This is a genomic window from Cyclobacterium sp. SYSU L10401 (genome assembly GCF_010993705.1).
Classification (GTDB): domain Bacteria; phylum Bacteroidota; class Bacteroidia; order Cytophagales; family Cyclobacteriaceae; genus Cyclobacterium.
The window spans coordinates 486,598-544,268 of the sequence record NZ_WOFO01000001.1; the positions used below are offsets into that span (position 1 = coordinate 486,598).

At 43.2% G+C, this 57,671-nt stretch carries 46 protein-coding genes (1 of these 46 running past the window's edge); 38 read left to right on the forward strand and 8 right to left on the reverse strand.

The genetic code is table 11. From position 1 onward, the window contains the following. The 7 genes from GL182_RS02015 to GL182_RS02045 form a co-directional block, all read left to right on the forward strand. The coding region (locus tag GL182_RS02015; protein ID WP_240469509.1) for a sensor histidine kinase at positions 1-658 on the forward strand (658 nt) is incomplete at its 5' end. 48 nt (positions 659-706) lie between these two features. Further along, positions 707-4,180 (forward strand): hypothetical protein, encoded by a 3,474-nt coding sequence (locus GL182_RS02020; protein ID WP_163377888.1) that lies wholly within the window; start codon positions 707-709, stop codon positions 4,178-4,180. 76 nt (positions 4,181-4,256) lie between these two features. After that, complete coding sequence (locus tag GL182_RS02025; RefSeq protein ID WP_163377889.1) at positions 4,257-4,961, forward strand: SDR family oxidoreductase; 705 nt, start codon at positions 4,257-4,259, stop codon at positions 4,959-4,961. A gap of 2 nt (positions 4,962-4,963) precedes the next feature. After that, entirely contained in the window at positions 4,964-6,955 is a 1,992-nt protein-coding gene (gene ispG / locus GL182_RS02030) for a (E)-4-hydroxy-3-methylbut-2-enyl-diphosphate synthase (RefSeq protein WP_163377890.1), read from the forward strand. A gap of 31 nt (positions 6,956-6,986) precedes the next feature. Further along, on the forward strand, positions 6,987-7,175 hold the full coding sequence (locus tag GL182_RS02035) for a DUF6728 family protein (RefSeq protein ID WP_410267491.1): 189 nt from the start codon (positions 6,987-6,989) through the stop codon (positions 7,173-7,175). Further along, positions 7,176-7,523 (forward strand): MmcQ/YjbR family DNA-binding protein, encoded by a 348-nt coding sequence (locus GL182_RS02040; protein ID WP_163377891.1) that lies wholly within the window; start codon positions 7,176-7,178, stop codon positions 7,521-7,523. Beyond that, positions 7,523-8,482 carry an ABC transporter ATP-binding protein gene (locus GL182_RS02045; RefSeq protein WP_163377892.1) on the forward strand — a complete coding sequence of 320 codons (960 nt, stop codon included), beginning with the start codon at positions 7,523-7,525 and terminating at the stop codon, positions 8,480-8,482. Before GL182_RS02040 ends, GL182_RS02045 begins: the two co-directional genes overlap by 1 nt. 18 nt (positions 8,483-8,500) lie before the next feature. On the opposite strand, the gene GL182_RS02050 is transcribed toward GL182_RS02045, so the two are convergent. Further along, on the reverse strand, positions 8,501-8,998 hold the full coding sequence (locus GL182_RS02050) for a peptidylprolyl isomerase (protein ID WP_163377893.1): 498 nt from the start codon (positions 8,996-8,998) through the stop codon (positions 8,501-8,503). A 152-nt stretch (positions 8,999-9,150) separates the two neighbouring features. Here GL182_RS02050 and rhaM point away from each other — a divergent pair, with 152 nt between their 5' ends. From rhaM to GL182_RS02105, 11 genes are all read left to right on the forward strand, one after another. Next, on the forward strand, positions 9,151-9,468 hold the full coding sequence (rhaM, locus tag GL182_RS02055) for an L-rhamnose mutarotase (RefSeq protein WP_163377894.1): 318 nt from the start codon (positions 9,151-9,153) through the stop codon (positions 9,466-9,468). 15 nt (positions 9,469-9,483) lie between these two features. Then, positions 9,484-12,303: a glycosyl hydrolase gene (locus GL182_RS02060; RefSeq protein WP_240469511.1), complete on the forward strand. Its 2,820-nt coding sequence runs from the start codon at positions 9,484-9,486 to the stop codon at positions 12,301-12,303. 131 nt (positions 12,304-12,434) lie between these two features. Then, a complete protein-coding gene (locus tag GL182_RS02065) occupies positions 12,435-13,484 on the forward strand; it encodes a GntR family transcriptional regulator (protein WP_163377895.1) in 1,050 nt (349 codons plus the stop codon). Between the two features lie 144 nt (positions 13,485-13,628). Then, positions 13,629-15,017: a purine-cytosine permease family protein gene (locus tag GL182_RS02070; protein ID WP_163377896.1), complete on the forward strand. Its 1,389-nt coding sequence runs from the start codon at positions 13,629-13,631 to the stop codon at positions 15,015-15,017. Further along, complete coding sequence (locus tag GL182_RS02075) at positions 15,014-15,202, forward strand: hypothetical protein (protein WP_163377897.1); 189 nt, start codon at positions 15,014-15,016, stop codon at positions 15,200-15,202. Before GL182_RS02070 ends, GL182_RS02075 begins: the two co-directional genes overlap by 4 nt. A gap of 155 nt (positions 15,203-15,357) precedes the next feature. Next, a complete protein-coding gene (locus GL182_RS02080; protein WP_163377898.1) occupies positions 15,358-19,308 on the forward strand; it encodes a hypothetical protein in 3,951 nt (1,316 codons plus the stop codon). Between the two features lie 263 nt (positions 19,309-19,571). Further along, entirely contained in the window at positions 19,572-20,174 is a 603-nt protein-coding gene (locus GL182_RS02085; RefSeq protein WP_163377899.1) for an RNA polymerase sigma factor, read from the forward strand. Beyond that, on the forward strand, positions 20,149-20,382 hold the full coding sequence (locus GL182_RS02090) for a hypothetical protein (protein ID WP_163377900.1): 234 nt from the start codon (positions 20,149-20,151) through the stop codon (positions 20,380-20,382). Before GL182_RS02085 ends, GL182_RS02090 begins: the two co-directional genes overlap by 26 nt. A gap of 129 nt (positions 20,383-20,511) precedes the next feature. Then, positions 20,512-21,201 (forward strand): endonuclease III, encoded by a 690-nt coding sequence (nth, locus tag GL182_RS02095; protein ID WP_163377901.1) that lies wholly within the window; start codon positions 20,512-20,514, stop codon positions 21,199-21,201. Position 21,202: 1 nt separating this feature from the next. Next, on the forward strand, positions 21,203-22,996 hold the full coding sequence (gene asnB, locus GL182_RS02100; RefSeq protein ID WP_163377902.1) for an asparagine synthase (glutamine-hydrolyzing): 1,794 nt from the start codon (positions 21,203-21,205) through the stop codon (positions 22,994-22,996). Continuing rightward, on the forward strand, positions 22,993-24,204 hold the full coding sequence (locus tag GL182_RS02105) for a glycosyltransferase family 4 protein (protein ID WP_163377903.1): 1,212 nt from the start codon (positions 22,993-22,995) through the stop codon (positions 24,202-24,204). Before asnB ends, GL182_RS02105 begins: the two co-directional genes overlap by 4 nt. Here the strand turns inward: GL182_RS02105 and gldB are convergent. Beyond that, a complete protein-coding gene (gene gldB, locus GL182_RS02110; protein WP_163377904.1) occupies positions 24,184-25,185 on the reverse strand; it encodes a gliding motility lipoprotein GldB in 1,002 nt (333 codons plus the stop codon). The genes GL182_RS02105 and gldB overlap by 21 nt on opposite strands. Positions 25,186-25,428: 243 nt before the next feature. Here gldB and GL182_RS02115 point away from each other — a divergent pair, with 243 nt between their 5' ends. From GL182_RS02115 to GL182_RS02165, 11 genes are all read left to right on the forward strand, one after another. Then, positions 25,429-26,787, forward strand: coding sequence for a fasciclin domain-containing protein (locus GL182_RS02115; protein ID WP_163377905.1), 1,359 nt, complete (start codon positions 25,429-25,431; stop codon positions 26,785-26,787). Between the two features lie 274 nt (positions 26,788-27,061). Continuing rightward, a complete protein-coding gene (locus GL182_RS02120; protein ID WP_163377906.1) occupies positions 27,062-29,680 on the forward strand; it encodes an SLBB domain-containing protein in 2,619 nt (872 codons plus the stop codon). After that, the gene (locus tag GL182_RS02125) at positions 29,677-30,753 is read left to right on the forward strand and encodes an exopolysaccharide biosynthesis protein (protein ID WP_317167772.1); all 1,077 of its coding nucleotides are present in this window, start codon (positions 29,677-29,679) and stop codon (positions 30,751-30,753) included. Before GL182_RS02120 ends, GL182_RS02125 begins: the two co-directional genes overlap by 4 nt. A gap of 15 nt (positions 30,754-30,768) precedes the next feature. After that, positions 30,769-32,085, forward strand: a complete 1,317-nt coding sequence (locus tag GL182_RS02130; RefSeq protein ID WP_163377907.1) for an oligosaccharide flippase family protein — start codon at positions 30,769-30,771, stop codon at positions 32,083-32,085. Beyond that, complete coding sequence (locus GL182_RS02135) at positions 32,054-32,959, forward strand: glycosyltransferase family 2 protein (RefSeq protein WP_163377908.1); 906 nt, start codon at positions 32,054-32,056, stop codon at positions 32,957-32,959. The genes GL182_RS02130 and GL182_RS02135 overlap by 32 nt, the downstream gene beginning before the upstream one ends. Then, positions 32,956-34,371, forward strand: a complete 1,416-nt coding sequence (locus GL182_RS02140) for an O-antigen ligase domain-containing protein (RefSeq protein ID WP_317167773.1) — start codon at positions 32,956-32,958, stop codon at positions 34,369-34,371. Before GL182_RS02135 ends, GL182_RS02140 begins: the two co-directional genes overlap by 4 nt. After that, positions 34,371-35,501, forward strand: coding sequence for a glycosyltransferase family 4 protein (locus GL182_RS02145; RefSeq protein ID WP_240469513.1), 1,131 nt, complete (start codon positions 34,371-34,373; stop codon positions 35,499-35,501). The genes GL182_RS02140 and GL182_RS02145 overlap by 1 nt, the downstream gene beginning before the upstream one ends. Further along, the gene (locus GL182_RS02150) at positions 35,494-36,195 is read left to right on the forward strand and encodes an acyltransferase (RefSeq protein WP_163377910.1); all 702 of its coding nucleotides are present in this window, start codon (positions 35,494-35,496) and stop codon (positions 36,193-36,195) included. The genes GL182_RS02145 and GL182_RS02150 overlap by 8 nt, the downstream gene beginning before the upstream one ends. After that, positions 36,195-36,959: a class I SAM-dependent methyltransferase gene (locus tag GL182_RS02155; RefSeq protein ID WP_163377911.1), complete on the forward strand. Its 765-nt coding sequence runs from the start codon at positions 36,195-36,197 to the stop codon at positions 36,957-36,959. The genes GL182_RS02150 and GL182_RS02155 overlap by 1 nt, the downstream gene beginning before the upstream one ends. A gap of 22 nt (positions 36,960-36,981) precedes the next feature. Then, a complete protein-coding gene (locus GL182_RS02160; protein WP_240469515.1) occupies positions 36,982-38,121 on the forward strand; it encodes a glycosyltransferase family 4 protein in 1,140 nt (379 codons plus the stop codon). An 18-nt stretch (positions 38,122-38,139) separates the two neighbouring features. Further along, positions 38,140-39,297 carry a DUF1972 domain-containing protein gene (locus tag GL182_RS02165; RefSeq protein WP_163377913.1) on the forward strand — a complete coding sequence of 386 codons (1,158 nt, stop codon included), beginning with the start codon at positions 38,140-38,142 and terminating at the stop codon, positions 39,295-39,297. Between the two features lie 12 nt (positions 39,298-39,309). Here the strand turns inward: GL182_RS02165 and GL182_RS02170 are convergent, their stop codons facing one another. Then, entirely contained in the window at positions 39,310-40,002 is a 693-nt protein-coding gene (locus GL182_RS02170) for a class I SAM-dependent methyltransferase (protein ID WP_163377914.1), read from the reverse strand. 254 nt (positions 40,003-40,256) lie between these two features. Between GL182_RS02170 and GL182_RS02175 the strand changes: the two genes are divergently transcribed. Next, on the forward strand, positions 40,257-41,624 hold the full coding sequence (locus GL182_RS02175; RefSeq protein ID WP_163377915.1) for an exopolysaccharide biosynthesis polyprenyl glycosylphosphotransferase: 1,368 nt from the start codon (positions 40,257-40,259) through the stop codon (positions 41,622-41,624). A 17-nt stretch (positions 41,625-41,641) separates the two neighbouring features. Continuing rightward, positions 41,642-42,580: a class I SAM-dependent methyltransferase gene (locus GL182_RS02180; protein ID WP_163377916.1), complete on the forward strand. Its 939-nt coding sequence runs from the start codon at positions 41,642-41,644 to the stop codon at positions 42,578-42,580. Here the strand turns inward: GL182_RS02180 and GL182_RS02185 are convergent. After that, entirely contained in the window at positions 42,570-43,481 is a 912-nt protein-coding gene (locus GL182_RS02185) for a universal stress protein (protein ID WP_163377917.1), read from the reverse strand. The genes GL182_RS02180 and GL182_RS02185 overlap by 11 nt on opposite strands. 165 nt (positions 43,482-43,646) lie before the next feature. On the opposite strand from GL182_RS02185, the gene GL182_RS02190 reads away from it, so the two are divergent. The 3 genes from GL182_RS02190 to GL182_RS02200 all read left to right on the forward strand — a co-directional run bounded on the left by GL182_RS02190 (position 43,647) and on the right by GL182_RS02200 (position 49,138). Further along, on the forward strand, positions 43,647-44,198 hold the full coding sequence (locus GL182_RS02190) for a 2'-5' RNA ligase family protein (RefSeq protein ID WP_163377918.1): 552 nt from the start codon (positions 43,647-43,649) through the stop codon (positions 44,196-44,198). Between the two features lie 532 nt (positions 44,199-44,730). Continuing rightward, positions 44,731-47,706 carry a SusC/RagA family TonB-linked outer membrane protein gene (locus GL182_RS02195; RefSeq protein ID WP_240469517.1) on the forward strand — a complete coding sequence of 992 codons (2,976 nt, stop codon included), beginning with the start codon at positions 44,731-44,733 and terminating at the stop codon, positions 47,704-47,706. Between the two features lie 13 nt (positions 47,707-47,719). Beyond that, positions 47,720-49,138: a RagB/SusD family nutrient uptake outer membrane protein gene (locus GL182_RS02200; RefSeq protein ID WP_163377919.1), complete on the forward strand. Its 1,419-nt coding sequence runs from the start codon at positions 47,720-47,722 to the stop codon at positions 49,136-49,138. A gap of 227 nt (positions 49,139-49,365) precedes the next feature. On the opposite strand, the gene GL182_RS02205 is transcribed toward GL182_RS02200, so the two are convergent. Next, complete coding sequence (locus GL182_RS02205; protein WP_163377920.1) at positions 49,366-49,857, reverse strand: DUF6702 family protein; 492 nt, start codon at positions 49,855-49,857, stop codon at positions 49,366-49,368. A gap of 88 nt (positions 49,858-49,945) precedes the next feature. On the opposite strand from GL182_RS02205, the gene GL182_RS02210 reads away from it, so the two are divergent. Further along, positions 49,946-50,527 carry a HupE/UreJ family protein gene (locus GL182_RS02210; RefSeq protein WP_163377921.1) on the forward strand — a complete coding sequence of 194 codons (582 nt, stop codon included), beginning with the start codon at positions 49,946-49,948 and terminating at the stop codon, positions 50,525-50,527. 111 nt (positions 50,528-50,638) lie between these two features. After that, positions 50,639-52,960 (forward strand): M1 family metallopeptidase, encoded by a 2,322-nt coding sequence (locus GL182_RS02215; protein ID WP_163377922.1) that lies wholly within the window; start codon positions 50,639-50,641, stop codon positions 52,958-52,960. A 219-nt stretch (positions 52,961-53,179) separates the two neighbouring features. Here the strand turns inward: GL182_RS02215 and GL182_RS02220 are convergent, their stop codons facing one another. After that, positions 53,180-54,412, reverse strand: a complete 1,233-nt coding sequence (locus GL182_RS02220) for an ammonium transporter (RefSeq protein WP_163377923.1) — start codon at positions 54,410-54,412, stop codon at positions 53,180-53,182. Between the two features lie 57 nt (positions 54,413-54,469). Continuing rightward, complete coding sequence (locus GL182_RS02225) at positions 54,470-54,808, reverse strand: P-II family nitrogen regulator (protein ID WP_163377924.1); 339 nt, start codon at positions 54,806-54,808, stop codon at positions 54,470-54,472. A 372-nt stretch (positions 54,809-55,180) separates the two neighbouring features. Here GL182_RS02225 and GL182_RS02230 point away from each other — a divergent pair, with 372 nt between their 5' ends. Both GL182_RS02230 and GL182_RS02235 read left to right on the forward strand, forming a co-directional pair. Beyond that, entirely contained in the window at positions 55,181-56,083 is a 903-nt protein-coding gene (locus GL182_RS02230) for an NDP-sugar synthase (RefSeq protein ID WP_163377925.1), read from the forward strand. A gap of 323 nt (positions 56,084-56,406) precedes the next feature. Continuing rightward, a complete protein-coding gene (locus GL182_RS02235; RefSeq protein WP_163377926.1) occupies positions 56,407-56,823 on the forward strand; it encodes a DoxX family protein in 417 nt (138 codons plus the stop codon). On the opposite strand, the gene recF is transcribed toward GL182_RS02235, so the two are convergent. Next, positions 56,820-57,671: the 3' portion of a DNA replication/repair protein RecF gene (gene recF, locus GL182_RS02240; RefSeq protein ID WP_163377927.1), read on the reverse strand. Its footprint extends 261 nt past the window's final position; the window shows 852 of its 1,113 coding nt (coding positions 262-1,113); its start codon lies beyond the right edge, outside the window; its stop codon occupies positions 56,820-56,822. The genes GL182_RS02235 and recF overlap by 4 nt on opposite strands.

The following is a 57,671-nucleotide window of genomic DNA, read 5'->3' on the forward strand; positions in this document are numbered from 1 at the left end:
GAGAGTCAAGCAGGTAGCCCATGAAATAAAAAATCCGCTGACCCCAATGAAACTTACCTTGCAGCATCTTCTGCGTTTACAGGGGGAAAACAAATTGAATCATGCAGGTGCATTGGATAAACCTATCTTGTCCATTATTCATCAGGTAGATACCCTGAGTGACATTGCCAGTTCGTTTTCTACTTTTGCCAAAATGCCGCTTCCCCAAAACAAGGAACTGGATTTCCGGGAGGTGGTATTGGAAGCCGTTTCTCTCTATTGTAACAGGCAGGATGCAGTCATTGAATTTGAAGATGGAATTCCCGGTGGAAGCTCCACCAAAATCATGGGGGATGAAAAACTTTATGGCAGGGTGATTTCTAATTTGATAATCAATGGCATACAGGCAGTTCCGGAAGGTAGGAAGCCCACCATCCACATTCAACTTAGCATCGAGGCGGGTAGCCAGATAAAACTTGCGATCAGGGATAATGGGAAAGGTATAGATGAGGACTTGAAGGAAAAGGTATTTCTGCCAAATTTCAGCACCAAATCCGAAGGTTCCGGTCTGGGATTGGCCATAGCCAAAAGGGGCGTGGAAACAGCAGGAGGTAAAATCTGGTTTCATACTACTAAGGGTTCAGGTACAGTATTTTACCTGCTTTTTCCGCTGGTATAAATAATCCACCAGAAATTGTTACTTTAGTGCCCTGTAATCGTATGTGTTATGTGGCTGGTGAAGTATTTTTTTACTTTTCTATTGGTGTTTCAGGGGGTAGTTTTTATGGCCCAATCTCAGGAGGAGATATGCAGCTGGAGACAGGTAAGTCAAGATGCCCATACCTTTCTATTGGATTCGATGAGTGTTTTGGAATCCACCATCAGAGTCACTGACATCAACGGGCAACAGCTGGACCATGCCTATGATATCAATAACGGTAGGATTTCGATTTCAGCAGATAGCCCCCTGCCCGATTCATTGTTGATTTGTTATGAGGCTTTGCCCATTTCCCTGCACCAGGTTTACCGCAGGCGATCTTTGGCAACCGATTATGATTCTATGGCATTTTTTAAGGATCGTCCACCGGAGAAAATCCCGGCCCTGGATTTCAGAGAGGAAGTTTTTACCTCGGATAAACTCAATCAATCCGGTAACCTGACCAGGGGTATCTCCTTCGGAAATGCCCAGAATGTCTTTGTCAACTCGGCTTTGAACCTTCAGATGGACGGGGAGCTGGCTGATAACCTGAATATTCGTGCCAGCATTACCGATCAGCAGGTGCCATTTCAGCCGGAAGGCAATACCCAGCAAATTCAGGATTTTGATAATGTGCTGATCGAATTGTACAATGACAAAATCAACCTGGCCGGAGGCGATGTGGTCCTTCAACAGCGGCAATCCGAATTTCTTCGCTATTACAAAAATGTACAGGGTCTTCAATTCACTTCAGACTATGATATCCACAAGGACTGGAAGGCATCTACTCAGGTAGGTGCTGCCATAGCCAAGGGTAAATTCGCCTCCATGATCCTGGATGTTCTGGAAGGTGTATCCGGACCTTATCGGGTAAAAGGACCGGGGAATGAGCGATTTGTGATCATCATGGCGAATTCCGAAAAAGTTTTCCTGGATGGGAAGCAGTTGAAAAGAGGCTTTAACCATGACTATACCATAGACTACAATCAAGGGGAGGTTACATTTACCCCCACGGTCTTGATCACCCAATATTCGCGGGTTAGAATTGATTTCGAATATGCGGAGAGAAATTTTTCCCGGTCTATTCTCACGGCAAATCACATTCAGGAAAATGAAAAGGTTAAGGTCTATTTTAACTATTACCGGGAACAAGATGACCGGAACAGGCCCTTATTTACCCAACTTTCAGACAGTGATAAAAGGATGCTGGCAGGAGTGGGAGACGATCTTGCTGCAGCAGCAGTGCCCAGAATTGACAGTATTCCTTTCGATCCCAACCGGATCATGTACCGCAAAGTGACCGAAACCAATGAAGCAGGAGAAACCATAGCCTATTATGCCTACAGCACAGATCCTGATCAGGCCTACTTTGCCATCAGCTTTACAGAAGTAGGTCCCGGAAATGGAAATTACCGGCGACAGCGGCAACTGGCCAATGGATCGGTTTATGAATATGTTCCTCCGTTAAACGGGGAGGCCCAGGGAAATTTCTCCATAAGATCTCCTTTGCCTGCCCCCAATAAAAAGCAAATGATCACGGCCGGAGCGGAAATAAGACTGGGGGCACACGAAAAAGTATTCACAGAGTGGGCCATTTCCAATACCGATGAAAACCTGTTTTCTACCATGGATAACGAAGACAATGTAGGACATGCCCTGAAGGCCGGAGTCCAATCAGAAGGCAGGTCTTTCAAACTGATGAAAGGGTACCAATTTAACGGGACATCCACCGTGGAGTACAATGCCGCAGACTTTTCCTTTATTGATCGGCTCAGGTTTATCGAATTTGACAGGGATTGGGGACTTAGTCCTGAGGCAGGACCAGAAAATGCAGCCGAAAAAATATTTCATGGCAGGGCCGAATTGGTAAAGGATCAACACCACCTTTTTTCCTACGGGCTTGATCTGAGAAACAGGGCAGGGGTACTTTCAGGCATACAGCAAAGGGCTCAGGCTAATCAGAAATTTGGGAAACGCTTACTCGTTAAAAATGATTTTTTTCATTTGAAAAGTGATGTCTTTCCGTTGAATTCCGAATGGCTGCGCTATCAGGGAGAGATCAATTACCTCAATAAGGTATTGGTTCCCGGCTACAAGTATAACCTTGACCGAAACGCAGTCACTAATCCCAGCAGCGGGAAAGTGGTCAGCACCGCAATGAATTTTGAAGAGCACCTTATTTCCCTGCAAAGCAGTGACAGTTTGAAGTTCCAATTTCTTGCTTCAGCAAGTCTCAGGGAAGATAAGGCCGTGAACAATGGGCAGCTGGTACCGGATACCAAAGCCTTTGTCGCCAACTACAGCCTGAGAGGCAATTTTGGACCTCATACGCTCAACGGATCCTTCACCTACCGGGAGTTGACTTTTTTAACCAGGGATTTACAGGAAGAAACCACTGTCATGGGAAAACTGGATTACCGCAGTTCCCTTTTTGAAAACAACCTGAACAATGAATTTACCTATGCCCTGGGAAATGGCAGGGAACTGAGGAGGGAATTTGTGTTTTTGCCGGTTCCAACCGGGGAAGGCACCCATACCTGGAGGGACGACAATGAGGATGGGGTTCAGCAGCTGAATGAATTTTACCTGGCCATTAATCCGGAGGAGAAATCCTTCATCAAGGTTTTTGTTCCGACCGATACCTACACACAAGCCTATACTACCCTTTTCAATTACCGCCTGAGTGCCAGATTCCCGGCATCCTGGAAGGAAGAAGGAGGGTTAAAAAGCTGGATGGCCAAATTTTCCAACAATACCAATTGGAATGTGGAGAAGAAAATAACTTCAAGGGATTTTTTCCAGAGGATCAGCCCGCTTTTGGCGGGAACGGGAGATGAAGCCTTGCTTTCCCTGCGGCAGACCTTTCGCTCTTCTTTTTTCTTTAACCGGGCTTCCTCCAAATATGGAATGGATTTATCCTTTTTTAATAGTCACCAGAAGCAGTTGCTGACAGGGGGATTTGAAGAGCTCTCCCAGGACGACTGGCGCCTAAATGCCCGGTATGCTATCGATTCCAGGTGGAGCATGTTGTTGTTCTGGAACAGTGGATGGAGGTATGCTGCATCAGATTTCCTTGAAAATCGCAACTACACCATTCTGCAAAATACCCTGGGGCCGGAGTTTAACTTGCAGCCCTCCCCGGCCTTGCGGGGAACTTTTCAGTACCGGATCACCCAAAAGGAAAATCTGGACAACCTGGAATTTGATGAGAAAGCCCAGCTGCATGAAGCCATTTTGAGTCTTCGGGTTTCCAAAGCGATCCAAACCACCCTCAATGCCCAGATCAAGTATACTTATATCGATTATAACGGACAGGTAAACAGTCCCACTGGATATGAAATGCTTCAGGCACTAACCCCTGGAAGCAATACCATCTGGAGCATGAATTGGCTACAGAAAATAGGAGAAGGGCTTCAGTTGAACCTGGTATATGAAGGTAGGAATTCACAGGGACTGGATCAATTGGTCCACACCGGGCGCATGCAGGTCTCTGCCTTATTCTGATTAGGCATAACCGGGTAAAAAATGTAACTTTGTACCGGCTATTTGGTTGTCATACTAATAATTAAAACACAAACTAATGTCAAAGAGTATACTGGTTACTGGTGGCACCAAGGGTATAGGCAAAGCCATTATCCATAAATTTGCTGCTGCCGGGTTTGAAATTTTTACCTGCAGCAGGCATGAGGCTGATTTGAAGACCCTTAAGGAGGAAGTAGAAGCCCTAAACCCGGAAGGGAGTGTGCATGTGATGGTTGCGGATTTGTCAAAAAAAACGGAGACCAAAGCCTTTGCTGCCTTTGTGAAAGAACGGGCTATTCCTGATGTTTTGGTCAATAATACCGGTATTTTCATTCCAGGTAGCCTGCACGAAGAACCGGAGGAGAACTTTGAGTTGACCATGCATACCAATTTATTCAGCACCTATTACCTGACCAGGGCCTTTACCTCTGATTTCATTTCCCGCAAAAGCGGTCATATTTTCTCCATTGGTAGTATTGCGGGTCTCACCGCCTATGCCAATGGAGGTAGTTATGCTGTTTCCAAATGGGCCATGTTGGGATTTACCAAATGCCTTCGGCAGGAAATGATGCCTCATGGTGTCAAGGTTACCTCAGTCATGCCGGGAGCAACCTATACAGCTAGCTGGGAGGGAGTAGATTTACCGGAAGAAAGATTCATGAAAGCGACCGATGTGGCAGAAGCAGTTTGGTCAGCCTATAACCTTTCACCCCGTTCTGTTGTTGAAGAAATAGTGATCCGTCCACAACTTGGTGATATATAATTATGGAACTGAAAACCGTCACAGATAATTACAGCTACTGCAATAGCCTGACCAATTATTCCAGAAGGAAAACCATACCTGTAAGGGTGGGAGACCTGCTTATTGGTGGGGATAATCCGATTGTGGTTCAATCCATGACTACGGTAGATACCATGGACACCGAAGGCTCGATCCAACAGTCTATCAGAATGATTGAGAGTGGCTGCCAGTTGGTAAGGATTACCGCACCAAGTATCAAGGAAGCGGAAAATCTCAAAAAAATAAAAGAAGGCCTACGACAAAGAGGTTACAGTACTCCCCTGGTGGCGGATATTCACTTTACCCCAAACGCCGCAGAAGTAGCGGCACGGATCGTAGAAAAAGTCCGGGTGAATCCGGGCAATTATGCAGATAAGAAGAAGTTTGAGGTCCTGGCCTACACCGATGCATCTTACCAAGCTGAATTGGAGCGCATTAGAGAGCGGTTTTTGCCTTTGGTGAAAATTTGCAAGGAACATGGTACAGCCATGCGGATCGGAACCAATCATGGCTCCCTTTCGGACAGGATCATGAGCCGTTACGGAGATACACCACTTGGAATGGTGGAATCTGCCCTTGAATTTTTACGAATCTGTGAGGATGAAAATTACCATGATATCGTCATTTCCATGAAGTCCTCCAATACCCAGGTAATGGTTCAGGCTTATCGCTTGCTGGTACAAAAACTGGACGAGGGAGGATTTAAACCTTATCCACTTCATTTAGGGGTTACGGAAGCAGGGGATGGTGAAGACGGAAGGGTAAAGTCTGCCGTAGGTATAGGTGCATTACTGGAAGATGGGTTGGGAGATACCGTAAGGGTGTCTCTGACGGAAGATCCCGAATTTGAATCTCCCGTGGTCAAAACCCTGATCAACAGGTATAACCATCGGCCTGAAAAATCCGGCATTGATCCCATTGAAGATTGTCCCATTGACCCTTTCAGCTACAACAAAAGGAAATCAGTGGAAGTAGTGAACTTTGGAGGAGGAAATGTACCCCGGGTGATTACCGATGTATCTCCCATTAATGCCATGCAGCCAAAGGACTTGAAAAATACCGGTCATTTTTACTTACCCGAATTGGATAAGTGGAAAATGAACGATCAGGGATGTGACTACATTTATTCCGGTAAGGAACCCATTCCTTTCATGCTACCAAATGGAATTAAAGAAATCCTGGATCATGATACCTGGACAGGTCAGGTGGACAAGATAAATAAATTTCCGGTATTGAGTTTGGACCAATTGAAGTCAAGCCCGGAAATGCACCCTTCACTAAATTTTCTGGCCTTGCCTTGCGAAGCCGTGTCAGAGGCCATAGCACAACTCTCCAATGAACTTCCATTGGTTATTCTCCTGAGTACAGATAAACCGCATCAGATGCAAGCTTTGCGCAGGGCTTTTTTTACATTGATTCAAGCTGGAATCAATCTTCCTGTGGTACCAAAGGTGACTTATACCGATGCGGATGCCGAGAAGACCATGCTCTTTGCAGCTACTGATGTAGGAGGCTTGTTGATCGATGGTCTGGGAGATGGGATCATGATTGGTCTGGACAGGCTGTCTATAGGAGAAAGAGACAAAACTTTGCAGCAGATAAAATTACATAATTCTGTGAGTTTTGGGATACTTCAGGCCGCCCGTACCAGGATGTCCAAAACGGAATATATCTCCTGCCCCTCCTGTGGCCGTACCTTATTTGACCTGCAGGAGACCACTGCCATGATCAGGAAGCGAACAGATCACCTGAAAGGGGTCAAAATTGGGATCATGGGATGCATTGTAAATGGTCCCGGAGAAATGGCCGATGCAGATTATGGCTATGTGGGTTCGGGTAAAGGGAAGATCACCCTGTACAAGGGTAAGGAAGTTGTCAAACGCTCCGTACCCTCAGCGAAGGCGGTGGATGAGTTGATTAACATCATCAAGCAGGATGGGCAGTGGATAGAGCCAGAAGTAAATGAGCACCATTAACAAGCGTTTTCATCAAGCAATCACTAGAATCATGTCTAATAAAATCAAAGAGTTCTTTCAGGTAGGGGAAGTAGGCAATTACTTTATCAGGGTATTTAAAAAGCCCGATCCCGATAAAAAAAGTAATTTTAACCTTAGAATGATGCATGGGATCAATAAGATATCCATTGTGGTATTTTTGGCAGCCCTTATCTTTTGGATTTTCAAACGGTTAGCGTAAATGACCATTGATTTTTTCAGAACATATTGTTTGAAAAAACCGGGAGTTAACGAAGACACCCCTTTTGATGAAGATACCCTTTGTTTCAAGGTAGGAGGAAAGATTTTTGCAATAATCGACATCACCCTGTTTCAAAGTGTCAATCTAAAATGTGAGCCCGAAAAGGCCATGGAGCTCAGAGAACTTCACGAAGGGATAGAACCAGGTTACCATATGAATAAGAAACACTGGAATACCGTATCATTTAGTGGTTCGGTTCCGGATCCACTTATTCTTGAATTGGTAGATCATTCTTACGAATTGGTGTTCTCCAACCTTCCCGGAAAAATTAAAGATCAAATCATTTAATGGGATTTTTAACCATAAAGGGGCTGGGTAAAACCTATGAGCAGGAAACCACAGCATTGGCAGATTTTTCTCTTGAAATTGGACAGGCAGAACGCTGGGCAGTGGTGGGGGCCAGCGGCAGTGGAAAGAGCACTTTGCTGCGGCTGATTGCCGGACTGGAAGCACAGGATGAGGGGGCGGTATTTTTGAAAGGAGAAAAAATCCTCCATTCCGGTGAAAAGCTGGTTCCCGGATATGATGCCATACAGCTTGTAAAGCAGGACAAGGGACTTTACCCTTATTCCACAGTCGGTGAAAATATCAGCAGGCCATTGTTGCAGTATGACAAAACCTATGCCCGGGAAAGACTGGCTGAATTGCTGCGCCTGTTTGGGTTGGAGGAGAAAAAGGACAGCTTACCCAGGCAGCTTTCCGGAGGGCAGCAACAGAAAGTGGCCATTGCCAGGGCCATGAGCCTGGAGCCGGAGGTCCTGCTTATGGATGAGCCATTCAGCTCTCTGGACAGCCATCAAAAAAGAGAATTACTGGATGAATTGAACCTGATATTTCAGGGTTTGGGCATTACCCTGATCCTGGTGACACACGATATTCAAGAGGCGCTTTTAATTACTGACAAGCTCTGTGTCCTGGCTCATGGCAGGTTAGTGAGAAAGGGTGAGATAAAAGACATTCACCAGGATCCGGGGACCTCCTATGTGGCGGAATTTTTTGGACCTTTAAATGCCCTGCCGGATAACGGATACCTGCGTCCCTCCCAAATCCAGGTGACCCAGGGAAAGGGGAAGGCCGAAGGCAAAGTCCTGCTCAACAGGTATTTTCCCGAATATGACCTGCTGACTATTTCCCTGCCCGGGCAGTCAAACCTCTGGCAAGTTGCTTCCCCATTACGAGGACTTGGCAAGGGGGATTCGGTAAACCTGGACTGGGAGGAAAATCACATCTTGCGATTGGCGGAATAGTCGGGTAACCTTTCCTGGTCAGGCCATAAACCCTTCTTCTTTTTCTTTATCTGTAGCTTCTCTGACTTCAAAAACCTCCCCTTCAAAGTGCAGGTTCATTCCTGTAAGGGGGTGGTTAAAATCCAAAAGCAATTCCTCGCCCAGGTCTTTTACAATTTTTGCCTGCATGGGATAGCCATCCTCATCTACCAGGGGAAGGAAATTTCCTTCCTGCAGCATGTCTTCCTGAAATCCCCTCTCCTCGTTGAATTGGGATTTGGGCACGGAAACGATGAGTTCATCATCTGGTTTTCCATAGGCTTCATCCACCTGCAGCACAAATTCGAAAGGATCTCCCTTGGTTTTGTCCTTCAGCCTGGTTTCAAATGCCTCGGGCAATCCGCTATTTCCAAACAGGAAAAAGAAAGGGTCCTCTTCACTTCTCACCTCAACACTAAAAGGCTCGGATTGCGGCTCGTTATTGGTAACTTTTAATTCGTAGGTAAGGCCTACGACCATGTTTTCGTTGATATTCATACTTTTTATTTAAAGGGGCAAAGGTAAGATTTATCGGTCGGAATTAAAATGATATGGAATCATCCCTGGTATTTCAAATTGCTTTTACCAAAAGGCTTGCTTAATTTAAACGTTAAAATTACCTTTATTTCAACGTCAAATAAACTTTGCCCATGATACCCGTAGCCTTTACCATGAAGCTTCTGCCTGGAAATGAAGCGGAATATGAAAAACGCCACCAGGAAATCTGGCCGGAGCTGGAGGGACTTCTCAAGGAGGCAGGCATACTATCCTACCATATCTTTCTGGACAAATCCACCGGAACGCTCTTTGCCTTTCAGGGCCTGAGCGAAGATCATCAAACCGATAGCCTGGCCGGGCAGGCCATCATGAAAAAATGGTGGGCGTATATGGCAGACCTCATGGAAACGAATCCCGATCAATCTCCCCGGGTCCAGCCTTTGCAAAAGGTGTATAGCCTGCAGAAATAATAAAATCAAATCTTAATGGAAAAAAATAAAAAGGCTCTTCGCTCCATATTTGGCCTGTCAATGCTGTTTTCAGCCTTGCTGTCCGGCTTAAGCAGTTGCGGTCAGGCACAGGAAAAGTCAAATTCGGTCAGGGCAGGTGAATGGCCGGAAGAAACCCGAACCTCAAAACCCTGGACGCGCTGGTGGTGGATGGGAAATGCAGTAGACAAGGAAAATTTGACGGCCTTGCTAGGGGAATACGAAGATGCCGGTTTGGGAGGCTTGGAAATAGCACCCATTTATGGGGCAAAGGGCTTTGAGGACCGATTTCTGGAGCACCTTTCCCCGGAATGGATGGACATGCTACAGCATGCCGTGTCTCAGGCAGATAGTCTGAATATGGGCATAGACCTTACCCAGGGTACAGGCTGGCCTTTTGGCGGACCCATGGTGAGCCCGGAGATGGCAGCACAGCGAATGATCGTTCAAAAGTACCGGTATACCGAAGGTCAGGGACTGGATAGGGCCATTGTCCTGGAAGACCGACGGGCCTCCCGTTTCAAATACGATCTGCATACTTTAATGGCTTACAAGGATGAAACCGTAGAAAATCTCACCGATAAAGTTATTGATTCGTTACACCTGGACTGGGATGCCCCCGGGTCATGGGACCTTATTGCCATCTTTCAGGCCCAGACAGGGCAAATGGTGAAAAGGGCAGCTCCTGGAGGACAAGGCTTTACCCTCGATCACTATGCCGATTCTGCTGTACAGCAGTACCTGGGGCATTTCGAAAAAGCTTTTGAGCAGGATTTCCCCGGTATTCGTTCATTTTACAATGACAGTTTCGAGGTTTATGGTGCTGATTTCACGGCCTGTTTTTTTGATTTTTTCGAGCAGAAACGCGGATATGACCTGAGGGATCACTTGCCCAGGCTATTTGCCGACGAGCCTGATGAGAACAGTGCCTGGCTGAAGTCCGATTACCGGGAGACCATTCATGACATGTTGCTGGAGAATTTCACCCTACCATGGACGAAATGGGCCAACAGCCATGGAAAATTGACCAAAAATCAGGCGCATGGCTCCCCGGGTAATTTATTGGACCTGTATGCAGCTGTGGATATCCCGGAAGGTGAAACTTTTGGCTCCAGCTATTTCCCTATCCCCGGTATCCGAAGGGACAGTGCGGATATCCGAAACGTGGATCCCGATCCCATCATGCTGAAATTTGCCTCGTCAGCAGCGCATCTGACCGGGAAAAACCTGGTGTCCACCGAAACCTTTACCTGGCTGGGCGAGCATTTTAAGTCTGCTTTCTCTCAGGCCAAGCCTGAACTGGAGCAAGCCTTCCTGGCTGGGGTCAACCACATGTTTTACCATGGGGTTACCTATTCTCCTGAAGAAGTGGATTTTCCGGGTTGGCTGTTTTATGCTTCCCTGAACCTGAATACCCACAACAGCTTATGGCCACATTTTAAGGGATTCAATGCGTATATACAGCGGGTTCAGTCTGTTTTGCAGGCAGGAAACCCTGATCACGAGCTCATGATGTACTGGCCCGTCTATGATATATGGTCCGACCCGGAGGGATTGTCCAAAATGCTGACCGTTCATGGTATCGATGAGTGGTTGCACCCAACCGCTTTTTACCAGGAATCCAAAATGCTGATGGATAAAGGCTTTGGATTGGATTTTGTCTCCGATAAGATGATTGAGAGCCTACAGGTAGATGGAGAACAGTTTGTGGCAGCTAATGGAAGCTACCGTTCCCAAGTATTGATTGTTCCCGAGGCCGATTATCTGCCAGTGAGCACCCTTCAAAATGCCATTACTCTGGCAGAAAAAGGAGGGACGGTAATATTTCAGAAAGCACCCAGGGAAGTGCCTGGTTTCAAAGATCATTCCGCCAGAAGGGAAGCCCTGGAGTCCTTGTGGTCCGAGCTGGAATTTGAAGGCATGTCTTTTGGGAAAGTAGCCGTCAAAGGTAAAGGGAAGCTTGTTTTAGCTGAAAATATCTTTCAGGCTTTGGAAGGGCTTGGATTGCAAAGGGAAAGCCTGGTGGATGAAGGCCTCAAGTTTGTGAGAAGGGATTTGAATGGGGAAAAATACTATTATCTGGTCAATCATTCGGGAACTCCCGTAAATAAATTCATACCTCTTCGATATGGGGCTAAGGCAGCTGTTTTAATGGATCCCGAACAGGGTAAAATAGGCTTGGGCAGCATTAAAGCAACAGATGGAAAGGAATCAGTGCTTGTGAATTTGGCTCCGGGAAAGTCCCTGATCATTCATGTTCTCCAGAGGGAACCAGGCCGTATTCCGGACTGGCGGTATGAGAGCAGTACTCCGGAAATTGTTCCTGTAAAGGGGCCCTGGCGTTTGACATTTCAAAATGGAGGTCCTGAGCTTCCCGAACCGGTGACTTTGGACGCTATCAAGCCCTGGACCGAACTGGATGATGTGGCCGCATCAGATTTTTCAGGACAAGCCTTATATGAAAGCTCCTTTGAGCTTGGTCCGGTAAAGGAAGGGGACAAGTATGTACTGAATCTGGGTCAGGTGTTAGAAAGTGCCCTGGTTTGGATCAATGGGCAACAAGTAGGTTATGCTTTCGGAATACCCTTTAAGCTGGATATCACCGATTTTGTTCAGGAAGGCAGCAACCAGCTTAGCATAGAAGTGGCCAATCTCATGGCCAACAGGGTGCGTTACCTGGACCAAAACGAAATTGTCTGGAGAAATTACCACGAGATAAATTTTGTGAATATTGATTATGGACCATTTGACGCATCGGAATGGGAGACCATGCCTTCCGGACTTAGTGGCCCAATCAACCTTGAAATCCACCATTGATAAAATTTTTTGTGGTTAGTTTTACTAATTTCAATTAATTGAGTGTAAATGTAACAATTGAAAAATTTTAGTTAATTTTAAATGAGCCATTTAAGGTGGCAATGATCGGTAGCGCAAAATAACATGAACCCATGAATGAATTAAAAACCCTTATTCGGCTGGATGAAAATTCACGGATTCCCAAATATCAGCAGATTGTCAATTCGATTATTGAAGATATAGAAAACTCCCATTTGCTGGTGGGGGATAAAATCCCATCCATCAACGAAATCAGTGAAGAACATTACCTTTCCAGGGATACCGTAGAAAAGGCCTACAATCAATTGAAGGAGAAAAAAATAATACTTTCAGTCAAGGGAAAAGGGTATTATGTGGCCAAAAATATTTCCACATCTAAATTAAGTGTGCTTTTTTTACTGAATAAACTCAGTAATTACAAACTCAAAACCTACAACTCCTTTATTGACAGTATGGGTGCCGATGCCCAGGTAGATTTGCGTATTTACCATTGTGACCCCAAATTGTTGCAAAACATTCTAAATGAAAACATGGGGGCCTATGATTATTATGTGTTGATGCCCCATTTCAAGCATGAAAAAGAGGGGCATTACAATTTGGATGCCGAGGTAATGAATTGCCTGAATAGAATTCCCAGAGAAAAATTAATTGTAATGGATAACCAAATCCCTCATTTAGGGGAAGGTGTGTCCGCCATTTATCAGGATTTTAAGAATGACATTTACAATGCACTTTGTGAGGGAATTTTTCAATTGCAGCATTACGATAAGCTGATGCTGGTTTATCCATTGGAAACCGTATATCCCTATCCCAAAGAAATCCTTATGGGCTTTAAAAAATTCTGCCAGGATTTTGACTTTGATTTTGAGGTCTTGGAAACGGTCTATCCTGAAATGGAACTCAGAGCTAAGGATGCATTTGTGGTCATTGAAGAAAATGATCTGGTAAACCTGGTCAAACAAGTTCGGGAGCAAAATTATGTTTTGGGCAGGGAAATCGGTATTATTTCCTATAACGATACCCCCTTAAAAGAGCTTTTGGGCATTACAGTTATCTCCACCGATTTCAAGCTGATGGGAGAAACTGCTGCGTATATGATCAAGAAGAATAAGAAAGAATCGGTGAAAAATGTTTTCAAATTCATCAACAGGGGTTCGGTGTAACCTGAACCAAATCTCCTGTCAGTTTATGATTTAAATGGTTGATGTTTTTGAAGGTGATTGTTTTCCTGGTTGCTGTTCCCGTGAATAACGATATTCCAAACCTAACTGAAATCCAAATAAAAGCTTAATTATCCCACCACATTTATGGAAAATAGTAAAAGTCTTGTAGCCCGGTTGAATGCAGTAAATGAATACGAGCAGCAAGCTATACCAGGTAACAAGCTAAAAGGCTGGCGGAGTTTTTTAGGAACCTATGCCGGAGAACATACCGCCGGAACCGAATTCGTTATCGGGCCCCTGTTTGTGGCACACGGCGCCAGTGCCATTGACCTGGTGACGGGTCTGATTATTGGAAATATACTGGCTGTATTAAGTTGGGCTTTTTTAACTGCAAAGATTGCGGTCAAGACGAGGGTTACCCTTTATTTTTTATTGGAAAAAATTGCAGGTAAGAAGTTTACATTGATTTACAACCTGGTCAATGCGGGATTGTTTTGTTTTCTGGCAGGCGCTATGATTGCAGTGGCTGCTACGGCAGTAGGTATTCCCTTCGACATGACCATGCCCCAGCTGACGGATATTTATCCCAATAATGTGGGTTGGGTGACGACCGTTTTTGTGGTAGGGGCAGTCACCACCGTCATTGCCATGTTTGGTTTTGACCAGGTGTCCAAGTTTGCCATGGTGGCCGCACCCTGGATGATCATGGTGTTTATAGCAGCAGCCCTGGCGGTTTTACCCAGATTGGGAGTTACAGAGCTGGGTTCATTCTGGTCAGTGGCAGAAAGTACCATCTGGACCGGTACTCCTTTGGAGGGGCAAAGTAAGTTTGGTTTTTGGCACATCCTTTTCTTTGCCTGGTTTTGCAACATGGCCATGCATATTGGGATGGCGGATCTGTCGCTGCTGAGATATGCTAAGAAGTGGCAGTATGGTTTTTCCTCTGCCACTGGGGTGTTTCTGGGGCATTTTATCGCATGGATTGCTTCAGGTATATTGTATTCACTGTTTTTGATTGAGTCTGAAGGAAGTCTTACTTTTGCCCCAGGTCCTATTGCCTATAGCGCAGTAGGGGTTGCCGGAGCGATTTGCGTGGTGATTGCCGGTTGGACCACGGCTAATCCCACACTTTACCGGGCAGGTCTGGCCATTCAGTCTATCAACCCTAAGTGGAAAACCTGGAAAGTCACCCTATTTGTCGGCTTGTTTACTACCATTGCTGCCTGTTTCCCTGCTCTGGTAATGATGTTGCTGGAGTTTGTGGCACTTTATGGCTTGATCCTTATGCCGGTAGGTGCAGTGATATTTATAGATGTATACCTGCTCGAAAAAATTGGTCTTAAGTCCAACTATGCCGAGTCCACAGGCAGTTCCCTGAACTGGTCGGTGGCCTTGACCTGGTTGATTACTTTGAGTTTTTGTTTGCTGCTAAATTTGGTAGTAGGTGTAGAAATCTTCTTTCTGGGATTACCGGGTTGGTTTATAGCCGTATTGGTGTATGTTGTTTCCTCTAAAATCATTCAAAGAAAATGAAGCTACTGATAAAAATAATTTCTTTTCTGGGCCTGGGCCTAAATATTGTTCCTGCAATCCTGGTTTTTGGTACCTACATGGAGTCGGATACCTGTAAGCTTTTGATGTTCATCGGGACAGTAATGTGGTTTGGTACAGCGCCTTCCTGGATGAATAAAAAAGAGCCAGAGACTGTTGGGGAATAAAACCCAATAAAAACGCAAGAATACATTAGATTTCCTGTAGTGTCAGGCTATCTGCAAGAATAATAATCATTTTTATAGCGCTGGACAAAGTTAAAGTTTTTATTGTAAGGTGTTTTCCTTAAATTGATGCCATCTGGCAAGAAGGGTCCACCGATATGAAGTTCAAGGATTTACGCATTTGGATTTTGATTTTTGGCAGCATGTTGCTGATCGGTGCTTACCTTTATCAACACTCCAAGACCAATCAGGCCCAGCTGGAATCCCAGGGGATCAAGGCCGTTTACCTGGCCAGGCATAATTTCATAGATGCTTTCTACAACTACCACGTGCAGCTGGAAGGTTATTTTAAAAGAAACTTTTATAACTGGGGGGGAGGACAGGGGCAAAGTGCTGCTGCTCAAATGGTAGGACTGATTGATAGAAATCCGAAATTTGGCATAGAAAAAATTAGAAACCTTCAGGAAGATCCTTCACTGGACGGGCAGATTTTTGCTCAGGATGGTATTTCCCTGGCAAAAAAGGATTCGGCTTTTTTGATTAATGTAAAAGGCTTTCGATTTTTTCTGGATGATACGACCAGGTCAGGAGATTTGCCTGAATGGGATAATGTTTTGCTTTCTGAAAAAATAGGAGAGGTTTTGGGCCAAACCTTTGACAGGAACGGTTTGGTAGGTAGAGGATTTGAGGTAGATCATTCCGTTCCGGTATACGCCCTTATGGAAAACAATATTCAGAGTTTATTTTTTGACAGGTTGTTTGTCTTGGATAGTGCAGGCGTTGCCATTTATCCAAATGAGTTGGCGGGCCTTCCGGTCATTGATGCAGATTCCTTGCAAGGCAAGCTAAATGTTGGAGAAAGGGAGCTTGACATCAGCCTTTCCGGGGATGAATACAAGGGCTTTTTATCTCCAGCAGTGATAGGTAACCAGGTGTTTTATCTGCTGGGTACCAAGGAGAAATCTCAGTTTGAAAGCGTGGCACTAAAAATCAATTTCAAGGTACTCAGCACATTCCTTACCCTATTGTTATTGATTTTTGTCTCCATCCCCATCATCAGTATCTTTAATCTCGGTGACGGTGATGTATTGACAAAAAAAAGGGTACTGGGCCTGGGCTTATCCTTGATTGTGGTGATGGTGATTTTGGGCTTTTTTTCATTTTCTCTATTTCAAAATTACAGAAGCCTCTCCCCTTCTGACCGGGATGTTCTAGATTTGAAGGTTTCCTTTGCTGACCAAGTTTACAGTTTGAAATCAAATCTGGACAATTTCAGAATTCATCTGGAAAGAGGGAATATTGGTTCTGGTACCGTGATTCAATCACTAAATAGGAATAATAACATCAACGAATTTCTCGAATTTGATTTGAAGGGAAACATTCAGACCATGCTCATACCGGACACCTCTGCCGTGGATGGCTCAATTGATTTTGGTGATTTCCCTTTCGTTTCCATTGCAAACCGGGATTATGTGCAAGCCCTTCCCGAATCCCCGGCAAAGCATTTTATCAGTGCACATTTTTCCAAATCTACTGGTAATCTGGAAGGGGTGATTAGCAGGCGGGTCGATAGTGTAGGTTATGCATTGACATTCAGTCTGGATTCCCTTGCCCCAAAAATCAGTCAAAACCAAAGGTTTTTTATTTTCAAACCCGATGGAAAAGTGCTCTTGAAAAGCCAAAAAGTAAATATCCCTATAAATTTCCTTCAAGAAGCAGTGGGAGATGAAAAGTGGGAGGAAATCAGGACTCTGATGGGCAATAACCAAAGGGCCACATTTAAACAAGTATGGAAAACCCCCATTTATGTAAATGGCCATGAGTATGAGGCTTTATTGAGTCGGGTACCTTACGGACAATTCGTATCTGAAAACTGGGTGCTATACCTGGAAGATAAAAACCTGCAGCACACCCTGCACTCTTTGGCATCCCTGGAAGCCATTACCGTATTTGTACCCTATTTATTGATTTTAGTGCTTCTGGCACTGTTGACGCTTGTCACTACCAAATCCAGCATATACCTGGCTTGGGAGGATTTTTCTTTTGCCTGGTACAGTCCTTCTCCTGCCAAAAGAAACAGGTTTATATGGTTAAATGTAATTTTATTTTTGGATTTGACGCTATTTGTAGGTGTTTACCTATTTTTACCTTTAAGTATTTTTAAGATTTACCTTTGGTCCGCACTTTTTGCCATCCAATCCGGAACCTGCAATTTCCTGATGTTATCTACTTCAGGAAGCGGTGCCCAAAAGAAAAACATCAACGGGTTTTTGATCATGGTAACCTTGCTTTGGCTGGGGATGGCCTATTTGTTGATTTACCTGTCTCAGGTGAGTATGGACACCTTTTATTTTTCACTGACACTTTTGGTACTTGTCCTGATGGGGAGCTTACAATTACTTTGTCATTACCTTTCCAATACCGGTAAATTCCCCAGGTTATCCCCTGATAGGTGGACAAGAAGCAGTTCCATTGGCAAGCTGCATCGAAGCCTCAATGATTTTTGGAATAAACTTACGGGTGTACACGTAGACAAAAGGGTATATGCCTTGAATTTCCTTTTATGGCTGGTCATCATTGGGTTTTTACCAGGCTATTTTATCCACAGGCAGATTTTTAATCAGGAAAAGTTTATTTGGGATTATACCAGCAACCTGGCGCAAGGAGAAGTCCAGGACTTTGATATAACGGAGAAATTTTATTTGGGACTTATTGCAATCCATGAAGAATTTAGACGAACAAATTTTGGAAGGTTTTCCAATCAGGATGATGAGTTGATCAGGGATTTCATTGCTCCTCCCCATGAGGTGATGGTAGATGCCTTTAACCGGCCGCCCAATTTTGTTATAGGTGATTTTTTTAAAAAAGATTTTTTTCGGAAAACCTTAAAATCCAACTTGCTCCTTTTACTTCCGCTATTTCTGGTTTTGATTTGGCTTTTCAATATGGTCATGAGGCTGGGGAATAAAATTTACCTCATTGATTATCACTTTACTTATGGTTCGTCTACCTTACCTCAGAACGCTAAAAAACAGAAATATAGTTTTATCATCGGTGTAGATGCCCTAAAATCCAGAAGTTGGATTTGCCATGAATTTGGTATGACCCTATCCGAATTGCTGTTGATCGATGCCGGGGAGGGTGATTTTGAAATGCCCTCCCCTGAGCCGCTTCATAAGGGAGTAGTTTTGGAAAACCTGCATTGTCTGGGCAATGCGGAAGGGGTCTTAGCGGCTATTTTGAATTTAAGAAAGAAATATGCCGGCAAAGGTTTCTACCTTTTTGTAACTTCCGGAAAACCGCTTCAGGAGATTTTGAGGGTGGATACACCCAAGCAACAACGTTTAATGATCACAGAGGTCTTTTCCGAATATCTCTTTCAATATGTGCCCTTGGATTTTCAAAATGAGTCTGTTACCCTGCCTTACTTAGGCTCAGACTGGGAGCTGTTGGATAAGGAGGAGAGAAAGCTGTTCAAAGTCAGGGCGGAAAGTGTATTGTTCAATGATGAAAAAGTACTGGAACTGGCAACCGAAATCGCCTATGGGCCGAATGCAGCGGCCATAGCTTCACTGATTACCGAGGAATTATCCCGTGATCCACTGAATGAGCCATTGTCCATGGAAAGGTATGAGAAATGTATCCTCTCAATCCAAAGGTATAATAAGGCATATTTTTTGAATATTTGGGCGGAATTGAGCCTTAAAGAAAGAAAAATGGTTTATAATTATGCAACCGAAGGGTTTATCAATTTTTTTAACAGAGAAACCATGACGGCACTCATCCAAAAGGGAATAATCAAAATGAATGCGGGCAAGGATGGTCTGGTCCTTTTTTCCAAAAGTTTCAGAAATTTTGTATGCCTTTTCGTAAGTGAAGAAGACTTGTCCAGATTCAAACAAGATGAAAGAAAATCCGGAAATGCAAAAATGATCCAGGCAGCCGTATTTAGCTTTGTGTTGATCTGTATTGCCTTGATCAGTTTTTATGACCCCAATATCCTGAATGAAACATCCGCTTATATTAGCGGCCTTTTAGGTCTCGTGGGCACGGTTTATAGTCTTCTGGCAAAGGGATTTACCAAAGCACCCGACCTGGACAATTCGTAAAACAAGCAAAATAACAATTTTGGTATTGTAATTGTTGTATTTTATGAAGTAGAATAAAAAATCAGTATTGTATTTGGTTAAAAATTTAACAAAAGACATAATCTTCTGAGCTCCAATTTTAATGATACCATTTATTATAAAAAAATACAAAATTGATTGCGTTGTTTTATCCTATTACATACATTTGAAAACACATGAAATATTAATTGACCGTAAATGCAACAATATGGGATAAAACTCTACGTTATTTAAACATCAGTTTTATGAGTAAAAGGGTAGGACCTAAAGATAGTGAATTGATTTCACAGTATAGAAATGGAAGTGAAGTAGCCTTTGAGAGGTTAGTTGATAAATATAAAGCCAAAGTATATACGACCATATTGATGATAGTGAAGGAGCAAGGTGTGGCTGAGGATCTATTGCAGGATGTATTTGTGAAAGTTGTGCAGACACTCAACTCGGACAGGTACAATGAAGAAGGGAAGTTTCAGCCATGGTTGATGCGGATTGCCCATAACCTGGCTATTGATCATTTTAGAAAAATGAGACGCTATCCCACCGTTGTGATGGAGGATGGATCAAATGTTTTTAATACCATGCATTTTGCAGAGCAGAATGTCGAAGACATGAAGGTCAGGGATGAAACTTACGAATTGGTCAGGCAGTTAATTGATGAGTTACCGGAAAGCCAGAAACAGGTTTTGATCATGAGGCATTACATGGACCTGAGTTTTCAGGAAATTGCCGAACAGACCGGGGTGAGTATCAATACGGCTTTGGGAAGAATGCGCTATGCGCTTATCAATCTAAGAAAAAAACTTAAACAAATAAATATCGCCTATGACCAAATCTTTTACCCAAAGTGACCTGATAAAGTACATTTATCAGGAGATGACAGAGGAAGAGAATGAAACATTGATGCAAGCCTTACAGGAAGATCAATTGCTGATGCAAGAATACCTTGATCTGCTAAGTACCGTTGAAAAGCTGGATCAATTGCTTCTTGAACCCTCAGATAGCATTGTTTGCGCCATTAAAAAAAGGGCCCGGTCCCGAGGACTGGAAAGAGTTTAACACCAACAAAAACCTATTCTTCCTACCGTTAAACGCTAACGGTAGGATTTTTTTTAAAAGAATTATTTTACCAGCACCAGTTACCCATACTTTTCATTATTGAGAAAAGTGAATTTATTCAAGGCCAGTATGTTAATAAAAGAGAGGTATAAGGCATTCGTCGATCATTTTTCTGAAAATATGCCTGTAGCTGAGACTGAGCTTCAGTATGAATCACCCTACCAGTTGCTCCTCGCAGTGGTATTGAGTGCCCAATGCACCGATAAACGGATCAATATGGTCACACCTGCCCTATTCAGGGATTTTCCCAGTCCGGCACATCTGGCAGCCAGTGACTTTGACCAATTGTTTCCCTATATCCGTTCCGTTTCCTATCCAAACAATAAAACCAAACACCTGCTGGGATTGGGTAGGATGCTGATGGAAGAATTTGACGGGGAAGTTCCGGCTACCGTACAAGAGCTGATGAAATTGCCTGGTGTGGGAAGAAAAACCGCCAACGTCATCACGAGCGTGGTTTGGAGCCAGCCCAACATGGCTGTGGATACCCATGTTTTCAGGGTTTCTAAAAGATTGGGTCTGGCATCCCAAAGTGCCAAAACTCCGCTTGAAGTAGAAAAAAGCCTGATCAGGCATCTTCCAAAAGAGGTCATCCACAAGGCACACCATTGGCTGATTCTGCACGGAAGATATGTTTGTCTGGCCAGAAAACCAAAGTGTCAGGAATGTGACCTGACCTATTTCTGCCGTTATTTTGAAAAAAATGTAGCCCCTATGGCAGGGGAAGAGATCAACAGACCCAAAACCAAAGGCATCTGACATGTGTGGTGTACACCTTTTGGTGAGTACTTCTGATAAAAATAAGGACAGTATTCTCACGATGATGCAGGCCTGCCAGCACAGGGGACCTGACCATTCCTCTTGGGAAAAAGTGGCAACAGGAGTATATGTTGCAGCCAACCGCTTAAAAACCCTGGATCTCAGGGAAGAGGCAAACCAGCCCCTGCTTCACGAGGATACAGGTGCTGTCCTTTCCTGGAATGGATTTTTGTACAATTATCAGGATTTAAGAAACCAACTCATAGAGGAAGGGGTGACCTTTAAAAGCACTTCTGATGGAGAAGTTTTACTGGAATGGTTGATCAGAAAGGGAAAAGCGGGTGTGAAATTTATCCAGGGCATGTATGCCTTTGCTTTTGTACATCAGCGTAGGGTTTTGTTGGGTAGAGACCCCTTGGGAATGAAATCCCTGTATATTGCCAGGAATGAGGAAATCCTCGCCTGCTCTTCCGAATGCCGCTGCCTGCTGGAATCAGGCCTTTTTCCTAAAAAAATCAACAAAGCTCAGTTTTTGCCCTATTTTTACCTTCGGCATGCACTCCCTCAACACTCTTTTTATGCAGGCATCGATGAACTGGCACCAGGGGAGCTGATGGAGATCGATTTGGACTCCCAAAAAAGTCAATCAGATGAGATTCCTATTCATGTTCCAGGCCCTGGGCCTTCCCTGGATCTCGCATCCTTTGAGGAAATCCTTACAAATGCGGTGTTGAAACATTTGCATGCAGATGTACCGGTAGGAATGATTTTGAGTGGCGGGGCAGACAGTTCCTTGCTGTACCACCTCTGGTACAAGGAAACCGGACTGACCTTGCCCTCCTATACGGTTGGATTTGAACATACCTATGGTGGAAAATATGAGGATTCTGGGTTCGCCAAAAGATTGGCTGGAAAATTTGGAGGCCATAATCAGGAAGTAAGCTTATCCCCGGAATGGTTTTTGGAACACTGGCCGGAGTACATCGAGGGCCTGGACCAGCCGGTAGGAGACAGTGCCGGCTTTCTTACCTGGGCAGTAGCCAAAAAGGCCAAAGCATCAGTAAAAATATTAATAAGCGGTGTAGGGGCAGATGAACTTTTTTCTGGCTATAACCGGCATATCGCTTTTAAACAATACCTTAACCACCCGGAATTTTGGCAATGGGCAGCTCCATTGCTTAAAAGAGTACCCTTCTTGGGCAGGGGGAAACAAAAATTTTTATCTTCCATTCAAGGGACGGCGCAGAGAACTTTCATGAACTTTGCTGCGCTGTCCCCACTTCCCGAAGCGCTGGCAGACAGCCTGGATCCCCTGTATCCAAAAGGGAATGGTGATTTTAAAAATGCATTGGAATGGGACAGAAAGATGTATATGGTGCAGGATTTGCTGAAAATCCATGATAATGCCTGCATGGCCCATGGAATTGAAGGGAGGGCTCCCTTTCTGGATTGGCAGGTGGTAGCCATGGGTATAAGGCTAAGCGAGCACGATTTATTGCATTCCGGATCTAAATTCTGGATTAAATCTATCCTTAAAAAAAACGGACTGGATTGCATTGCCCGTAGAAAAAAGCTTGGGTTTGGCTTGCCTCTGAAAGAATGGTTGACAGGGCATTCAGGTTTCAGGGACTGCGTTTTAGGCGGAGTAAAGGAATTTGGGGAGCACCATTCCGAGCAGGTTCCACCGGAGTGGAGAGCATTGGTCAAACAACCCGACAAATTTATTGCCGAACAGTTTTTACTTTTGTTCAATGTTTTTTTATTGTCCGGCTGGATGAAAGCCAACCGATTATGAGGATCATTTACATTCACCAGTATTACCTTACCCCAGGTCAGGGAGGAGCAATCAGATCTTATCATTTGACCCAGGGCATGTCTGCTGAAGGATTGAAAGTAGAGGTGATTACTGCCCATAATGGGAGGAATTATGACATTCGCTGGGATGGAAAGGTAAAAGTTCACCTTTTGCCCGTGCCCTATGACAATAAGTTCAATACTTTTCAAAGGCTATGGTCCTTTTATTCCTTTGTCCGGCAAGCCAAAAGTTTAGTCAACAAGGAAAATTTACCGGATTTGTTTTACATCACTTCTACGCCCCTATCTACAGGGGAAATAGGCATTTGGGCCAGGAAAAAGTGGGGTATTCCCTTTGTATTTGAGGTTAGGGACCTATGGCCTGAAGCTCCGGTTCAGGTTAAGCAAATTCGGAATCGTTTATTGAAAAAGTGGCTCTATGGCCGGGAATATAAAATCTACCGGAAAGCAAGTGGCATAGTGGCCCTGTCTCCGGGTATTCAGGACTATGTCAAAAAACTAGTTCCGGAAAAAAATGTGGAAATGGTACCCAACTTTTCGGATACGGATTTTTTCAGTAGAAAAGAAACGGGAGCGCAAAAAAGGGATTTTGTAAGCCAACCAATGACCCTCATATATGCAGGTGCTATTGGAGAGGTTAATGGGCTTTACCAGTATTTGGAATTGGCGGCTGCGGCAAAAAAACACCGTAAAAACTGGCGGTTTCAGTTAATGGGAAGAGGGAATCAATTGAAGGCTTTGAAAAGAGAAGCGAAAGCTAAATCACTCGATCGGGTGGAATTCATTCCTTTTGGAGATAAATTTGAGGTGAGGGAGCGCATGAAAAAAGCGGATTTTGCCTACATTTCCTTTTTACCCCTTAAGGTGCTGGAACTTAGTAGTCCCAACAAATTTTTTGATGCCCTGGCCATGGGTTTGCCTGTAGTGGTGAATTTCAAGGGCTGGATTTGGGACTTGATTGAAGGAAATGGTATAGGTTTTTACCATGACTGCTTCAATCACGAATCTTTGATAGCTTCACTTGAAATCCTGGAGAACTCTCCTGAATTGGTTCCTGAAATGAACTTCAAGGCCAGGAAGCTGGCCGAAAAGAGTTTTGATAAGCGTCTCATGATTTCCAGGATATTGAAAATAGTGGAGGGACTTGGAAAGCCTTCAGACCCAACATCACCGGGGCTTGTATCCTGATTTCCTGAAAATCTCCCGGGCATTGTCCTGCTCCATTAGTTCGTGAAGACTGATATTATTGTTGATCAGGTAATCATCCACGATGTTCCAACCCAGCCACCTGCCGATTCTTCCGGGTGCATCCGGACTGATCACATCGGTAAATGGGGCCTCGCCAGTATACCTTCGGATCTCAAAGGGATTGGTTTCATAGAGCAATTCATTTTCTATAAAATGCCCCCAAATCATTTCCTCGTTGGCATAACTTCCCTGGATTTCTTTGGTCTCATACCCAATGATGTATTCATCCGGAGTACAGGGGAGGATGGTTTTGGTGAAATGGTATGCCTTTCCATAAAAAATCATTTCAGCCAGAAGGGTTCTGTCCGCTACGTCGGTATGGTTAAACTGAGAGGATAGGGCAGTAACAATGGTGGGTACAAGGTGGTCTTCATTGTACCTTTTCAGAATGTAATAGGGTAGGTCCACAGGTTGAAAGGGATGATCTTCCGGTAGGAAATAGTCCAGACCAATGACAATGATATCCTCATCCACTATCAGGTCGCTGCCAAAGCCTGTTACAAAGGTGTAGACTTTTGGAATTTTAAAATCAGGATAATGGTGTTTAATTCCCCGGAAGGCATTTTCCAATGATTTTTCGATACTTTCTATGTCGTCAAAATAGGTTTTTACTTCCTTGTACAACTCCTGCATGCCACTGTCCTGATGGATTTTAAGTAGCTCATCGGCCATTTGATCCTGGTTTTGAAAACCCATGTTGTCAAACATGGCAGCAGAAAATTCCGGATATTTTTCCTGGTTCAGCAATAACTTTTCCCGGGATAAATCATCAAAATACAAGTCTTCCATTCTAAAAATTTCCAAATCAACGTCGACCTCCAAATAGGATTCCGGTAATTCACAGGATTCCGGAGATGGGTTACAACCGAAAATAATCAAAAAGGCAGGACAAATTAGGGCAGCTGATTTGATGTTCTTCATGCCGACAAAGGTAGGACATAAGACATAAAAATAAATTATTTATTCCTGATAATGGTCTGTGAAGCTTTAAAATTAAATTCCTTTTCAGTTTCAAACTTGAATAATTGTATATACAAATAATAAAAAGCATCTATTTGTGACGTTCATTTACAAATTAAATCTGCTTGTCTCAAAAGATTAAACTATCTGGCATTGACTCGGTTTATTGGTTGTTTTTAATTTATAACTAAACCAATATTTATTATGGAATTCACATTGCTAAAAAAGAAAAATTTACTTCACTTGCTACTCGCAGTAGGTGTTTTATTTGTTGCGAGTTGTTCGGACGACGATCCTACGCCAAGCCCTCCTCAGGAAGAAAGTATCATTGACATTGCCTCCGGCAACGATCAATTTTCTACCCTGGTTGCAGCTATTCAAAGAGCAGACCTGGTAGATGACCTGAGTGCTGCAGGTCCATTTACTGTATTTGCACCTACCAATCAGGCTTTTACCGATGCAGGTATTACCAATGTTAACGATGTACCTGTCGAGGACCTGAGAGATATCCTGTTGTATCATGTAGTGAGCGGACGGGTTTTGTCCAATCAGGTAAGTACTGGTGAGGTGCCCACCTTGCTGGAAGGTCAAAATTTAAGTTTTACGGTTTCCGACGGGTCAATAACCATTAACGAGGATATTGGAGTTACTTCTGAAGATTTAAGTGCCTCAAACGGAGTGATTCATGTGATCGATGGGGTATTGATGCCGGAAGAGGAAAGCAATTCTATCGCAGATATTGTGATGGCTGATGATAATTTTTCCACCCTTTTGGCCGCCGTTTTGGAAGCTGACCTGGATGCTACTTTATTAGAGCAAGGACCATTCACTGTATTTGCCCCCACAAATGAAGCTTTTGAAGCATATTTGACTGATAATGGCTTGACCGCTGAAGATCTACTTGCCTCTCCAGATCTTGCCTCCATCTTAACTTATCATGTAGTAGACGGAGAGGTGCCTGAATCGGCAGTTGAGGTAGGTAGTGTTCCTAGTTTGAATGAAGCTCCATTTTATGTAAGTATTGATCCCGACGATAATGTTTGGATCAATGGCAATGCTCAGGTGGTCACCACAGATATAGAAGCTGATAATGGCATCATTCATGTGTTGGATTATGTCATCACACCTCCTACGCAGTCAATAGCAGAGATAGCTGTAGGATATACCAACGCAGAAACACCAGAGTTTACCCAGCTCGTTGGAGCGTTGTCAAGAGCGAATCTGGTTGATGCTGTGAGTGGAGGGGTTGATGACAACCTAACGGTTTTTGCTCCTACTGATGCCGCTTTTGAAGCTTTGTACGAAGTGCTCGAAGTAGACGGATATGAAGATATTCCATTAGAAACATTGACAAGTGTATTGACTTACCACGTTGTGCCAGCCCGGGCTTTTTCTCAGGATTTGAGAGAAGGTGCCATGCTACCCACCTTACTTGAGGGTGAAGAATTGACAGTAAATCTGGCTGATCTTCAAATCAATGAATCAGGTCTGGTACCTGATCTGTTAAATGTGCATGCAACAAACGGAGTGATACACGTAATTGACGAAGTACTGGTACCATAAATTTATATTGGGTTTTTTTAGAAAAAGCAGGTTCTTTCGGGAACCTGCTCTTTTTTTTATACGGGTCTATGGTTTGTTTTATCAGCCATTTTGATTTCTGGTGAGGTAAGATTTTTATTAATTGGCTTTAATCCTCAAACTTCGGTACCAAAAAGAAAGTAATAATTATCTTTACGGTCGCTTTGGGGATTTTTTGAATCCTTTCGACTCACCTGCTGGGATTTAATTTGTGGGTGAGGAGGCGAAGCTGTGTAAAAACGATAAAATCACTGGTATGATTTCAAGTAGACTTTTGAACCTGAATAAGCTTTTCTTAATAGGGATGATGGCTTTGCTTCCTTTTGGGTTAGCGGCGCAGTCATTAGGAGATATTTCATCCATAAAAGTGGATGATTTATCGGACCAGCAAATTCAGGTATTGATGAACAGGGCCACTGAGGCAGGCTTTTCAGAAGCCGAATTGCTACAAATGGCCCAACTCCGAGGGGTGCCGGATACCGAAATAGAAAAGCTAAAGGAACGCTTAGAGGGAATGGTTTTTGGTCTGCAAGGTGGACAGAAACCTTCCACTTCTGGCCCCAAGAGAAGTCCACGGCGGCAGATGGGTTTTAACGAAATTACCCAGGGCATTATACCGCAGGAGGAAAAATTGGAAGACGATAAATCAGCATCCGAGCCTATCTTTGGATTGGATTTTTTTTATAGTAAAGACAGAAGGCTTACTTTCGAGCCGAATTTAAATATGGCTACCCCCAGAAATTACATTTTGGGACCTGGGGATGAATTATATGTGGACGTTTATGGTCAGTCGGAGCAGTTTTATGAGGCATCGGTGACTCCGGAAGGCCAGGTGATTTTAGAAAACATAGGACCAATCAATGTCTCCGGGCTTTCTCTGGACGAAGCAACAGAGGTAATAAAGAATCGGCTTTCGGTTTTTTATACCGGATTGAGAGGAAGTCAGCCCAATACTTTTTTACAAGTTAATTTAGGAAATGTGAGGACCATTAAAGTTAATTTGGTGGGTGAGGTAAGGTTACCGGGCACATTCACTCTCAGTGCCTTCAGTACCGTTTTCAATGCCTTGTATGCGGCTGGAGGTCCCAATCGTAACGGAACAATGAGAAAAATCAAATTGATCCGACAAGACAAGGAAATAGCAGAAATTGATATTTATAATTTTCTTACAAAGGGTGAGCAGGGACTGAATGTTTCCCTTCAGGATCAGGATGTAATTTGGGTTCAACCTTATTTGGAAAGGGTCAAGGTAGAAGGAGCCGTCAAGCGGCCAAAAATTTTTGAAATCAAGCCTGGTGAATCTTTTGCAGACATACTCTCCTATGCCGGAGGTTTTACCGATGAAGCCTACAGGGAGCGGGTAAACGTCACCCGCATGACCGACAAAGAAAAGGCCGTGTCAGATATCTACAATGAACAGTTTTCCCTATTTCTGGCTAAAGGCGGAGATCAGTATAAAATTGGTGAAGTATTGGACAGGTATACCAACAGGGTGCAGGTGAAAGGATCGGTATACCGGCCGGGCAATTATGCCTTTCAGGAAGGGATGACACTTTCTGAGTTGATCAAAAAAGCCGAAGGCCTGAGCGGGGAGGCTTACAGAAAGCGAATAAATATAGTAAGAACCAACGATGACCTGACCACCCAGATGCTACAAATTGATTTGGGAGCCATAGAAGCGGGGCTTTCCCCTGATATACCTCTCAAAAGAGAAGATGTGGTTCAGGTTCCATCCATATATCAATTAAGTGAAGAGGTGTATGTCAAAGTATCAGGAGAGGTCTTGTATCCCGGAACCTATCCTTATTCCCAGGACATGACTTCAGAAGATCTTATTTTAATGGCAGGAGGCTTGAAGGAGGCAGCCTCAGTGGCGAATATTGAAATTGCCAGAAGGACTGCTGATCAGGAGGGAAGGGAATTTTCCCAAATTATTCCTGTACCTGTCAGGCAAGACCTGGAACTTTCAGAAAACCCCATTGGCTTACTACCTTTCGATCATTTGACGATCAGGAGAAAGACCAATTTTAGCCTGGAAAGGATGGCCAGTATTGAGGGTCAGGTAAATGCTCCCGGTACCTTTGCGATCAGGGATGCTGAAGAGCGGATTTCGGATTTGATTGAGAGGGCTGGGGGTCTCACAGCCTTTGCCTATCCTAGGGGCGCAACCCTCATTCGACGAACTGAATTTTATCAGACGGCATCTGAAGATATCAGGAAGGAAAGGAATCTACTGAATCTATTAGAAAGATTAAACCGGGAAAATGTAGCACCTACCGAATCTCAAAAACAAATGATCGACAGGATCAATGCTTATCTTTTTGGAGAAAAGGATTCTTCTCAAAACGACATGGAAGAAAGTGTCATCAACGCAAGAAGAACCCTGTTAAATGAAATATCCGCATCACGTGAAGAAGTAGATCCCATCAAAATCAAGGAAACGGAAGCCATCGCCATAGATTTGGAGGAAATAATAAAAAATCCAGATTCAAAATATGACCTTATCCTTGAAGAAGGAGATATTCTAAGTGTTCCGAGGCAACTACAAACAGTTCGGTTGAGGGGTGATGTAATCTATCCCACCACAGTCCGTCATGAAACTTCACGGGGATTGCCCTATTACATCAACAGGGCAGGGGGATTTGACAGCCGGGCAAAAAAAAGAAGGACCTATGTAGTTTATGCCAATGGAGAAGTGTCCAGGACCAAGAACTTCCTTCTATTCAATCTTTATCCTAAGGTAGAACCTGGTTCAGAAATCATCGTGCCCACCAAAGGCCCGAGAATTCCAATCCGGCCCGGGGATTTGGTGGGCTTAACTACAGGATTGGCCACCATAGCATTGGTTATCACGCAGATTTTAAACAATAGATGATGCAGGAGAATCGCCACATTTTAGATGATAAAATTACCTTCCGGGAACTCGTAGAAAGGCTGCGTCAGTGGTTGTTGGTATTCCTCAGGCACTCCAGAACCTTCATGGTTTTTATTCTCATTGGCCTGGTTTTGGGAATGCTGGTTTCTCTGATTAAAAAGCCCGTATACCATGCCGACACGACCTTTGTCCTGGAGCAGTCAGACATGGGAGGTCTGGGAAATATATCAGGTATTGCCTCCATGTTGGGCTTAAACCTGGGTTCCATAGGCTCTGAAAGCGGACTATTCAAGGGAGACAATATCATGGAGCTTTACCGCTCTGATGCCATGTTGTCCCAGACCTTGCTGGCACCTTTTGATACCACCACAGGGCGGCAATTATTGGTAGACAGGTTTATTGATTTTCATGAATTGGAGGACAAGTGGGAAAAGGATGTGGATTTTGAAGCCCTGGATTTTACCCTTAGCAGGGAAGAGTTTTCCATACAGCAGGACAGCGTATTGAAGGAAGTGGTAAAGTGGATCAGGAAAGAAAATCTGTTGGTGGATAAACCTGATCGTAAATTGAATATCATTAAGGTTACCATTGCTTCAAAAGACCAGTCATTTGCGAAGATTTTCAATGAAAACCTGGTGGTGACGGTAAATGATTTCTACCTGAGAACCAAGACAAAAAAGACGGCAGAAAATTTAAGGGTGCTACAAAATCAGGCAGACAGTGTCAGGACAGTCCTTGATGATAAGGTGAAACAGTTGGCCCAATTTCAGGATAAGGTACCCAACCCAAACCCCCTACTTCAGGAGGGAATGGTGGCCTCCAAACAACTTCAGATTGATATTCAGGCCGCAGCTGCCGTTTATGAAGAGGTGGTGAAAAACCTGGAAATTGCCAAAATTAACCACAGAAACAACGCACCTCTGATTCAGATCATTGACCATCCCCGTTACCCCCTTGAGCGGTCAGAAATAAAATTACTCACTGGAATGGCTCTGGGAGCGGTACTCTTTTTTATATTTGCAGTCATTTGGGTGTATTTTAAAACAATGTATTTCAGGCATTTAAGGCGTTAACCGGCTCTTTTTTCTATGCTTGAAAGAATCAAACAACTTTCTTTTTTTACTTTAATCAGACACAAGTCCATCAGGAATTTCTTTTTTCTATTCCTGATTCAGTCTTCCAATATCCTCATTTCCCTTTTGGCCATGCCGGTACTTATTCGTGCTATCGGTGTGGCCGAATTTGGTTTGGTCAACCTGTCCTTTTCTGTTATTCTACTTTTCAACGTGTTGGTGAGTTATGGATACAACCTAAGTGGTCCCAGAGACATTGCCCTGAGTGAGGGAAATGTTCCGGTTATGGGCGAGCGATTTTCAGAGATTTTTTGGAGTAAACTGGCGTTGGCGCTAACGGCCTTTTTGTCCATTGGAATCCTGGCATTCTTTTTCGGTTTTTTCGGAGATTACCGGATGATCTTATGGTGGTCCACCATTTTGTTGTTTGCTGAAGCCACTGCCCTCATTTGGTTTTTTCAGGGAAGAGAAAGCCTGCACTGGGTTTCTCTGGCCAATGTTTTTAGCAAGCTGGTTTATCTGGTTTTACTGATGGCGTACATCAATGGGCCTTCCGATAGTTATTTGGCTAATTTCCTACTGGGCTTAACTGCTTTGATAACCAATTTGGGTTTATTGGTATATATCCATATAGGGATGGGCGTTCAGGTGGTTGGACCGGATATTGCCCGTATTTGGAATTCCTGGAAGAAGAACATACTGCTCTTTTTTTCCAGCTTGACATCCCATATTGCTGTCAACGGTGGAGTGATCATTTTAAGTTTTTTTGCCTCTGCTCAAATCCTAGGGCTTTATGGGATGGCAGAGCGTATTGGCATGGTTTTGAGGATTGCGCCTACTTTGATTACCCAGGCTGCCTACCCCAGGGCTAGTGTCCTTTATTTTCAGGAACCACAAAAATTTTATTATTTTTTGAGAAAAGTCCAATGGTCTTCCTTGCTTCTTACCCTGCTTATCAGCCTGATAGTTTTTGCCCTCGCCCCCTTCATTATTGGGTTAATGGCGGGCAATGTTTTGGAAGAATCAGTTTTTTTTCTCAGAATCCTGGCTTTTTTACCCTTTTTTGCCGCCTTGAATATCAGCAATATGTTGATAATTCTGGTATTGGACCAAAAGAAAATTCTGTTTCATTCTACCTGGATTTTTTGTCTTTACATGTTATTGTCCGCTATTTTTCTTGCAAAGGTTTATGGGGGGACCGGCCTGGCCCTCGCCTTGCTTTCTACCGAACTGATGGCCTTTATCAGCACCTCCTTATTGCTTTACAGGCAACAGGCCCCAACCCTAATCAAATATTACCATGTCCTGCTCCACCGCCATCATCATTCTTAATTGGAACGGCTGGGAGTATACCCAGGCTTGCCTGCAGTCCTTACAGGATGAGGGGTTTCCGATGGAGGATGTTATCTTGGTTGATAATGGTTCTGACGACGGGTCTCCCAGTGCCGTCAAGAGCCATTTTCCGACTGTTCAGCTATGGATAAATAAACATAACCTGGGCTTTACTGGAGGAAATAATGTAGGCATTCGACAGGCTCTTCACCAGGGATATACCTATATCATGTTGCTGAACAACGATACGGAAATAGGGCCTGGTTTTTGGAAGCCGCTGTTGAAGGAAATGGAGGCGTCCAGGCAAACCGCAGCGATTCAGCCATTGATTTATTTTTTAAATGAAAAAACAGTATTATGGAACGCAGGCGGCAAATACCATTCCTGGCTGGGATTTTCACAAACCAACTTGAAACCAAAAAGTAAGGCGCCCTATCTCACCGATTGGATTACTGGATGTGCCATTTTGGTACGGGCATCGGTATTGAAGGAAATCGGACTTTTGGATGAAAGGTATTTCGCCTATTTCGAAGATGTGGATTGGTCGCTGCGCATGAGGAAAGCAGGATATTTGTTGAAAGTTCATCCGGAAGCGGTTATTTATCATGAGGCTGGTGCGGCCTCCAAAAGCAAAAACAAAGGGGAAGAAGGCTTTCTGAGTCCAAAGGTTCATTTTCTAAATGTCCGCAACCAGATCTTCCAGTTGCGCAAATACTGCAGGCATCCCAAATACTGGTTGTCCTGGCCGGTACATTTTCTGGTATTTGGTTTAATGGTGATTCATTTTACCCTCAAAAGTCGGAAGCTTAAGCGAAAAGCGGTATGGAAAGGAATTTTAGCAGGATTGAACACTTCGTTAGAGACTGAAGCATGATGGCCTATATTCTATTTTTATTCGTTTTGGTGTATGTATCCGTGCTGCTTTTTGTGACGATTAAGAAGATAGTGTTTGAGGGGGAGTGGGAATTTATCATTTTTTTCATGATTCTATTCCTTCCTTTTTATATCTCTATCCTGAGCATCGTTTACCAGGCTACCGGTTCTGAAATTGTGGTAGCCGTTTTCCAATATGTAAAAGAGCTGCTCCTATTGACAGCCGTGCTTGGATTCTTGTTTTACCAAAAGAATTTCTGGCTTTACCCATTCAGGTTAAATGTAGTGGATAAGCTATTCATGGCTTTTTTTGCTTTGGCCACTGTCTATTTGTTTCTTCCTCTTGGCGAAGCCACCTTTCTGAATAAACTGCTTTACCTCAAGAATACCCTGCTCATTGGGGCTTTTTATTTTCTTGGTAGAAACACGAACTTTGACTCCGGAAAAATTGATCAGGTATTCAGTTGGATCATGGTGATTGCCATTGCAGCCTTTTGCCTGAATGTAGTGGAAAAAGTCATTGGCATCCATTTTCAAAACCTGACCGGGTATGCCCTTTTTAATTTTGCCATCAATGGCATAGAGCCCTCCGGTAATTATGGCTTGTCCTGGACTTTTGAAACCCAGACCACGTCCATGCGTTTGGCTTCCTTCTTCTCAGATCCCCTGGAAATGGCCAGCTCCAGTTTGCTGGCCTTCACTACAGGGTTGATTTGGTACCTCAGCAGAAAAAGGGAAGAAAGTTGGTTTTATTTGGTCGTTATGGCAGCAGCATTGGGCAGTTTGTTTTTTTCAGCTTCCAGGGCTGCTTTCGGAGCCTTCTTCGTGATGTTGTTTTTCATTGCTTTGGTATTCAGGTTATACCGCTTGCTGGCATTGGGGGCGATCACCTTGCTCTTTTTCTTTGTTTATGTACTCTATTTTGCCTCGGATGACTTTTACTACTTTGTCTATGACACCCTCACCTTTCAGAATGCCTCCAGTGTAGGACATTTGGTGGAGTGGTTTCTGGCCCTGGATGCCATGATAGCCAATCCGGAAGGACTGGGATTGGCCATGAGTGGCAATACAGGGAGTGTGGAAGATGAAGTGAGGGTAGGCGGGGAAAATCAATTTTTAATCTATGGCGTGCAGCTGGGTGTATTGGGAATGATTTTGTATATCCTGGTATTGGGCGTAGGAATTTATAAAAGCCTGCTGGTATTCCGCCACAGCAAGGATACCAGTGTGGCCAGGGTAGCCTTCGTGGCAGCTACTACTAAGTTTGGTCTTTTACTGCCATTGTTTACGGCAAATGCCGAATTGTATGCCTATGTTTCCCTGACTACCTGGTGGATGATGGGCTATTCACTTACCGCCTATAATGGTCTTTTCAGAACCAATGCCAGCCAATCGGTACAATCGACCAGTTGATGAAGGGAAAGCGAAAAATTATTCTGGTAGACGTGTTTTTTTTACACCTGGCACAGACAGGTATAAAGACCTACATCGATAGCCTGCTGGACCAGATTGAATCCTATCAGGGAGATGAATTTCTCTTTATCGTTTACCCTTCCCGGGAAAAGTTACGGAAGCAGACATTTTTTAAAGGTCATACCGCCAAATGGAAAAACTGGTTGTTTCAGCTCAGGTATTTCTTTCATAAGCTGGTCTTTCTTCCGGCCATGAGTTATTGGAAGAAGGCAGATTTGGTTTTTTCTCCCGATTTTCTCTCTCCATTTTGGGGTAAGGGAAAAAGGGTATCAGTGGTCCACGATGCTTTCTTTTGGGAAAGTCCTGAACATTATCACCCCCTCTGGAGAAAGATTTACCTCTATTTATTGAGCCATAGCATTCAGCGGGGAACCCATATACTTACCGTGAGCCAATATGCCAAAAGCAAAATTGCGCATTATCTAAAAAGCAGGCATCCGATTAGCGCGATACCCACTGGGCTGGACCTGCTCCTTCGAAATAAACGCATCAGCGAGACTTCTCCCTTTGCCCAGCCTTATTTTCTGCATGTGGGAGTAATGGAAAAGAGAAAAAACCTCAGCACCCTGATCCAGGCATTTGCCATTTTTTCAGGGCAGGCAGATAGAGATTACCTGCTGGTATTGGTAGGGCAAAGGGCTCCACGGGCATCCCTGGATGATTATGACAAAATAAAAGAACTTGTTCAGGAATTGGAACTGGAGGAAAAGGTAGTTTTTCCAGGGTATGTATCGCAGGATGCCCTGGCTGGATATTACCATCATGCTTTGGCTTATACCTTTCCTTCCCGGAATGAAGGATTTGGCCTGCCGGTCTTAGAAGCATTTGCCTATGGGCTGCCGGTGATAATAGGCCCGCAGGGAGCCTTACAGGAAGTAGGCGGGGAGGCGGTCTGCTGCAGCAACTCCTTTCTTCCGGAGGATTTTGCCAAAGCCATGAGCCTGCTGGCCGGAGATGAAGAATTGCGGAAGAAGCTTGCTGCCTTGGGTAAGCAAAGATTGAATCAATTTTCCGGGGAAAAGTTTTTTCTATCTTTGCAGGAATATTTCAAAGGGCTTCTTCATGGGTAAATTTACCGGAAAGTTTATTTCCAGGATAACTGGCATGCATTTATCGGATCGTTTTGGGTCGGGATGGGATAGCCTATCTGTTTTTTCTGTAATGGTGAGAATGGGTATTTGGTGGCTAAGGGGTTTATGGATAAGGTGGCAGATGAAATCTTCCAGTGGCCTTCTTTTGATAGGAAAGGGTGTTAGTATTCGTCAGGCCAGGTATTTCAGCGTAGGTAAAAATTTTGTAGCCCAGGATCATTGTGAAATCAACTGTTTGTCACAGAAGGGGATTGTATTTGGAAATAAGGTCACCGTGGGAAGTTACGCAATCATTCGTCCCACAAACCTGTATGGTGGTGAGCCGGGAGTAGGACTGAAGGTGGGGAACCAGTCCAGTATAGGACCCTATGCCTATATTGGCTGTTCCGGATACATAGAAATTGGGAATAATGTCATGATGTCTCCCAGGGTAAGTATTTATGCCGAGAACCATGTTTTTGAGGATACGGGCAGGCCAATGATCGAACAGGGTGTGCACCGTTCCTTTGTCATCATAGAGGATGATTGCTGGATTGCCTCCCATGCCGTGATCCTTGCCGGAGTAACCGTAGGCAAAGGATCGGTGGTGGCTGCTGGAAGCATTGTGACAAGGGATGTGCCCCCATTTAGTGTGGTAGCTGGCAATCCGGCAAAAGTAATAAAAACAAGGTAATGTCCGAATCTATCAGCAACTGGAAGGAATGGGGTAAAAAAGACCCTTATTATGGGGTGCTCTCGGAGGAGAAGTACCGGATGGAACGCCTTTCGGAAGCGGGTTTGAAGGAGTTTTTTGAGTCTGGCGAAGCGTATGTGGAAGAAAGCAGGAAAAGGATCAGGGAATGGCTGGATACAGATATTGCGGAGGGCAATATCCTGGATTTTGGATGTGGGGTAGGAAGGCTGGCCATACCCTTTGCGAAATTAACCCAACAAGTGGTTTGGGGGCTGGATATTTCCGAAGATATCATCCTAAGGGCCAATGTTCACAAGGAATCCATGGGATGCGATAACCTGAAATTCAAAACCTACAATGGACGGGACCTGCCGGAGGATCTCCCCGCTTTTGACTTTGTCAATGCTTATATCGTGTTTCAGCATATAGAAGTCCGGAAGGGAATGAAGTTATTGCATCGATTATTGGAAACTACCCGGAAGGGTGGGATTTTACAGGTACAGGTAACTTTTGGTCATCAGCTACCCTGGAAGGCCTACGCCAACTTTTATATGCGCACCAAATTCAAGCCTTACAATTTTATTTATTCCAGTTTGAAGCACCGCAGGTTTTGTTCAGAACCAGTCATGCAAATGAACCATTATTCTCCCAAAAAATTATTTGAGCTTTTTTCAGCTTATTCCAATCAGGTGCATGTGGAATTCACGAATCACGGAGGCCATCTGGGTGCGATTTATGCCTTGAAAAAATCCGGAAGGGATTGATACTTCGTATATGAGCAAGCAAATGAAAAACATTAAGGTCTTGATGCTGCATGGCTCCTCAGATGTATATGGGGCCAGCAAAATATTTTTATTGACGGCAAGCGTTTTAAAGCAAAATGGCATTGGATTGGTGGTAGTTCTTTCGGAAGAAGGGCCATTGTCGCAGCAAATGCAGGAATTGGGTATCCGGGTGGAGTTTGTAAGATTGGGGGTAATCAGAAGAAAATATTTTAATGCTCCTGGTTTATTCAATCGCATAAAGGTAATGTATAATGCCTATAAGAAGCTGGCAAGCCTGGCAAAAAATGAAGGGGTTACCCACATTTATTCCAATACTGCTGCAGTATGGGTTGGTGCCCTTTTGGCAAGGAAGAGGAAATATACCCATATCTGGCACCTGCATGAAATCATTGGAAGGCCAGAATGGTTTTCTGCAATGATGGGTAAACTGGTCCAAAATGGATCGGATGAGGTTATTGCAGTCTCTGGGGCAGTTAAAGCGCACTGGGAGAAGTACATATCCGGTAATAAACTGCATTTGGTTTATAACGGGATTGATTATAATGCTTATCTTTACGAGACAAAAAATTTAAGGGAGGAGCTGGGTATTCCAAAAGAAGCGTGTGTGATAGGTATGGTGGGCAGGGTAAACAGTTGGAAAGGTCAGGAATACTTTTTGCAAATTTCCGAAGAATTAAACAAAAAGTTTTTAGATTTACATTTTCTTTTGGTTGGAGATGCATTTCCTGGTGAAGAATGCTTGTTTGACGGGTTAGAACAAAAGATATTGGAAAAGACATTTAAAGATAAAATTCATAATTTAGGTTTTAGACAAAACATTTCCCAGGTGTTGGCTACCATGGATATTTTTATACTTCCTTCGATATTACCAGATCCTTTTCCTACAGTAGTTTTGGAAGCGATGGCTGCTGCCAAGCCTGTTTTTGCTACGGCTCATGGTGGGGCTCTGGAGATGATTGAGGAGGGCAGGACAGGCTATCACATACCTTGGGATAATGCTTCAGCTGCTGCCGAAAAAGTAGAAAAGTTGATCGAAAATAAAAACCAAATTGAAAATATAGGGTTAAATGCCAGAAGGAGTGTTTTAGAAAACTTTTCATTACCGGCTTATGGTAATAAAATCATTAAAATTTTTTCTTGATAAGTAAATAAATACAGTATGTCAAAAAACAGTAAGCCGTTGCATGTGGCGATTGTAGGTACAAGGGGATATCCCTACGTTTATGGAGGCTATGAGACCTTTGTAAAAGAAATGGGTGAGCGGCTTGTACAAAGGGGCATTGAAGTTACCGTCTATTGTCATGCGCCATTGTTTGAGCAGAAACCCAAAAGGGTCAATGGAATAAACCTGGTGTATGTCCCCTGTGTGGAGACCAAGTCTTTGAGCCAATTGACCAATTCCCTGCTCTCTATGATTCACGTTTGTTTTTCCAAGGTGGATGTGGTATTTGTAGTGAACAGTGCGAATGGGCCATTCGGGATTCTCACGAAAATCTTTGGTAAGCCTTCTGCCATCAATGTAGATGGACTGGAATGGCTCCGTCCCAAATGGAAAGGTTTAGGTGCACGCTATTACCTCTTTGCCTCCAGGCTGGCAACCAAACTTTATGATCAGCTCATCACTGATTCGGATGAAATGGAAAAAATCTATCTGGAAAAGTTCAATGCGCCCTCAAAGATGATTGCTTATGGTGCTAATCCCAATATTTCTTCCGACAGCAGTCTGATAGAAACATGGGGTCTGCAGAAGGAATCTTATTTTTTGATAGTCGGCCGCCTGATCCCAGACAACAACGCAGATTTAATTGTGGATGGTTTTGTGAGGTCGAATTCCAGGAGAAAGCTTGTAATAGTAGGGGACGTGCCTTATCATGACAGGTTTGCTCAAAAAATGAAAAGCATTCCTGATAAACGGTTGGTATTTACAGGTTATGTCAGAGACCAGGAGCAATTGGCCGCCTTGTACCATAACTGTTATGCTTATTTCCATGGGCACGAATATGGGGGCACCAATCCGGCCATGTTGAAGGCATTGGGATTTGGCTGTGCCATTTTGGCCATGGATACCAGGTTCAATCAGGAAATGCTCCAGAAAGGCAAATTCGGCTGGTATTTTGATAAAAAAGCTGATGCGGTCGTGGAAATTATCGATAAGGCCGAGGAGTCCCCTGAAAAGATGGAATACCTCAGGAGTCATTCCAGAGAAGGATTGACTCAAAAATACAATTGGGATGCGGTTACAGACGAATATGAAACTTTATTCAAAGCGCTTTGTAAACGGAAAATAAAAGAGAATTTGGTAGAAATTAATTACTAATCCAAAACCCGGTTAACCCGGGTTTTTTTTTGATCCAAGGGTGTGAAATACGAAAGATTTGTTCAACCCGAAGATTTTCTCAAAGTAAATGTGTGACTGAGGAAACAACTTTTTCATTTCGCTTAACGACAGTAACCGGATTTCCTCCAAATAGCCCTTGGCAAATTCCGGATCCCACTTTTGCATGCGGCTGAGTTTGGTTTTGGTCAAGATCAAAAATGCGATTGAGCTGGGGAAAAACTGAAATAAAGGTAAAGCGTAATGGGGCTCCAGTAAGAAATATTTATTTGGTGTTTGCACAAAATGGTTTTTGCCTACCCGCCTTATTTCACTGGCCATTTTTTTCTGATTTTCATAGGTATACAGATGTTCTATCACAGAATTCGAAAATACCAGGTCAAAGGAATTGTCTTCAAATTGTGATAAATCTGTAGCATTTCCAGATAGGCTGGAAATATTTTTCAACCTTGTTTTTTCTTTTTCAAGGTTTAACAGCGTAATGCTGACCCTTTCCGGTAAGATGAAATTATGGTTGATCCAAAAATTCTCCGTGCCGCCCACATCCAGAATTTTAATTTTTTCCTGACCTTCAAAGGTTTCCAAAAACTTCTCCTCAAAAAACCTGAAACGCCTTAACCTGAATTTACCTCCAATGGAGCGGGGTTCGTCAGAAGGTGCGAAAAGTGTCTTTATTTTTTTTTTCATTTCAATGAATTACTCCCTAAAATTAACCTTAAGGATTGGATTCCAATGGTCATTTTCAAGCATTTTTGCAGGGAAGTGTGGCTGAATGGCTATAAATTTATAATTTTGGGCCAAAGTTGATTACTTTGACCCGGATATCAAAAATTTGACAGCACATAATTCTAAAATCAAAGCTTTTAATGAGGAGAAATCATGCTACATATTGCCAACCAAAAATAAGCACCAAGGGAGCTGTCTCTTTATTTTTTTGATACATGGCAAAGCGTTTTTATAGGTATTTCCCCTGGTTATTCATTTTTATGGAGCTCCTTGTCCTGTACGGTGGGCTTGCTTTACTGATTATGCTGTCAGGAAAGTATCCATTAGATGCTTCTTCCCTGACTATAGAGGCCGGGTTGCTGGGTGTAATTTGGGTTTTGCTGGTACTTTTCAGGAAGGATTACAAGCTCGCCCGAACCTCCACCTACTCCGACACCCTGAAGCAATTCTTGAGTTCTTTCCTATGGGTGATTTTAATTTTCTTTCTTTTAAGGGAACAATTGGTTGGAAGTTATGGCGAGGAAATCAGTTTCTATATTTACGTTCTGGCCCTTTCATTTCTAGCCTTTTTCAGGGTTGGGGTTCATCTTTCACTGAGGCGATACCGAATGAGCGGAAGGAATTACCGGAAAGCAGTGATCGTAGGTAAGGATGATTGGAGCACAAGGTTGGCCCAGACTTTAAAGGAGAACAAAGCACTTGGGATTAAATTTTTGGGCTATTATGAAAACAATTCCAGGGGAGAGGACACTTTAGGTAATATTCATTCTTTTTTCAGGCAGGTCCGCCAGGGCACCATAGATCTGGTATACCTGAGCCAGGATATTCCAGCGGATCTGGTAAGGAAAATTGTTGATCATGCAGACGAAAACCACATCAAGGTTAAGATTATTCCCGGGTCCCAGCTCCAATGGGACAAAGCCTTGAGTTTTAGTAGATATGGGAGCTTTGTAGTAGTAAATCTCAACGAGATCCCCTTGGATAGATGGGGGAATAGATTGTTTAAACGAGTATTTGACATTTGTTTTGCCTTATTCGTGTTGGTTTTCCTGATGAGCTGGTTAAGTCCCCTACTGGCACTGTTGATTAAATTGGAGTCTAAAGGGCCCGTTTTCTTTTTTCAAAAAAGAACCGGAGCCAACAATCAGGAGTTTCAATGCATCAAATTCAGGACCATGCTGAATAATCCCTGGGCAGATACCAGGCAGGCGGTAAAGAATGATCCAAGGGTGACCAGGACAGGCGCTTTTTTACGGAGGTTTTCATTGGATGAATTGCCCCAGTTTATCAATGTGTTGAAAGGAGAGATGTCTGTAGTTGGGCCCCGGCCCCATACGGTGCCAATGAATCAGCTGTTTAAAAAACAAATCTACAAATACGATAACCGGCACCGGATCAAGCCAGGAATTACAGGGCTGGCTCAAGTGCTGGGCTTTCGGGGGGAAATCTCCCACCACTGGCAAATACGTTCACGGGTAAGGTTAGATTATTTTTATATCAGAAACTGGTCCTTTTTTTTAGATCTGACCATTGTATATAAAACCATGGGTGAATTGATTGCCCGGAGAGAAGAGGTATATTGATGGGGCATTTTAAATGTTTGATTTGTTACCATGAAAACCATGGACCTGTTTATCAGGTAAAGGAAATGATGTTTGGAATGGGAGAACAGTTTCCCTATGTCCAATGTAATGACTGCGGAACCATCCAGCAGCTTGATCCTCCTGAGGACCTGTCTTCCTATTACCCCGATGCGTATTATTCCTTCTCTGGTTTGTCCTTATCGAGTTTGCAGGTACGCTGGATGAAGCGACTCAGGTTTTGGCTTTACCTGAAATCAGGTTTATCCCTATTTAAACCCATCTATGGTGATTGGCTTGAAAGACTGAATGCCCGCAAAAGTGATAGCATCGCAGATATTGGGTGTGGAAATGGCCAGTTGTTGTATGAAATGTATGCCACAGGGTACCGCCATTTATCAGGATTTGATCCATTTATCAAGGATACGGTTCAGATTAGCAGCGCTTTTGCCATCTATAAAAAGGGGCTTTTTGAGATCCGGGAAACCTTTGATGTGATCATGCTGCACCATGCATTTGAACACATGAAGGAGCCGGATGCTGCCTTTGAAAAAATTGCCGGTTTATTGAATCCCTCGGGGCGGCTTTTGATCCGGGTTCCGGTTGCTGATGGAGAGGCCTGGTCACTTTTCAGGGAAAATTGGGTGCAACTGGATGCTCCAAGGCATTATTTCATTCCAAGCCTGTCTGCCATGGAGATATTGGCCAAACGCCATGGACTGGAGCTTTTTCATGTTGCCTTTGATAGCACTGCCTTTCAGTTTTGGGGGAGTAAAAAATACCAGGAAGGGCAATCTCTCCATGGTAAAATGGATCAATATAAATCTGCTGCGGTAGACACCTGGGGACTTGAAAGCAAAGCAAAAAGGCTCAATGCAACATCCAAAGGAGATCAGGCAGCCTTTTATTTTCGCAAATCTGAGGGCAACAAAGCGCAACCATCAGGACTTAGATCTTAAACAGGGCCTCAAAGAAATTCATGTTTTCGCCTTCTTCTTTCATGACCAGCATGGGGATTTCATGGTTGCTATTTACCAGTTTTTCGGCCACACTGCCGAGTAAAAGGGCAGCTGATTTTGTTCTTCCCCGGCTGCCAATGATCAGCAGATCTGATTGATTTAACTTTGCCTGCTTCATGATATTGTCTGCTTCATCTTTCTTCTGCTTTAGGATGAACGTGCAGGGTAGTTCAGGAAACTTGTTCTTACCAAGAAATTTTGAGTAGTCCTCCTTTGCGTTTTCTAACATGATACCACTAAATTCATCAAAGGACTTTCCGGTTTTGCTATAGCCTTTTGGTACTTCATAAAGGTGGCAGCATTGAATGATTGCACCGGTTATCTCTGCGATTTCTCTTGCCAAAAGAATGCTTACCCTGGAATGATCGGAGAAATCAATCGGGAGAAAAATGTTTTTTATTTTCAGCGGCTGCTCATTTTCAGGTAATAAAAGTACCGGATGGGGATATTTTTGGGTCAGGTTATTTACCAGCGAATCCGAAAGGGATTTGATTTTTTTTCTACCAAGTACCAGTAAGTCAATGTCTTTTATTTTGCTCCATCGCAGCATGGTTTCCTGAGCATTGCCTTCCTTTACAAGGATTTCGAAGGGTATGTCCAGGGCCGGCTTTACCTTTTCTATTTCATGTTCAATTTCAGTTTTTATGGTTTCATCTATAGGGGCAATTAAATCAGGATAGGTTTTTGATACTGATTCTGGTAAAATGAGATTCTTGGAAACGTGGACAAAATATGCTTTTTCAATACCCAAAATTCCGGACAGCGATTTTATTTGGGCGATCAATACCTCATCCAGGGGAGATAAGTCCAGTCCCACCATTACTATTTTGAATTGATTCATCGATATATACCTTTTTTCTGGTGCGTGATTAAATTGTAAATATGGATTAAAATGATGAATTTAAACTTTTGGCAGCTTCTTTTAAAGTTTTTTTTAAAAAACTATTAGGTAGGGAAGCTTCCTGTTGATTTCAAAATGAAAGGTTGTAGGAAACGATGAAGTGAAATGCCTAAAAAAATGGGGAAATATTTTATTGCTTTGGTTCCGGAGGAACCCTTAAGGCAGGAAATTTCCCACCTGAAACACCTTCTAAAAGAAGAGTTTGGTGTTAAGTATGCGCTTAAATCTCCTCCTCACATCACCTTAAAAATGCCTTTCGTATACAACGAAAATAAAGAATCGGTATTGGAAGCTAAACTGGAGTCTTTTTTTCTGGAGGAAAGTGGTTTTGATTTATCCCTTTCTGGTATAGGGAATTTTGGAAACAGGGTGGTCTATCTTAGGGTGAAATATCCCCCAGACTTGCCGGCCTTGCAGCAGCGGCTGGTTAGGTATGGGAAAAGAACTCTTGGACAGCATATTGAGTTGAGTGATTTGAATTACCATCCCCATCTTACCCTGGCTTTTAAAGACATCAAAAAAGATCACTTTGATAGGCTAATTGATTTCCTGAAATCAAAAGTCTCCAGGTACCACATGGCAGTAGAAACCGTTTCATTATTAAAAAAAACTGACTCGCATTGGATAATAAAGAATAATTTTAATTTACTTAAATAACTTTTCTAATTAAATAACTTCATAAGGTTTTAGCCCATAGGCGAATAAAGGGTGTGTTAGCTTTTTTTTAATAAAACATTATTTTTTTTAAAATTAATAATATCTTGATTTTATCAATTCTTCTTTTATAAAATTTTGTTTTTAGTAGATATTAGAAATTATTATATCCCGATAAATCATTGAATCACTAAGTAAAAAACAGAAACATAAAATATAATTTTGTTTAATTTAGTTTTTGCAGTATTTAGATTTTGCCGGGATATTGGCCATAGCTTTCCTGTTATACTAAAAATGACAATTAAAAATAAAAAAAATAATAATAGTAATATGATATAATGAAAAATGAATGTTTTATAAAAATTATTCAATTAATTTCTCTTCTGTCGAAACACTTGATTTTTTATTTGGAGTAAAACACAAAATGTTTTACACTATCCTTTGCACTATCTATTTATGATTATTTTGTTTTATAAATAAATTGATGGAATTTTGCATTATAAATATTGTTAAAAACCTTAATCTATTTACTAAAATGAAACGAGTTTTACTAAGCTTGGCATGCACCATGCTGGCGGTAATCTCTGTGCTCGCGCAAAGCAGGACTGTGACCGGGACGGTCACTTCTGAAGACGAGCCTCAAGGGATACCCGGTGTGAATGTAAGCGTAAAAGGAACCATGGCAGGGACCATCACAGATATTGATGGGACTTACTCACTAACCGTTCCTGAAGGATCAGATGTGCTGGTGTATAGTTTTGTTGGGTTTAATACCCAGGAAATAAGCATTGGCAATCAAAGTCAGATTGATATACTCCTAACTCCCGATGTAAAAACCCTGGGAGAAGTATTGGTAGTAGGGTATGGAACCCAATCTTCCAGGTTGTCTGTTCAAAGCATTTCTTCCCTGGATAATTCCCAAATTGAGGGCATGCCGATATTTACCGCACAGGAGGCATTGCAAGGCCAGGCTGCAGGAGTTCAGTTGACTGGAACTTCCGGAGTTGGCGGTGCACAACAGAACATCAGGATTCGAGGAGTGGCATCATTGACTGCGGGAGGGTCGCCGCTTTTTGTCGTAGATGGCGTGCCACTGAATGATGGTAGCAGTTCTGATTATTCCAATACCTCCGGCGCTATTGCCCTTAACCCCTTAATGGAACTGAATCCGAATGAGATAGAGTCTATTTCTGTACTGAAGGACGCTTCCGCAGTAGCCATTTATGGCTCAAGGGGTGCCAATGGGGTGATTCTGATTGAAACCAAAAAGGGAAAGAGCGGACAATCCAGAATTAATGTGGATTACTATCAGGGTGTTCAAACTCCAACTACTGTCCGCCCTTACATGTCGCTTCAACAATACAATCAATACCGTTCATTGAGAACGGATACACCTGCAAGTGATTTTCCTCAGCAGGGGTTTGATTGGCCTGATGCGGTCATTCAGCAAGGATCTATATCCAATTTAAACCTGAGTGCTTCCGGTGGGAGTGAAAGTACCACCTATTTTATTTCCGGTACCTATTTCAACCAGGATACTTATGCCATGGGAAATGAACTGGACAGGTTTAATGGACGGCTGAACATGACTCATAAGTTTTCTGACAAGGCCAGGTTTGGTGCGAATATTGGTTTGGCCAAGACGTATAACGACAGGATCTATTCCGACAACAGTACTTATGCGCCCCTGACCTCTGCCTTCCTTCATTTGCCCTATACCAGGCCTTATGACGACAATGGTAACTATTCCCGTCTCGGTTTTATCCCAAATCTATTGGCCATAGAAGACCTGGCCATTACCGATTACATCACCAGAAGGACTACTGCCAATACTTTTTTTGAGTTGGATATCCTGCCTGATCTGACTTTCAAAACGGATTGGGGAATAGATCAGATCCAGACAGAAGAGACTTTCAGGTTTCCTGATATCGTAGAACCTACAGGTAGCGGATATAAGAGAATCATACAGGATTACAAATGGTTGTCTACCAATACCTTGAATTATGAGAAGTATTTCGGTCCACATTATGTAGCCGGTTTGCTGGGGTATTCTTATGAGCAGGCAGATTTTGCCAGCATGACTGTTGAAGGGTCCGGGTTTGTGAGTGATCGGCTGCCCAACGTGGCCTCTGCAGCAACGCCCACCATTACAAGTTCAACAGGCACCAATTGGAGATTGGCCTCCTATTTTGCCAGGGTCAATTACCGCTATGATGATAAATTCTTGTTTGAAGGTAGTGCCAGGAGAGACGGTTCTTCCCGATTTGGTGCAGATAATCGTTATGGTAACTTTTGGGCACTCTCTGCAGGTTGGATCATTTCAGAGGAAGAATTTTTAAAAAACAATAGTTTTCTGGATTATCTGAAATTGAATACCAGTTACGGTACCTCCGGAAATGACAGGATCAGTAACTTTGAGTCATTAGGACTTTATCAGGCAGGTACCCTTGGAGATTATGCGGGAAGCCCTGGAATTTACCCAAGTCAACCCGCCAACCCTTTGCTTGGATGGGAAGAATCAGCTCAATTTGATGTAACATTAAATGCTGCGCTGTTTAATAGCCGTCTGGAAATAGAAACCTCTTTCTGGAACAAGGATACCGAAGGCTTATTGCTGGATGTACCCATTCCTTACACGACCGGTTACGCCAGTCTGACCCAAAATGCAGGTACGATGAGGAATAGAGGGGTTGATTTAATGATCAAGTCAGTGAATGTGCAGACGCCTTCCTTTGAATGGAGTACTACATTGAATGTTGGCTTTCTGAAAAATGAAGTGCTGGAATTGCCCGGGGCATCTGAAGACAATGAAGGCAGAAGGTTTGTGGAAGGTTCTGCCAGCCAAAGAGCCATTGAAGGGCATCCGGTAAATACTTTCTACCTGGTAAGGTATAATGGTATCAACCCTGAAACGGGAGAAGCGGAATGGTTGAACAAGGATGGTGAACCTACCAATACCTACAGTGCCAATGACCGGGTGATTGTCGGATCAGCTATCCCCAGGGTTTCCGGTGGAATTACCAATACCTTTTCTTATAAAGGTTTGCAGCTTTCCGCATTGATTACCTTTGTGGAAGGAAACCACATCATGTATGATGACTTGCGGTTTTTGTACAATCCCAATAACCTGAACAGCTTTAACCTGGATCCGCAGTTGCTGAATTACTGGACCGAGGACAATAGGAATAGCTTCGCTCCCAGGTTAAATGGAGATACCCAGTCCAATTTCGGTCAACGGTCAACACTTCACCTCCGTAAGGGAGACCATATCCGCTTAAGGAATCTTTCCCTTACCTATAACATTCCTTCCACTGTATTGGAAAACACGAAGATAATTCGGACTGCGAGGGTTTACGGGATGTTGCAAAATTTCCTGACCATTTCAAACCTGGAGGACGGTCTTGAGCCTGAAGTCAATGATGGTGGAGACAATAACCAGCGGCAGGGTGAATCTTTCTTTACTCCGGCACAGGCTAAATCTTTTACCCTGGGTGTTTCATTAGGATTCTAAAAATAGCTTAGACATGAAAAATTTAACAAAAATATTATTTACAGGATTGCTGGCAGGAAGCCTGACAGCTTGTGAGGATTTGCAAATTGATCCCCAGCAGTCCCTTTCTACTGAGTTGGCCTTTGCTGACAGGCAGGCGGTGGAAGGATCTTTACTTGGTGTATATTCCTTGTCTCAGGAATTTGAGGTATTTGGATCCCTGCCCCATGTGATTTCAGACTTTCAAGCCGATAACGTAGATTTTATCGGTTCATTTCCTACTTTGCAGGACATCAGGCTGTACGCTACCCAATCGGATAATGCCACCATCAGGGATCTTTGGAGAAGGCACTATCGGGCTATACTGGCGGCCAATGCAGTGATTCAATTTACTCCTGATTCCCCTGATGAAAACCTGACTGCTGAGGAAAGGGCGCAATTTGTAGCTGAGGCAAAATTTATGCGGGCACTGTTGATGTTTCAGATGGTCAACCTATTTGCCCAGCCCATCCAGCAGGGTGGTGAAGCTACACCAGGTATTCCAATTGTAACGGATGCCTTTACCGGTGAAATAGTTGGTTATCCAAGAAATACTGTTGGAGAAGTACATGCCTTTATTTTGGATGACCTGACCTCCGCTGTGTCAGATTTGCCGACTTCTTACGGTACGGCTTCATTTACCAGAGGCAGGGCCACCCAGGGAGCGGCCAACGCACTGCTATCCAGGGTGCATCTTTACCGCGGTGAGTGGCAGCAGGCTGCAGATCGGGCTCAAAATGTATTAGATGAGGAGGACTTGTATGGTTTGGCTGCTAATTTTGGTTTTTGGGGAGAAAATAATGCAGAATTTGTTTTCGCCATTCAAAATTCGGAGATAGACAATGGGAGAACAGGCTCTGGCGGATGGGCATCTTATTACAACCCTGCCGAAGATGGTGCCAGAGGTGATGCCCCATTTTCGGACTACCTGCTGGAAGCCTATGCGGCCAATGATCGCAGGTTGACAGAAATTTCTAAAGAAGGAGACAATGGCAGGATTTATACCACCAAATTTCCTGATGCGATCAATAATTCTGACAATTCTCCGGTCATCAGGACCACGGAAGTAGTCCTGAACAGGGCCGAAGCCCTGGCACAATTGGATGGAATCAACCAAACCTCACTGGACTTGATCAATGAGTTGAGGGAAAGGGCCGGACTGGCTGAAGTAGCAGCAGGAGATTTTTCAGGAAAAGAAGATTTTGTAGATTTTATACTGGAGGAAAGAAGAAAGGAGTTGGCCTTTGAAGGTCACCGGAGAATGGATCTTTTGAGGTATGGGAGAGCTTTACGTCCTGAAGGAGATGACCATTATACCGCTTCTCAGGCCGGACAGGACAAGACCATCCTGCCCATTCCACAAAGAGAACTGGACATCAATCCTGAATTGGTTCAGAATGATGGATACAATTAAAAAGACTTGAATAGAAAAAGCCACCTTCTGATTTTCGAGGGTGGCTTTTTTTTGGCTAAAACCGTTGATTTTCCCGGTTTCATTTTGCCCGGGGAACGGTAGAAATCAGCCAATTTGAGATTTAACCATCCTTTTGGATTCCAATATAAAGTTGAAAAGTGCCAGTAAAAGGCTGATGTTGGAGTAATTTAGGTGGAAGAACAGGAATCATTTTGCCAGTTTCGGCTTCAATCCAGCTTTAAAATCCCCGAAGTTTTATCTTTTCTGGTGATCAGACTCTTGGGATTGCGGTTTTTATAGAAGTTGATTATGTTTTGCTGCTGGGGGAAATCGTCAATTAGTAGGTTATTGTAGATGGTCACCTGATCAGGAGATGGAATTTTTTCTGACTCCATATAAAACCAGGCTGCATCGGCTTCTACTTCATGTCCCAAATACCTGAGAGTAAGCGTGTCCCCCTGAATAAGGATAGCATTGTGGGTCAAAAGGTACTCCTCTATCAGCAAATCCAGCGCTTCGGGTTTTTCCGGGGATAAGAAGTTGATCCTATCACCGTTCTTATTTGACAGGGCTTCCTCCAGATCATCCCAGAAGATTTTTTGGGCGATTTCAATGGTCTGGTTGGTTTCATTGTAAACCATGTCAGTAAGGCTGATGTAAAACGGATGCATGCCCAGCCAAAAGGGAATCAGTGCTACCAATAATTTGATTGCAAGCATTTAGAAGGAGATTTTTTGTTTAATCTGTAAAATATGCATTAATATTACAACAAAATTTTCAAACTAAAGTAAAACATTTACCAGTCCTATGAGTCAATTTCAGTTGTATTTTAATCTGGGAATCCAACATATTCTTGATCTGAAAGGTTTTGATCACATTCTTTTCGTTATATCTCTGGCTGTAATCTATATGCTGCGGGATTGGGGTAAAATTGTCATTTTGGTTACTGCTTTTACCATCGGACATTCCCTGACACTGGCCCTGGCGACATTGGAATTGGTCAGGATTAATTCAGCTTTGGTAGAGTTTTTAATTCCGGTTACCATTGCTATCACCGCCTTTACCAATATTCTAAAGCCCAGGCCTTCGGGAGGCAGGGGCTTGCAGCTCAATTATCTGTTTGCTTTATTTTTCGGATTGATTCATGGCCTGGGTTTTTCCAATTACCTGCGGTCACTATTGGGTAGAGAGCAATCTATATTTCAGCCATTACTGGCTTTTAACTTAGGCCTGGAAGTAGGCCAATTGGTCATTGTAGTCTTGTTTTTAATCGCCTCATCCCTGGTAGTGGGTATTTTTGGGGTAAGCCGCAAGGAATGGGTGCTGGTCATCTCCTCCATTATCCTGGGAATGGCTACCATGATGATTATTGAGAACAAGTATTGGTAAGAACATAGAATTTTTTAAAAAAGAAAGCCTTTATTTTAATCATTATTTGTTAAATTTCAACATAAAATAAATAATCTGGTCTATTTGAAATCCACTTGGAATAAAACATCTATGAAAAATATCCTACTCCTTTTGCTGTCTTTTATGGTTTTTTATGGATCCGTATTGGCGCAGGTCGATGAACAAAGGCATGGCAATCGTTTTGAACAATTGGGTCCAATGCTTCGATCGCCTAATGTCTACCGGACAGCCTCGGGTGCTCCCGGACATCAGTATTGGCAACAAAAAGCAAATTATGAGATTGAAGTAGAGTTAAACGATGACAATCAATCCATAAGGGGTAAGGAGAAGGTAACCTATTACAATGAGTCACCTGATCCGCTGGATTATCTCTGGGTGCAATTGGACCAGAATCAGCGGGATAAGGACTCCGAAACACCTAAGATATCCGGTAATAGTATCCAGCCAAAAATGAGCTTACGGCAGTTGCAGGGGATTATCTGGCATGACATGGAACTTGGATTAAAAATCTATTCGGTGCTTGATGAGCAGGGAAGCGAGATTCCTGCCACCGTTAATCATACCATGATGAGACTGGATCTGGCGCAGCCATTGCTGCCAGGAGAAAGTTTTACTTTTCACATCGAATGGAGTTTTAATATCCATGACCGGATGAGCTTTATTGGAGGCAGGCCTGGATACGAATATTTTGAAGACGACGGTAATTACCTTTATACCATGGCCGAATGGTTTCCACGGATGGCGGTTTATTCGGATTTTGAAGGGTGGCAAAACAAGCAATTTGTGGGCAGAGGAGAATTTGCCCTCGTTTTTGGAGACTATCAGGTCGCCATAACTGTGCCTGCTGACCACATGGTAGGAGCCACAGGTGTATTGCAAAACCCGGAAGAGGTACTCAGCGGCAAAGAAATGGAGCGATGGAATCAGGCCAAATCTTCTTTTGATGAGCCTGTGATTATCCGTACTCAAGGAGAGGCAGAAAAACTGGAGAAGGGCAAGTCAACAGCAAAAAAAACCTGGGTATATCATGCGGATAATGTCCGGGATTTTGCCTGGACCTCCTCAAGAAAATTTATATGGGATGCCATGGCAGTAAAATTGGGAGGGAAGGAAGTAATGGCCATGTCCTATTATGCCAAGGAAGCCAACCCGCTTTGGGAACAGTATTCTACCCGCGTCGTTGCGCATACCTTGAAGTCCTATTCTGCACGTACTTTCGATTATCCCTATCCGGTGGCCATTTCCGTTGAAGCCACCAATGGCATGGAATACCCCATGATCTGTTTCAATTATGGCAGGCCGGATACTGATGGCACCTATACAGCAGCCATCAAATATGGGATGATATCCGTGATAATTCATGAAGTGGGACATAACTTCTTTCCGATGATTGTTAATTCCGATGAAAGGCAATGGACCTGGATGGATGAAGGATTAAACACTTTTTTACAGTTTCTGGCTGAGCAGGAGTGGGAGCGGGATTATCCCTCCAGAAGAGGGCCGGCCCACAAGATTGCCCCATACATGCGCAGTGAGAAGCACCTGTTGGAGCCTATCATGACCAATTCGGAGAACATCATCCAATTTGGGCCCAACGCTTACGCCAAACCGGCTACTGCCTTGAATGTCCTACGGGAGACCGTGATGGGCAGAGACTTGTTTGATTATGCATTTAAAAAATATGCACAGCGGTGGATGTTTAAGCACCCCACCCCAGATGATTTCTTCAGAACCCTTGAGGATGCTTCAGCCGTGGACCTGGACTGGTTCTGGAGAGGCTGGTTTTATGGTACAGACCCCGTGGACATGGCCATTCAGGATGTGAAATGGTACAAAATTGACAGCAAAAAACCCGAAGAGATAAAAGCTGACGAGCGGGAAGCTTTCGAGCGGGAAGAGGCATATATTTCCAAAACCAGGAATTCCACTGCCATTCCTGAGACATATGTGGAAAAAGATCCAAAAGCGGCAGATTTTTACAACAGCTATGACGCTTTCAGGGTAGGCCCTGAGGATGAAAAAGCGTACAATAACTTTATCCAGAGCCTCAGCGGGGAGGAAAGGGCCATGCTGGAAAGCGGATTGAATTTTTATGAAATCAGCTTCGAGAATCTTGGTGGACTGGTCATGCCCATCATTCTGGAATTTCATTACCAGGACGGGACTACGGAAATAGAAAGAATTCCAGCGCAGATTTGGCGCCTCGATGAATATGAAGTAAGTAAGGTATTTGCTAAAGAGAAAGAGGTGGCCCGGGTTGTACTGGACCCTTACAGGGAGACGGCCGACATTGATGAAAACAACAATTACTGGCCGAGACAATTTCAACCTTCTAAGTTTGAACTGTTCAAGCAGCAAATGCCGGCCAGAGGAACATCATCCGGCCCCAATCCCATGAAAAAGAATAAGTAAATGGAGACATGGTGTCCCTACTTACCAGGGAGCCGTTGTAAGGCCGGGTAGTTTCAGTTAACGCTGACAAGAAGGGTAAAGTCAATAGGAAAACAAAAAATAAAACTGACTAGCGGGAATTAGATTCCTATTTTAGCTTATTCAACATGTGTTGATGTCAAAAAAAAAGAAGAGGCAATTTAACTGCCTCTTCTTTTTAGTTTCATTTGCGGGTAAAGTCTATTCTTTGGTAGCGAAATCCGGATAGGCATGCATGCCATGCTCATTGATATCCAGCCCTTCAATTTCTTCTCGCTCATCTACCCTTAAGCCAGTTGTTTTCTTGAGTACAAAAAATACCAGAAAGCTGAACAGTACACAGAAAGCTCCTATGGCGAATACTCCGGTAAGTTGTGATAAAATCTGGGATCCACCGGCCAAATCTCCAAAAATCCCTACGGCAAGTGTTCCCCAGATGCCACAAATCAGGTGAACAGAAATTGCTCCAACAGGATCATCGACCTTGATTTTATCAAATAGAACCACTCCAAATACAACCAATATACCTCCGATAAAGCCTATAATAACGGCATCAGTGGGGGACATCAGGTCTGCACCTGCGGTAATGCTGACCAATCCTGCCAAAATTCCATTGAGCACCATGGTTATATCATAAGCTTTAAATTTCAGATAGGATGCCAAAAGTGCGCCAAAAGCTCCTGAGGCTGCGGCCAGTGCGGTGGTTACAAAAACAAGCGAAACGGCAGCTGGATCGGCTGATAATACGGAGCCTCCGTTAAATCCAAACCAACCAAACCAAAGTAAAAACACCCCGAAGGTTGCCAAAGGAATGTTGTGGCCTGGTATGGCATTCATCTTGCCATCTTTGTATTTTCCTATTCTTGGTCCAAGCAGATAAGCGCCAATCAAAGCGCCCCAACCTCCTACGGAATGAACGATAGTAGATCCTGCGAAGTCATAGAAAGGTGTAGCCAGGGTGTCCAGAAATCCCCCTCCCCATTTCCACATGCCTACAATGGGGTAACAAATGCCCACATACAAGAGGGAGAAGAATATAAATGGACCAAGCTTGATCCTTTCTGCAACGGCTCCTGAAACGATGGTAGCTGCCGTTGCTGCAAACATGGCCTGGAAAATAAAATCTGTAAAAAACGTATACCCCTCGCTATAGGCTGCGGTGTTTCCTCCTTCCGGAAGGCTTATTCCCAGACCTGCAAGTCCGAAAACACCTCCGGAAAAGGCTTCACCAGGGTACATCAGGTTAAATCCAATGAAGGCATAGGTAATCAAACCCAATGCCGGAATAATTGTGTTTTTAAATAGAATGTTGACGGTGTTTTTTGCCCTTGTCAGTCCGGCTTCCAAGGCTGCAAACCCAAGGTGCATGATAAAAACCAAAATGGTGGCCACCATGATCCACAGGTTGTTAACGGTAAATAATTCCTGGTTCATTTGTATTTAATTTTATAAGTTGGAATAAAATTTGGGTGATAAGTAAATTTGGACTGCTTACAATGCACTTTCTCCGGTATCGTTGTTTCTGATCCTGAAAGCTTTTCCTACATCGTAGACAAAAATTTTACCGTCGCCAATTTCACCTGTTTTTCCCTCCTTGAGGATACAATTGACGACCTCTTCTTCCATTTCATCCGGAACTACTATTTCCAGCTTCGTCCTTGGAATAAAGGTAGGCTCATAGGCCACACCACGATAGGTTTGGGTTTTGGCATGCTGCAGGCCCATTCCTTTTACTTCGAAAAAAGTCAGAAATTTTACACCTAATCCAGACAGGCAATTGTGGATTTCATCAAATTTTGAAGTTCTAATTAAAGCTTCTATTTTTTTCATTTTTCTAACAGGGTTAATGTTTTATTAATGATTCTACGATTAAAAATTTATTTTTTTCAAAATTAAAAAATTCAAACTGATTTATCAATAGATTTTAACCTTAATATTGGTAGTAGGGTAAAAATATACCCTGAAGTCACTGAAATAATGCATAAAAATTTCTCAAAAGGCAAATTTATTACCTTCAATACGTAAAAAAAGGTTTAATTTACTCATATTGACTATTTTTAACATAGCAAGATGAAGCCAATATGGAAATTCAGAAACCAAAAAAAGACTTGGATATACCTCATTAAAAAGAGTAAAAAAATTAACTTTGCAGGAATTGTTAGATTTTAAAGTTGAATACTTACCACCAATTCTTTTAAATATATGATTGATAAACCTACACTTTTGATTTTAGCTGCGGGTATGGGCAGCAGATATGGAGGAGACAAACAGATTGATGGGTTTGGCCCGAACAGAGAGACCATTTTAGAATATTCCGTATTTGATGCCATCCGGTCTGGTTTTGGTAAAGTGGTGTTTATCGTGCGCAAAGAAATTCTGGAAGAAGCAAAGGCCATGTTTGTCCCAAAATTTGGAAGTCAGATTAAGTTGGAATTTGTAGTACAGGCCCTGGACAGCATGGTGCCGGAAAATTACCAACATCCGGATAGGAAAAAGCCTTATGGTACTGCTCATGCTCTTTTGTGCGCCAAGAATGTCATACAGGAACCCTTCGCTGTAATCAATGCCGATGATTTTTATGGTGTGGAGGCATTCCGCATGCTTGCTTCATTTTTAACCAAAGACGTAAAGTCAGACCTGCACTGCATGGTGGGGTATGCCATTAATAATGTGTTGTCAGCTCATGGAACGGTAAGCAGGGGGGTTTGTGAAGTCTCTCCGGAAGGATACCTGAAGGGAATGATAGAGCGCACCAGTATTTCTAAAAAGTCTGATGGTATTTTTCATGAAGAGGGATCGGAAAAAATTATGATCTCACCGGACAATCCAGTTTCCATGAATTGCTGGGGTTTTCATCCTGCTGTTTTTGAACAGACGGAGAAACTATGGCAGTCATTTCTGGAAGAAAACAAGGAGAATCTGAAATCCGAATTTTATATACCAAAAGTGGTGAATTCTTTGATTGAGGAAGACATGGCCAGGGTGAAAATTCTTGAAGGCGGGAAAATATGGTTTGGAGTTACTTATCCCGAGGATAGGGAATATGTGATGAAAGCCTTGAAACGCCTGCATGAGGAAGGGGTTTATCCTGAAAAATTATGGTAATTGGTTAAAGTAATGTCTATTCCTTTATTTCGAGCTGAGGTTTGGTATTAAAAATAGATGAATTTTTTCTATAGAAATACCGGTTTGATTTTACACCTGGCGATCAGTTAGCTAAAAAAGATTATTTCAGAAGTGAAGCCGAAATACAAGGAGAAGGGGTCGGATTTTTTTGAAGCATTGGAGAGATAATTATCGGTTAGTGATATTCTTGCATTTCCCGAATCCAGATTGCTCCGGCAACTGCGGGATAAAATTTTGTAATTGGTATGCATTTTTAATTAACTTTAAGTCAACATATTTATTCACCCGTATAAATTTCCAGCATGAAAAAATTAGTTTTTTCTCATTTTCCTGTAGCAGCAGATGTGGCCTTGCTATTTTTAAGAGTTGGTGCCTCAGTCATGCTCCTGACACACGGTTGGTCAAAAATCACCAATTACAGTGAGCGCTTAAATAGTTTTGCTGATCCCATTGGGTTAGGCCCTTCTCTTTCTTTGCAATTGGTTATTTTTGCAGAGGTATTTTGTGCAATATTTTTGATTTTGGGTTTTATGAGCCGGATATTTTTGATCCCCCTAATCATCAATATGGCTGTGATCGCCTTTATATCCCATGGTGATGACCCATTCAATAGACAGGAATTACCCTTATTGTATTTATTGGTGTTTGTTGTTTTGATGTTAATGGGGCCGGGGAAAATCTCTCTCGACGGGCAAATCCTGAAGAGGCGCTGGTATTAGTTTGTTTCATCCGGAAAGATTTGATTGTCCATGATTTCAAAAAACCGGGCCTCAGTATTGATGGTCTTAAGGATCTCTTTGGACCTTTCTGGTCTGGCATCAGTGATAAAGAGTTGTCCGAATTCCTTTTTAGCCACCCTATCCATTAGGTGAAAGATCCTTTGGTCATCTAGTTTGTCAAAAATGTCATCCAACAACAATAATGGTTTGGTGCCTTTGATTGTTTTGAAAATAAAAAACTGAGCCAGTTTCAGGCTGATCAAGAAAGATTTCTTTTGACCTTGTGAGCCGAATTTTTTTATGGGATAATGATTCAGCCGGAAAAGATAATCGTCTTTATGGATACCGAAGTGGGTTCTTTTTAGCAGAAGATCTCTTTCCAGCGACTTTTCAAAAGAGCGGGGGAAATCCTCTTTTTGGACCTGACTTTGGTAAACAATGCTTACCGCTTCTTTTTCTCCGGAAATAGCCCTGTAATGTTCTAGAAAATAGGGTGAAAAATCTGCCAGAAAATCCGTCCGCTTTTTAAAAATGGCCTGAGATAATTGGGTCAACTGCAGGTCGTAGGGAAGCAGCTGCTGTTGATCTACTCTTTTTTCTTCCGCAAACCTTTTAAGCAGGGCATTTCGTTGCTTCAAATGGTGTTGGTAGCGAATAAGTAATTGCAGGTAATGGTTGTCTGTTTGACTGATCATGCCATCAAAAAATTTTCTTCTTTCCTCACTCCCGCCGTTGATCATCAGTGTATCATCCGGTGCAATTAATACCAGCGGCAAAAGTCCTATGTGTTCACTAAGCCGGTGATACGCTTTTCCATTCACCTCCAATCTTTTTTTTTTGTGACTTTC

Coding starts and splice junctions, on each gene's coding strand:
- GL182_RS02075 (WP_163377897.1), top strand. CDS start 15,014: ATGAAGCTACTGATAAAAATAATTTCTTTTCTGGGCCTGGGCCTAAAT.
- GL182_RS02025 (WP_163377889.1), top strand. CDS start 4,257: ATGTCAAAGAGTATACTGGTTACTGGTGGCACCAAGGGTATAGGCAAA.
- GL182_RS02210 (WP_163377921.1), top strand. CDS start 49,946: ATGAGTCAATTTCAGTTGTATTTTAATCTGGGAATCCAACATATTCTT.
- nth (WP_163377901.1), top strand. CDS start 20,512: ATGTTAATAAAAGAGAGGTATAAGGCATTCGTCGATCATTTTTCTGAA.
- GL182_RS02020 (WP_163377888.1), top strand. CDS start 707: ATGTGGCTGGTGAAGTATTTTTTTACTTTTCTATTGGTGTTTCAGGGG.
- GL182_RS02090 (WP_163377900.1), top strand. CDS start 20,149: ATGACCAAATCTTTTACCCAAAGTGACCTGATAAAGTACATTTATCAG.
- GL182_RS02080 (WP_163377898.1), top strand. CDS start 15,358: ATGAAGTTCAAGGATTTACGCATTTGGATTTTGATTTTTGGCAGCATG.
- GL182_RS02220 (WP_163377923.1), bottom strand. CDS start 54,412: ATGAACCAGGAATTATTTACCGTTAACAACCTGTGGATCATGGTGGCC.
- GL182_RS02050 (WP_163377893.1), bottom strand. CDS start 8,998: ATGAATATCAACGAAAACATGGTCGTAGGCCTTACCTACGAATTAAAA.
- GL182_RS02200 (WP_163377919.1), top strand. CDS start 47,720: ATGAAAAATTTAACAAAAATATTATTTACAGGATTGCTGGCAGGAAGC.
- GL182_RS02125 (WP_317167772.1), top strand. CDS start 29,677: ATGATGCAGGAGAATCGCCACATTTTAGATGATAAAATTACCTTCCGG.
- GL182_RS02065 (WP_163377895.1), top strand. CDS start 12,435: ATGAATGAATTAAAAACCCTTATTCGGCTGGATGAAAATTCACGGATT.
- GL182_RS02160 (WP_240469515.1), top strand. CDS start 36,982: ATGAAAAACATTAAGGTCTTGATGCTGCATGGCTCCTCAGATGTATAT.
- GL182_RS02140 (WP_317167773.1), top strand. CDS start 32,956: ATGATGGCCTATATTCTATTTTTATTCGTTTTGGTGTATGTATCCGTG.
- GL182_RS02130 (WP_163377907.1), top strand. CDS start 30,769: ATGCTTGAAAGAATCAAACAACTTTCTTTTTTTACTTTAATCAGACAC.
- GL182_RS02060 (WP_240469511.1), top strand. CDS start 9,484: ATGGAAAAAAATAAAAAGGCTCTTCGCTCCATATTTGGCCTGTCAATG.
- asnB (WP_163377902.1), top strand. CDS start 21,203: ATGTGTGGTGTACACCTTTTGGTGAGTACTTCTGATAAAAATAAGGAC.
- GL182_RS02170 (WP_163377914.1), bottom strand. CDS start 40,002: ATGAAAAAAAAAATAAAGACACTTTTCGCACCTTCTGACGAACCCCGC.
- GL182_RS02155 (WP_163377911.1), top strand. CDS start 36,195: ATGTCCGAATCTATCAGCAACTGGAAGGAATGGGGTAAAAAAGACCCT.
- gldB (WP_163377904.1), bottom strand. CDS start 25,185: ATGAAGAACATCAAATCAGCTGCCCTAATTTGTCCTGCCTTTTTGATT.
- GL182_RS02045 (WP_163377892.1), top strand. CDS start 7,523: ATGGGATTTTTAACCATAAAGGGGCTGGGTAAAACCTATGAGCAGGAA.
- GL182_RS02085 (WP_163377899.1), top strand. CDS start 19,572: ATGAGTAAAAGGGTAGGACCTAAAGATAGTGAATTGATTTCACAGTAT.
- GL182_RS02135 (WP_163377908.1), top strand. CDS start 32,054: ATGTCCTGCTCCACCGCCATCATCATTCTTAATTGGAACGGCTGGGAG.
- GL182_RS02120 (WP_163377906.1), top strand. CDS start 27,062: ATGATTTCAAGTAGACTTTTGAACCTGAATAAGCTTTTCTTAATAGGG.
- GL182_RS02040 (WP_163377891.1), top strand. CDS start 7,176: ATGACCATTGATTTTTTCAGAACATATTGTTTGAAAAAACCGGGAGTT.
- GL182_RS02035 (WP_410267491.1), top strand. CDS start 6,987: ATGTCTAATAAAATCAAAGAGTTCTTTCAGGTAGGGGAAGTAGGCAAT.
- GL182_RS02195 (WP_240469517.1), top strand. CDS start 44,731: ATGAAACGAGTTTTACTAAGCTTGGCATGCACCATGCTGGCGGTAATC.
- GL182_RS02145 (WP_240469513.1), top strand. CDS start 34,371: ATGAAGGGAAAGCGAAAAATTATTCTGGTAGACGTGTTTTTTTTACAC.
- GL182_RS02230 (WP_163377925.1), top strand. CDS start 55,181: ATGATTGATAAACCTACACTTTTGATTTTAGCTGCGGGTATGGGCAGC.
- GL182_RS02235 (WP_163377926.1), top strand. CDS start 56,407: ATGAAAAAATTAGTTTTTTCTCATTTTCCTGTAGCAGCAGATGTGGCC.
- GL182_RS02105 (WP_163377903.1), top strand. CDS start 22,993: ATGAGGATCATTTACATTCACCAGTATTACCTTACCCCAGGTCAGGGA.
- ispG (WP_163377890.1), top strand. CDS start 4,964: ATGGAACTGAAAACCGTCACAGATAATTACAGCTACTGCAATAGCCTG.
- GL182_RS02190 (WP_163377918.1), top strand. CDS start 43,647: ATGCCTAAAAAAATGGGGAAATATTTTATTGCTTTGGTTCCGGAGGAA.
- GL182_RS02070 (WP_163377896.1), top strand. CDS start 13,629: ATGGAAAATAGTAAAAGTCTTGTAGCCCGGTTGAATGCAGTAAATGAA.
- GL182_RS02165 (WP_163377913.1), top strand. CDS start 38,140: ATGTCAAAAAACAGTAAGCCGTTGCATGTGGCGATTGTAGGTACAAGG.
- GL182_RS02150 (WP_163377910.1), top strand. CDS start 35,494: ATGGGTAAATTTACCGGAAAGTTTATTTCCAGGATAACTGGCATGCAT.
- GL182_RS02225 (WP_163377924.1), bottom strand. CDS start 54,808: ATGAAAAAAATAGAAGCTTTAATTAGAACTTCAAAATTTGATGAAATC.
- GL182_RS02175 (WP_163377915.1), top strand. CDS start 40,257: ATGGCAAAGCGTTTTTATAGGTATTTCCCCTGGTTATTCATTTTTATG.
- GL182_RS02205 (WP_163377920.1), bottom strand. CDS start 49,857: ATGCTTGCAATCAAATTATTGGTAGCACTGATTCCCTTTTGGCTGGGC.
- GL182_RS02115 (WP_163377905.1), top strand. CDS start 25,429: ATGGAATTCACATTGCTAAAAAAGAAAAATTTACTTCACTTGCTACTC.
- rhaM (WP_163377894.1), top strand. CDS start 9,151: ATGATACCCGTAGCCTTTACCATGAAGCTTCTGCCTGGAAATGAAGCG.
- GL182_RS02185 (WP_163377917.1), bottom strand. CDS start 43,481: ATGAATCAATTCAAAATAGTAATGGTGGGACTGGACTTATCTCCCCTG.
- GL182_RS02215 (WP_163377922.1), top strand. CDS start 50,639: ATGAAAAATATCCTACTCCTTTTGCTGTCTTTTATGGTTTTTTATGGA.